Annotated in this window: 58 protein-coding genes (2 of these 58 cut by a window edge); 26 read left to right on the top strand and 32 right to left on the bottom strand. The window is 36.8% G+C overall.

The window, feature by feature from the left end; genetic code table 11:
• A protein-coding gene (locus EIY84_RS03730) for a CvfB family protein (RefSeq protein ID WP_124640572.1) crosses the window boundary here: on the top strand, nt 1-492 show its 3' portion. Its footprint begins 333 nt before the window's first position; the window shows 492 of its 825 coding nt (coding positions 334-825); its start codon lies off the left edge, out of view; it ends in the stop codon at nt 490-492.
• A gap of 18 nt (nt 493-510) precedes the next feature.
• Here EIY84_RS03730 and EIY84_RS03725 read toward each other — a convergent pair whose 3' ends face one another.
• The 4 genes from EIY84_RS03725 to yidD all read right to left on the bottom strand — a co-directional run bounded on the left by EIY84_RS03725 (nt 511) and on the right by yidD (nt 2,650).
• A complete protein-coding gene (locus EIY84_RS03725; RefSeq protein ID WP_124640571.1) occupies nt 511-858 on the bottom strand; it encodes a hypothetical protein in 348 nt (115 codons plus the stop codon).
• 81 nt (nt 859-939) lie between these two features.
• Nucleotides 940-1,377 (bottom strand): large conductance mechanosensitive channel protein MscL, encoded by a 438-nt coding sequence (mscL, locus tag EIY84_RS03720; RefSeq protein WP_124640570.1) that lies wholly within the window; start codon nt 1,375-1,377, stop codon nt 940-942.
• Nucleotides 1,378-1,511: 134 nt separating this feature from the next.
• On the bottom strand, nt 1,512-2,381 hold the full coding sequence (lgt, locus tag EIY84_RS03715; protein WP_124640569.1) for a prolipoprotein diacylglyceryl transferase: 870 nt from the start codon (nt 2,379-2,381) through the stop codon (nt 1,512-1,514).
• Nucleotides 2,382-2,401: 20 nt separating this feature from the next.
• Nucleotides 2,402-2,650: a membrane protein insertion efficiency factor YidD gene (gene yidD, locus EIY84_RS03710; RefSeq protein ID WP_124640568.1), complete on the bottom strand. Its 249-nt coding sequence runs from the start codon at nt 2,648-2,650 to the stop codon at nt 2,402-2,404.
• A 52-nt stretch (nt 2,651-2,702) separates the two neighbouring features.
• Here yidD and EIY84_RS03705 point away from each other — a divergent pair, with 52 nt between their 5' ends.
• The 3 genes from EIY84_RS03705 (at nt 2,703) to EIY84_RS03695 (ending at nt 5,750) form a co-directional block, all read left to right on the top strand.
• Complete coding sequence (locus EIY84_RS03705) at nt 2,703-3,113, top strand: hypothetical protein (RefSeq protein ID WP_124640567.1); 411 nt, start codon at nt 2,703-2,705, stop codon at nt 3,111-3,113.
• A gap of 656 nt (nt 3,114-3,769) precedes the next feature.
• A complete protein-coding gene (locus EIY84_RS03700) occupies nt 3,770-5,050 on the top strand; it encodes a replication-associated recombination protein A (RefSeq protein WP_124640566.1) in 1,281 nt (426 codons plus the stop codon).
• Nucleotides 5,051-5,267: 217 nt separating this feature from the next.
• On the top strand, nt 5,268-5,750 hold the full coding sequence (locus tag EIY84_RS03695) for a hypothetical protein (RefSeq protein ID WP_164472006.1): 483 nt from the start codon (nt 5,268-5,270) through the stop codon (nt 5,748-5,750).
• A 59-nt stretch (nt 5,751-5,809) separates the two neighbouring features.
• On the opposite strand, the gene EIY84_RS03690 is transcribed toward EIY84_RS03695, so the two are convergent.
• Nucleotides 5,810-6,292, bottom strand: a complete 483-nt coding sequence (locus EIY84_RS03690; protein WP_124640564.1) for a hypothetical protein — start codon at nt 6,290-6,292, stop codon at nt 5,810-5,812.
• Between the two features lie 132 nt (nt 6,293-6,424).
• Between EIY84_RS03690 and EIY84_RS03685 the strand changes: the two genes are divergently transcribed.
• From EIY84_RS03685 to EIY84_RS03675, 3 genes are read left to right on the top strand one after another with little or no spacing between them, the layout of a single operon-like run.
• A complete protein-coding gene (locus EIY84_RS03685) occupies nt 6,425-7,315 on the top strand; it encodes a 3-hydroxybutyryl-CoA dehydrogenase (RefSeq protein ID WP_124640563.1) in 891 nt (296 codons plus the stop codon).
• A 60-nt stretch (nt 7,316-7,375) separates the two neighbouring features.
• Nucleotides 7,376-8,707, top strand: coding sequence for a hypothetical protein (locus tag EIY84_RS03680; RefSeq protein WP_124640562.1), 1,332 nt, complete (start codon nt 7,376-7,378; stop codon nt 8,705-8,707).
• A gap of 33 nt (nt 8,708-8,740) precedes the next feature.
• On the top strand, nt 8,741-8,983 hold the full coding sequence (locus tag EIY84_RS03675; protein WP_124640561.1) for a hypothetical protein: 243 nt from the start codon (nt 8,741-8,743) through the stop codon (nt 8,981-8,983).
• A 38-nt stretch (nt 8,984-9,021) separates the two neighbouring features.
• Here the strand turns inward: EIY84_RS03675 and EIY84_RS03670 are convergent, their stop codons facing one another.
• From EIY84_RS03670 to dnaN, 3 genes are all read right to left on the bottom strand, one after another.
• Entirely contained in the window at nt 9,022-9,435 is a 414-nt protein-coding gene (locus tag EIY84_RS03670) for an META domain-containing protein (protein WP_124640560.1), read from the bottom strand.
• An 18-nt stretch (nt 9,436-9,453) separates the two neighbouring features.
• Nucleotides 9,454-11,853, bottom strand: a complete 2,400-nt coding sequence (gene pheT / locus EIY84_RS03665) for a phenylalanine--tRNA ligase subunit beta (protein ID WP_124640559.1) — start codon at nt 11,851-11,853, stop codon at nt 9,454-9,456.
• 195 nt (nt 11,854-12,048) lie between these two features.
• Entirely contained in the window at nt 12,049-13,176 is a 1,128-nt protein-coding gene (gene dnaN, locus EIY84_RS03660; RefSeq protein WP_124640558.1) for a DNA polymerase III subunit beta, read from the bottom strand.
• Nucleotides 13,177-13,338: 162 nt separating this feature from the next.
• Between dnaN and EIY84_RS03655 the strand changes: the two genes are divergently transcribed.
• Complete coding sequence (locus EIY84_RS03655) at nt 13,339-13,710, top strand: diacylglycerol kinase family protein (RefSeq protein WP_124640557.1); 372 nt, start codon at nt 13,339-13,341, stop codon at nt 13,708-13,710.
• 172 nt (nt 13,711-13,882) lie between these two features.
• Here the strand turns inward: EIY84_RS03655 and EIY84_RS03650 are convergent, their stop codons facing one another.
• Nucleotides 13,883-16,099 carry an NADP-dependent isocitrate dehydrogenase gene (locus EIY84_RS03650; protein WP_124640556.1) on the bottom strand — a complete coding sequence of 739 codons (2,217 nt, stop codon included), beginning with the start codon at nt 16,097-16,099 and terminating at the stop codon, nt 13,883-13,885.
• Nucleotides 16,100-16,377: 278 nt separating this feature from the next.
• Here EIY84_RS03650 and tpx point away from each other — a divergent pair, with 278 nt between their 5' ends.
• Nucleotides 16,378-16,875, top strand: a complete 498-nt coding sequence (gene tpx / locus EIY84_RS03645) for a thiol peroxidase (protein ID WP_124640555.1) — start codon at nt 16,378-16,380, stop codon at nt 16,873-16,875.
• 58 nt (nt 16,876-16,933) lie between these two features.
• Here tpx and prmC read toward each other — a convergent pair whose 3' ends face one another.
• The 6 genes from prmC to EIY84_RS03615 all read right to left on the bottom strand — a co-directional run bounded on the left by prmC (nt 16,934) and on the right by EIY84_RS03615 (nt 21,333).
• Nucleotides 16,934-17,776, bottom strand: coding sequence for a peptide chain release factor N(5)-glutamine methyltransferase (prmC, locus tag EIY84_RS03640; protein WP_124640554.1), 843 nt, complete (start codon nt 17,774-17,776; stop codon nt 16,934-16,936).
• Nucleotides 17,776-18,534, bottom strand: a complete 759-nt coding sequence (gene yaaA / locus EIY84_RS03635; RefSeq protein ID WP_124640553.1) for a peroxide stress protein YaaA — start codon at nt 18,532-18,534, stop codon at nt 17,776-17,778. Before yaaA ends, prmC begins: the two co-directional genes overlap by 1 nt.
• 18 nt (nt 18,535-18,552) lie before the next feature.
• The gene (locus EIY84_RS03630; protein WP_124640552.1) at nt 18,553-19,164 is read right to left on the bottom strand and encodes an L-threonylcarbamoyladenylate synthase; all 612 of its coding nucleotides are present in this window, start codon (nt 19,162-19,164) and stop codon (nt 18,553-18,555) included.
• A gap of 77 nt (nt 19,165-19,241) precedes the next feature.
• Nucleotides 19,242-19,886 carry a response regulator transcription factor gene (locus tag EIY84_RS03625; RefSeq protein WP_124640551.1) on the bottom strand — a complete coding sequence of 215 codons (645 nt, stop codon included), beginning with the start codon at nt 19,884-19,886 and terminating at the stop codon, nt 19,242-19,244.
• A complete protein-coding gene (locus tag EIY84_RS03620; protein ID WP_124640550.1) occupies nt 19,883-20,662 on the bottom strand; it encodes a sensor histidine kinase in 780 nt (259 codons plus the stop codon). The genes EIY84_RS03625 and EIY84_RS03620 overlap by 4 nt, the downstream gene beginning before the upstream one ends.
• A 23-nt stretch (nt 20,663-20,685) precedes the next feature.
• Complete coding sequence (locus EIY84_RS03615; protein WP_124640549.1) at nt 20,686-21,333, bottom strand: hypothetical protein; 648 nt, start codon at nt 21,331-21,333, stop codon at nt 20,686-20,688.
• A gap of 107 nt (nt 21,334-21,440) precedes the next feature.
• Here EIY84_RS03615 and EIY84_RS03610 point away from each other — a divergent pair, with 107 nt between their 5' ends.
• The 3 genes from EIY84_RS03610 to EIY84_RS03600 all read left to right on the top strand — a co-directional run bounded on the left by EIY84_RS03610 (nt 21,441) and on the right by EIY84_RS03600 (nt 24,767).
• Nucleotides 21,441-22,097, top strand: coding sequence for a YggS family pyridoxal phosphate-dependent enzyme (locus EIY84_RS03610; protein ID WP_124640548.1), 657 nt, complete (start codon nt 21,441-21,443; stop codon nt 22,095-22,097).
• Nucleotides 22,098-22,141: 44 nt separating this feature from the next.
• Entirely contained in the window at nt 22,142-23,326 is a 1,185-nt protein-coding gene (locus tag EIY84_RS03605; RefSeq protein WP_124640547.1) for a sigma-54-dependent transcriptional regulator, read from the top strand.
• 100 nt (nt 23,327-23,426) lie between these two features.
• The gene (locus EIY84_RS03600; RefSeq protein ID WP_124640546.1) at nt 23,427-24,767 is read left to right on the top strand and encodes an MATE family efflux transporter; all 1,341 of its coding nucleotides are present in this window, start codon (nt 23,427-23,429) and stop codon (nt 24,765-24,767) included.
• 244 nt (nt 24,768-25,011) lie between these two features.
• Here the strand turns inward: EIY84_RS03600 and pruA are convergent, their stop codons facing one another.
• Nucleotides 25,012-26,637, bottom strand: a complete 1,626-nt coding sequence (pruA, locus tag EIY84_RS03595) for an L-glutamate gamma-semialdehyde dehydrogenase (RefSeq protein WP_124640545.1) — start codon at nt 26,635-26,637, stop codon at nt 25,012-25,014.
• Nucleotides 26,638-26,812: 175 nt separating this feature from the next.
• Between pruA and EIY84_RS03590 the strand changes: the two genes are divergently transcribed.
• Nucleotides 26,813-27,166, top strand: coding sequence for an arsenate reductase family protein (locus tag EIY84_RS03590; protein ID WP_124640544.1), 354 nt, complete (start codon nt 26,813-26,815; stop codon nt 27,164-27,166).
• A 63-nt stretch (nt 27,167-27,229) separates the two neighbouring features.
• Here EIY84_RS03590 and gcvT read toward each other — a convergent pair whose 3' ends face one another.
• The 3 genes from gcvT to EIY84_RS03575 form a co-directional block, all read right to left on the bottom strand.
• The gene (gcvT, locus tag EIY84_RS03585; RefSeq protein ID WP_124640543.1) at nt 27,230-28,312 is read right to left on the bottom strand and encodes a glycine cleavage system aminomethyltransferase GcvT; all 1,083 of its coding nucleotides are present in this window, start codon (nt 28,310-28,312) and stop codon (nt 27,230-27,232) included.
• 192 nt (nt 28,313-28,504) lie between these two features.
• Nucleotides 28,505-29,020 (bottom strand): isopentenyl-diphosphate Delta-isomerase, encoded by a 516-nt coding sequence (gene idi, locus EIY84_RS03580; RefSeq protein ID WP_124640542.1) that lies wholly within the window; start codon nt 29,018-29,020, stop codon nt 28,505-28,507.
• Between the two features lie 94 nt (nt 29,021-29,114).
• Entirely contained in the window at nt 29,115-29,312 is a 198-nt protein-coding gene (locus EIY84_RS03575) for a hypothetical protein (RefSeq protein WP_124640541.1), read from the bottom strand.
• 535 nt (nt 29,313-29,847) lie between these two features.
• Between EIY84_RS03575 and EIY84_RS03570 the strand changes: the two genes are divergently transcribed.
• Nucleotides 29,848-30,870 carry a 3-oxoacyl-ACP synthase III family protein gene (locus EIY84_RS03570; RefSeq protein ID WP_124640540.1) on the top strand — a complete coding sequence of 341 codons (1,023 nt, stop codon included), beginning with the start codon at nt 29,848-29,850 and terminating at the stop codon, nt 30,868-30,870.
• A gap of 30 nt (nt 30,871-30,900) precedes the next feature.
• Here EIY84_RS03570 and EIY84_RS03565 read toward each other — a convergent pair whose 3' ends face one another.
• A complete protein-coding gene (locus EIY84_RS03565; RefSeq protein ID WP_241154723.1) occupies nt 30,901-32,085 on the bottom strand; it encodes a sensor histidine kinase in 1,185 nt (394 codons plus the stop codon).
• A gap of 103 nt (nt 32,086-32,188) precedes the next feature.
• The gene (locus EIY84_RS03560) at nt 32,189-33,259 is read right to left on the bottom strand and encodes a 3-oxoacyl-ACP synthase III family protein (protein ID WP_124640539.1); all 1,071 of its coding nucleotides are present in this window, start codon (nt 33,257-33,259) and stop codon (nt 32,189-32,191) included.
• A gap of 94 nt (nt 33,260-33,353) precedes the next feature.
• Between EIY84_RS03560 and EIY84_RS03555 the strand changes: the two genes are divergently transcribed.
• From EIY84_RS03555 to rny, 6 genes are all read left to right on the top strand, one after another.
• The gene (locus tag EIY84_RS03555) at nt 33,354-33,923 is read left to right on the top strand and encodes a hypothetical protein (RefSeq protein ID WP_124640538.1); all 570 of its coding nucleotides are present in this window, start codon (nt 33,354-33,356) and stop codon (nt 33,921-33,923) included.
• Complete coding sequence (ubiE, locus tag EIY84_RS03550; protein WP_124640537.1) at nt 33,920-34,651, top strand: bifunctional demethylmenaquinone methyltransferase/2-methoxy-6-polyprenyl-1,4-benzoquinol methylase UbiE; 732 nt, start codon at nt 33,920-33,922, stop codon at nt 34,649-34,651. Before EIY84_RS03555 ends, ubiE begins: the two co-directional genes overlap by 4 nt.
• Before the next feature lie 3 nt (nt 34,652-34,654).
• Nucleotides 34,655-35,440, top strand: coding sequence for a type IX secretion/gliding motility protein PorT/SprT (gene porT / locus EIY84_RS03545; RefSeq protein WP_124640536.1), 786 nt, complete (start codon nt 34,655-34,657; stop codon nt 35,438-35,440).
• Between the two features lie 143 nt (nt 35,441-35,583).
• On the top strand, nt 35,584-35,886 hold the full coding sequence (locus EIY84_RS03540) for a hypothetical protein (protein WP_124640535.1): 303 nt from the start codon (nt 35,584-35,586) through the stop codon (nt 35,884-35,886).
• Nucleotides 35,886-36,173, top strand: coding sequence for a cell division protein ZapA (locus tag EIY84_RS03535; protein WP_124640534.1), 288 nt, complete (start codon nt 35,886-35,888; stop codon nt 36,171-36,173). Before EIY84_RS03540 ends, EIY84_RS03535 begins: the two co-directional genes overlap by 1 nt.
• A gap of 256 nt (nt 36,174-36,429) precedes the next feature.
• On the top strand, nt 36,430-37,998 hold the full coding sequence (gene rny / locus EIY84_RS03530) for a ribonuclease Y (RefSeq protein WP_124640533.1): 1,569 nt from the start codon (nt 36,430-36,432) through the stop codon (nt 37,996-37,998).
• A gap of 54 nt (nt 37,999-38,052) precedes the next feature.
• Here the strand turns inward: rny and EIY84_RS03525 are convergent, their stop codons facing one another.
• The 11 genes from EIY84_RS03525 to EIY84_RS03475 form a co-directional block, all read right to left on the bottom strand.
• Complete coding sequence (locus EIY84_RS03525; RefSeq protein ID WP_124640532.1) at nt 38,053-38,253, bottom strand: helix-turn-helix transcriptional regulator; 201 nt, start codon at nt 38,251-38,253, stop codon at nt 38,053-38,055.
• Nucleotides 38,237-38,725: a hypothetical protein gene (locus EIY84_RS03520; RefSeq protein ID WP_124640531.1), complete on the bottom strand. Its 489-nt coding sequence runs from the start codon at nt 38,723-38,725 to the stop codon at nt 38,237-38,239. The genes EIY84_RS03525 and EIY84_RS03520 overlap by 17 nt, the downstream gene beginning before the upstream one ends.
• A 186-nt stretch (nt 38,726-38,911) precedes the next feature.
• Nucleotides 38,912-40,690, bottom strand: coding sequence for an acyl-CoA dehydrogenase family protein (locus EIY84_RS03515; protein ID WP_124640530.1), 1,779 nt, complete (start codon nt 40,688-40,690; stop codon nt 38,912-38,914).
• A 59-nt stretch (nt 40,691-40,749) separates the two neighbouring features.
• Nucleotides 40,750-41,109: a four helix bundle protein gene (locus EIY84_RS03510; RefSeq protein WP_124640529.1), complete on the bottom strand. Its 360-nt coding sequence runs from the start codon at nt 41,107-41,109 to the stop codon at nt 40,750-40,752.
• Between the two features lie 65 nt (nt 41,110-41,174).
• A complete protein-coding gene (locus EIY84_RS03505; protein WP_124640528.1) occupies nt 41,175-42,353 on the bottom strand; it encodes an acetyl-CoA C-acyltransferase in 1,179 nt (392 codons plus the stop codon).
• A 103-nt stretch (nt 42,354-42,456) separates the two neighbouring features.
• Nucleotides 42,457-42,921 carry an IS200/IS605 family transposase gene (gene tnpA / locus EIY84_RS03500; RefSeq protein WP_124640527.1) on the bottom strand — a complete coding sequence of 155 codons (465 nt, stop codon included), beginning with the start codon at nt 42,919-42,921 and terminating at the stop codon, nt 42,457-42,459.
• Between the two features lie 140 nt (nt 42,922-43,061).
• Nucleotides 43,062-45,467, bottom strand: coding sequence for a 3-hydroxyacyl-CoA dehydrogenase/enoyl-CoA hydratase family protein (locus EIY84_RS03495; RefSeq protein WP_124640526.1), 2,406 nt, complete (start codon nt 45,465-45,467; stop codon nt 43,062-43,064).
• Between the two features lie 9 nt (nt 45,468-45,476).
• Nucleotides 45,477-45,935, bottom strand: a complete 459-nt coding sequence (locus EIY84_RS03490) for a MarR family winged helix-turn-helix transcriptional regulator (protein ID WP_394336892.1) — start codon at nt 45,933-45,935, stop codon at nt 45,477-45,479.
• A 159-nt stretch (nt 45,936-46,094) separates the two neighbouring features.
• A complete protein-coding gene (locus EIY84_RS03485; RefSeq protein WP_124640524.1) occupies nt 46,095-47,021 on the bottom strand; it encodes an ABC transporter ATP-binding protein in 927 nt (308 codons plus the stop codon).
• Nucleotides 47,022-47,024: 3 nt separating this feature from the next.
• A complete protein-coding gene (locus tag EIY84_RS03480; RefSeq protein WP_124640523.1) occupies nt 47,025-48,005 on the bottom strand; it encodes an iron ABC transporter permease in 981 nt (326 codons plus the stop codon).
• Nucleotides 48,006-48,181: 176 nt separating this feature from the next.
• A complete protein-coding gene (locus EIY84_RS03475) occupies nt 48,182-48,736 on the bottom strand; it encodes a TlpA family protein disulfide reductase (protein WP_124640522.1) in 555 nt (184 codons plus the stop codon).
• Nucleotides 48,737-48,844: 108 nt separating this feature from the next.
• On the opposite strand from EIY84_RS03475, the gene EIY84_RS03470 reads away from it, so the two are divergent.
• From EIY84_RS03470 to gcvP, 6 genes are all read left to right on the top strand, one after another.
• Nucleotides 48,845-49,966 carry a 2Fe-2S iron-sulfur cluster-binding protein gene (locus EIY84_RS03470; protein WP_124640521.1) on the top strand — a complete coding sequence of 374 codons (1,122 nt, stop codon included), beginning with the start codon at nt 48,845-48,847 and terminating at the stop codon, nt 49,964-49,966.
• A gap of 30 nt (nt 49,967-49,996) precedes the next feature.
• Nucleotides 49,997-50,614, top strand: a complete 618-nt coding sequence (locus tag EIY84_RS03465) for a SanA/YdcF family protein (RefSeq protein WP_394336891.1) — start codon at nt 49,997-49,999, stop codon at nt 50,612-50,614.
• A 168-nt stretch (nt 50,615-50,782) separates the two neighbouring features.
• The gene (gene purB / locus EIY84_RS03460; protein ID WP_124640520.1) at nt 50,783-52,210 is read left to right on the top strand and encodes an adenylosuccinate lyase; all 1,428 of its coding nucleotides are present in this window, start codon (nt 50,783-50,785) and stop codon (nt 52,208-52,210) included.
• A gap of 156 nt (nt 52,211-52,366) precedes the next feature.
• Complete coding sequence (locus tag EIY84_RS03455; protein ID WP_124640519.1) at nt 52,367-56,056, top strand: phosphoribosylformylglycinamidine synthase; 3,690 nt, start codon at nt 52,367-52,369, stop codon at nt 56,054-56,056.
• An 87-nt stretch (nt 56,057-56,143) separates the two neighbouring features.
• Complete coding sequence (locus tag EIY84_RS03450; RefSeq protein ID WP_124640518.1) at nt 56,144-56,788, top strand: J domain-containing protein; 645 nt, start codon at nt 56,144-56,146, stop codon at nt 56,786-56,788.
• A gap of 90 nt (nt 56,789-56,878) precedes the next feature.
• Nucleotides 56,879-57,671, top strand: partial view of an aminomethyl-transferring glycine dehydrogenase gene (gene gcvP, locus EIY84_RS03445; protein WP_124640517.1) — the 5' portion only. Its footprint extends 2,066 nt past the window's final position; only the first 793 of its 2,859 coding nucleotides appear in the window; its start codon is at nt 56,879-56,881; its stop codon lies off the right edge, out of view.

The following is a 57,671-nucleotide window of genomic DNA, read 5'->3' as shown; positions in this document are numbered from 1 at the left end:
TTGGTCTATGTATATATCGATGAAAAAACGGGATTAATTACCGGGACCAATAAGTTTAAACGAAACCCACAATACGATAATTTAGCTTTTAAAAAAGGTGATAAAGTAGATTTGATCATTGTAGGAGAAAGTGAGTTGGGTTGGAATGTAGTTATCAATAAAAAATATTTGGGACTGGTATATGCATCTGATGTTTTTAAAAAATTATATCCGTTGTCCGAAGAAGTTGGTTATATAAAAGCAATTAGGGAGGATGGGAAAATAGATGTGACGCTTCAGCCCGAAGGTTTTGAAAATATCGATGAATTTAGAAAATTGGTTTTGGACAAACTGACTGCCGAATACGGATTGTTATACCTCTCCGACAAATCGACTCCAGAAGAGATAAAACAAGAGCTGGGTATGAGTAAAAAGAACTTTAAAAAAGCCATTGGAGGCCTGTACAAAGATAATATGATCGACATATTAGAAGATAAAATACGATTGAGATAACCGAAGAATGAGCAATTTTTATTGCTCATTTTTTACGAGTAACACCCAATCATCATCTAAATATCGATAACCAATATCGTATAAAAACCGATATTCGGCTCCATTTTTATAGGTTTTTATATGGGTGATGAATTCAAAATTAAAACCCAAAGTTCTCAGTTTACCCATGGTGGTTTTGTGTTTACCATCAACAAAATTTATAGAAGATAAAATTCTATAATTATTTCTGAGTTTATTGTGTATGGACCGCATCAGGTTGGTGTGGTCGCTGTTGAGTTTGTTGTTGTACGAGTTTCTACACGAGTCGTTACAGAATTTTTTATCACTTCGGCCAATAATTAATTCACCACATTCTAGGCAATTCATATTTTGTATTTTATTCAAATTTAATGAATTACCGATTACAAAAGACAAAAAAAATACTTTGGTCTCCCAAAGTATTTCTTTTTATTTTTTCAAAGCATCTCGAATCTCCATCAGTAACTGATCTGTAGATGAAGGTTCTGCTACGACTTCTTCCACTGCTTTCTCTTTCTTCATTTTGTTGATGGCTTTTACCATCATAAAAACAACCAATGCAAGTAGGAAAAAATTAATGGCTACTGTAATAAAGTTACCATACGCAAAGATCGCCGCATTGGGAGCCAATTCCTTGGCTTTTGCAAGATTAGCACCTGCTGGGATAAGGTCGGCTCCTTCGCCCATGGCAAAGTAGATACTACTGAAATCAGGTTTCCCAACAATTGCTGCTACTATTGGCAAAATAATATCATCGATCATACTGGTAACAATCTTACCAAAAGCCCCACCAATAATCACCCCAACGGCAAGATCAAAGGCATTTCCTTTTACTGCAAATTCTTTAAATTCTTGTACAATTCCCATAATTTGAATTTTTAATGTTTATTTAAACAAATATATAGATAATTTTATTTTTTTGAAATTTAACACAAAAAAAAACACCTTTAGTTGTCCTAAAAGTGTTTGTATTTAAGAGAAAGAATGCATTACAAAGATTTTTAATCCATTTTAGAATTTTCTTCTTCGGTAATCGTTCTATTTTTTGAAGTCAGCATGATGATGAAACCGGCAATCATAAACGGTATGGACAGGATTTGTCCGGTATTAAGCCCAGCAAAAGTAATGAATTCATCGCCTTGTGGTTCTTTTAAAAATTCGACAAAGAAACGAATTGCCCAAAGGATGATGAAGAACAAACCAAACAACCAACCTTGCTCGTACTTTTTATTGGTTTTACGATACAAGAACCATAAAAGCAAGAACAATGCAAAGTATCCAAAAGCCTCAAACAGCTGTGTCGGATATCTTGGGACAATTTCGCCGTATTCTGTACTTTGTTGTGGGAAAAGTATTGCAAAAGGAGAATTTCCTGCAGGTTTCCCGATGATTTCTGAATTGAAAAAGTTACCAATGCGTACAAAAGCACCACCCAAAGCTACTACAATTCCCAATCGGTCATAAACCCAGAAAGGACTTTTCTTTATAATTTTATAAGAATAGTATAGCGTTGTAAAGATGATGGCAATGGTTGCTCCGTGACTTGCTAAACCAGAAAATCCTGTGAATTTGAATTCGGGTTGGGTTTGTATGGGTAAGAAAACCGACCAAAAGTCTTGTTGGAAAAGCTCGGGTTGGTAAAAGATGACATGTCCCAATCGCGCTCCCAAGATGGTGCCTACCAAGGTCCAGGTAAACAAAGGTTCCAAATATTTTTGGTTAACTTGGTCTATTTTGAAAATTTTGGTCATCAGCATATAGCCCAATCCAAAAGCCAAAACAAACATAAGACTGTAGTAATGCAAGGTAAAGGGGCCTAGCTCTATACCTTTGGACGGATTCCAAGTGATGTATAATAAGTTGAATAGCATATTATTAGATTAATTATTTGTTAATGTTTACATTTTGGTGGGACAGGATCATAACCACTACCACCCCAAGGATGGCATCGCATAATTCTTTTAATTCCCAAGTACAACCCCTTAAAAATCCCATGCGTTTGCAAAGCTTCTACCATGTAATGAGAGCAAGTAGGTTCGTACCTGCAATTTTTAGGAAGTAAAGGTGAAATAAACCATTGGTAAAACCGAATAAGGATCACCAAAGGAAGAGAAATTATTTTATTAATGGTCGTTTTCAAATCTTTGCAAATGTAAAATATTATCTTTAGATTTGAAATCAAATGACAGAAAATGATTAAAGTAGCGTATAAAATCAGACGAATAATTTGGAACTTTATTTATGGTGGACTTCTAGTAATAATTAAAGTCTATGATTTTTTATATGAAGAAAGTATTCGTTGGACAGGCTTTTTTCTATTGGCTGTTGGAATTTTATGTATTGCCAATGCTTTTTACGAGTATTTCACAAAATATTTTGAATACAACGAAAATGAAATTTCAACCCTTGGTTTTTTCAAAAAGAAAATCAAATTTTCTGATTTAATAGAAATAAAATACTTTGGAGGCGAGTACTTTTTCAAAACTTTAGATGCAACGATAGTGATTGAAAAATCCAGAATACCAGAAAGCCAACTCTTGGATTTTAAAAAAGTATATGGCCAAGTTGAAAATCAATTTGTAAATAGACCAAAAACCGTATGAAAACCATTTTTTCATATTCCAAAAAGTATTTTTTATTCAATTCAGTTTTTTTTATAAACATGATTATTTTTTCTGTATTAAATTATATATGGGGAAATAATTTTAATTCACTTTTATTTGGACTGGCATCTCTGTTTTTTATACTTATTATGTACCTGTCTTATTCACAAAAGTATGTAGAATTTACCGATGATTATATCCAAGTAAAACTCTTTAACCAGAAAAAATATTACTTCAAGGATTTAACAAAAATTGAACATAAAAATCAATCGTATCTTTTTTCATTTATGAACAAAACGATTGAAGTTAAAAAACAATACATTAAGAACGAAGAACAAGAAGTATTTTTTCAGCAATTTAGTATGTGCAAGGAAAGGTTTACTAACAATCAATTTAAAACGGGCTCTTAGAGCCTGTTTAAATTTTATATCTAGATTTTTTGTATAGATATTTAGATGGATTTTGGATTTTAAAATTGAAGTTTTAGCGGGCTAAAACAAAAATATAAAATGCAAAATACGCTAAATAGAATACAAAAAAGCAGATAAGAAAGATTAGAAATAGCCGAATTATTATTTCGGTAAAATTTTAAACGGGCTCTTAATATTTATTTTAAAAAATAACTTCATAATTTTGCATTCAGCATAATTGTATCCATGAATATTCCACTTGCAGAAAGACTTAGACCCCAAAATCTCAATGAAGTTTTGGGACAGGAACACCTAACAGGAGACCAAGGTCCTATCCGAAGGATGCTGAATAACGATACCCTAAATTCTTTAATCTTTTGGGGGCCTCCCGGTACCGGCAAAACCACTTTGGCAGAGATCCTTTCGCAAAAATCGGGTAGAAAGTTTTACAAATTATCCGCTGTTTCTTCCGGAGTGAAAGAGGTGAGGGAAGTGATTGACGAGGCCAAAAAGCAAAATCTTTTTTCCGGAAAATCGCCCATTCTGTTTATTGATGAAATCCATCGTTTCAATAAATCTCAGCAAGATTCCTTGCTGCACGCTGTGGAAAAAGGTTGGATTGTTCTCATAGGTGCTACTACCGAAAATCCGAGCTTCGAGGTGGTGTCGGCATTGCTTTCCAGAAGTCAGATCTATGTTTTAAAGTCTTTGAGTTACGAAAAATTAGAAGAACTAATTGCTACGGCTCTGTATCGTTATAATACCGATGAGAACACCGATTTTGAAATTGAAGAACACGAAGCATTCATACAATATTCCGGAGGTGATGCTCGGAAGCTTATTAATTCTGTAGAATTGGTATTGAACCAGTTTAAGAATACCCAAATTCGTGCAATTTCCAACAACCATGTTTTGTCCGTTCTACAAGAGGCCATGTCCGTGTACGATAAAAATGGAGAACAACATTACGATATCATTTCGGCTTTTATTAAATCCATCAGAGGCAGCGATCCCAATGCTGCGGTATATTGGTTGGCGAGGATGATTGATGGCGGCGAAGATGTGAAATTTATTGCCAGAAGACTACTGATTTTGGCAGCAGAAGATATTGGTTTGGCAAATCCCAATGCGCTCATGATGGCCCAATCTTGTTTTCAGGCTGTTAATGTAATTGGCAATCCTGAATCCAGAATTATCCTCAGCGAGACTGCTGTGTATTTGGCTGTTTCGCCCAAATCCAATTCGGCTTATTTGGCCATTGATGATGCTTTGGCTATGGTGAAAAGAACGGGGAACTTACCCGTACCACTACATCTTAGAAATGCACCCACCAAATTGATGAAAGATTTGGATTATGGTAAAAATTATCAATATGCACATGCCCACGAAGGTAATTTTGTAGAACAAGAGTTTTTGCCAGACGAGTTGAAAGGAAGTGTTTTTTATTCTCCTGGAAATAATTCGACAGAAAAAAAAATTAAAGAATCGATAGAAAAAAAATGGAAAAACAAGTACTCTAAAGAATAAAAAGTGCTATTTTATTGATATTTAGTTTGTTTTATGCTATTTATTAGGAATTTGAATCAATAAATAATTATTAATCACAAATGTTAAATTTTTAATAAATATTTTTAATGGTATAAAAATTGAAAGCAAGACAATAAAGTGTTGTTTACTTCGTTTACAAGCTTAAAGTTAACGAATGAAGCGGATCTTTATTATTTTTTAATTTTTAATACAGGATATGAATAAAGTGATTCGAATGATGGTGTTGGGACTTGTAGTTTTTTCAACCCATGAAATGAGTGCTCAGAGACATCACAGGCACGATGACGACAGAGAGTACAGAAGATATGATCGTGATGATGACCACGATGATGATAGACATTATCGTAAAAGTCATTATAAATATAAAAAGCAGAAACATCATCACCATAGAAAGCACAGGTGGGCCAGTTCTCATCAATATCAGTACAACAATCATGTGTACTTCCCAGATTATCAAATGTTTTATGATCCCTACAGAGATGGTTATGTATGTCAGTCGAGAGGGAGATGGGTGTTTTCAAAATCCGTTCCTTCGGCATACCTTCGTGTAGATTTTGGTCGAGCAAGAATGGTAATGGTTGACGATGTGCCGTTGGATAGACATCCGGAAAGGCATTATCGTGTTTATGAACAACGATACCCGAGAAATCCAAAAGTCAACCTGAATATTTCGTTTTAAATAAAAAAAGTCGTGATGTCAATAAAGAAATCACGACTTTTATTTTGTATTATAAGTTCTTAGTTTGCAATAGCGTGCATGGTATGCTTTGTAGTCCAGATGTTCAAAACTTCCTGTCCATCGGTTTTCCCTACTTTCATTTCAACCAAGACATCGCCAATAACATTTAAGGAGGTGTCGGAAATCTTGTTCCCATCAAAATATACAGGATTGTTTTTTGCTAATCCATGTTGTTCGTTTAATGTAGAAAGAGCAATTCTATCGTAGTAATTTTCTTTTGCCTCAGCAATTATCATTGGAAATCTCAATCCAGTAACAGATTTCAAAGATTGTGGAACTTGGTTGGCAGAAAGAATGGGTCGTATAAATTTTGTATTTTTCTTCATTCTTTCCAAAAAATCTTGACTGGCCAAATTTCCATTTACCATGACCAAAGTTGTAGGATTGGTGGTCGTACCAGGAGTAGCTACACTCATTGGTTTTTTTTGAGCCGTTGCAAAAGTAGCAACACCGATCAGTAAGGAGAAGAGTATTTTTTTCATATTAATTTTATTGTCGATTTTATTGTACCAAATATAGATAAAATCCTAAATTTGGGCAAAAATTTTATTTGATGTTTTTATTAAACATCATTTTGATCAATATAAACGATAAATAATTATTAAAAAATCATAATGAAAAACATTACAGTTATAGGCGCAGGAACCATGGGGAATGGGATTGCACATACTTTTGCACAAGCAGGATTTTTAGTGAATTTGGCAGACATCTCGCAAGATGCTTTGGATAGAGGCATCAAAACCATCACTAACAACTTGGACAGAATTATTGCTAAAGGCAACCTTACCGAAGACCAAAAAAATGCAACTTTGGGTAACATCACTACTTTTACCAGCATTTCAGAAGCAGTGAAATCTGCTGATTTAATCGTAGAAGCGGCTACCGAAAACCAAGATTTGAAATTGAAAATCTTCCAACAAATGGACGAATTTTCTCCTGAAAATTGCATCTTGGCGACCAATACTTCATCCATCTCCATTACCAAAATTGCTGCGGCTACCAAAAGACCAGAAAAAGTAATCGGTATGCACTTTATGAATCCGGTGCCGATTATGAAATTGGTAGAAATCATCAAAGGCTATTCTACTTCTAAAGAAACTTTTGATGCCATATTCGAAATGTCGAAAACTTTAGGAAAAGTTCCGGTAGAAGTAAACGATTATCCAGGTTTTGTGGCCAACAGAATCCTAATGCCGATGATTAACGAAGCCATAGAAACCCTTTACAATGGAGTTGCCGGCGTGGAAGAAATAGATACCGTAATGAAATTGGGAATGGCACACCCAATGGGACCATTGCAATTGGCAGACTTCATCGGGTTAGATGTTTGTTTGGCGATCCTGAATGTAATGTACGACGGATTCAAAAATCCTAAATACGCTCCTAATCCATTGTTGGTGAACATGGTAATGGCCGGTAAACTAGGTGTGAAATCTGGCGAAGGTTTCTACGATTATTCCGAATCTAAAAAAGCAGAAAAAGTAGCAAAAATGTTTGCAAAATAATTCTGAAAATATTCAGTATTTTTAGGCCTTCAAGTTTTACAAAAGCTTGAAGGTTTTTTTATGAAATTAAGCAACAGAAAGAAGGAAAAATTTTTGCAAATCGGAATTATAATGATCTCGTTATTGATGATTGTACTTCGATTTCTATTGAACGAAAAAGGCAGAGTAACACCGGATTCCATCCGACTGATGCGTACAGCAAATGTTTTCCCCACCATTGACAATACGACAACTCCTTTGGGTTATCCTTTGAGTTTGAAATTTTTCACATTTTTGGGTTTTGATGAGTTTTGGGCTTCCAAAATGCTGGGTATTTTGGCCTATGTATTTATGGTAGGTTTTGCATGGAAGAAGAAGTTTTATTTTAAAGAAACGGTAGTTCTGGGCGCTTTGTTTTCCTATGTATCTATTTTTTCATTCAGCCTTACCGAACCTTTAATTTTGCCCGTCGTATTGGTGTTTTTATACCTCAGTAGAAACATCATCATTGGGAAATATACTCAAATCTTATCCATCGTTTTGTTGAGTGCGGTATTGATTTTATTGTACAACATCCGTTACAGTGCTTTGTTTTTTATGGGCACTTGTTTCTTATTCGGGTTGATGGGTTGGAAGAAAAGCTACGGAAAATCATTTTTATATTCCTCGCTTATCGGTTTTGCATTTGTTGTTTTGTACAAATTTTTATTTGTCGATTATTTTAACGAAAATTATGTCAATCAGTTTCTGGAAATGGGATTGCACCCCACCTCAAAACTCTTGGTCGAATTGTATCAAGGACTGTCTACCAGTTTCAATCCTTTTGTACACATTGCCAATCCTGCCGGTGGTGTGATCAACTATGGCATTTATGGTGTTGGAACGCTCACCATTGGGGTGATGATGGTATTATTCATAAAAAATCCATTGTCCGAAACCGAAAAATTCATGATTTTTACAGGGATAATTGGTGTTTTATGTTCATTTTTTATTCAGTTTTTTTACTCGGTTGATCCTTTGGATTATCGATTGCTTTCTCCATTTATCTTACCGATTTGGTTGGTATTTTTCAGAAAACTATATGCAGTTTTCGGAAAATGGATGTACGCAGTTGCGGTTCTGAGTTTGGTTACGGGCTTTGCGTTCACTTGGCTTTCCAAGGGGAATTATTTAGAAAATAGAAAAACAATTTCTGAATTTTTAAATCGAGAACATCTGAGCGATAAGAAAATAATTTTCTATGCCAATCCCAAAGAAAATATTCCGGAACAGATACAAGTTGCAGAGTTGATATCAACGGTTAATCCTAGAGTTTACATCAGTCATCAGGCCAAAGATACCTTAAAAAAAGAGGTGCTAACAGCCTATAAAGTTCAGACCAAGATAAAAATCAATAAGAACAAATTTCAATAAATTTACTATCTTTGAAGCATTAAATTTTATAACATGAAACTACCTAAATTTTTATTGGCAGACAATTCAGAATTTCCTGAAGATTTATTCGTTGTTCATACCGAGTATCCAAGATTTATCTTGAATGTAGAGGAAGAAGAAGTAGAATGGTTAGATGATTTGGAAGGTGATGATGAAGAAACCATGGCTGATGAAGCAACTAAAGTTGTAGAAAAAGCATTCCTTTGGTGTGAGGATGAACTGGCTAAGTATGACGAAGAAGAAGACGAAGCATAAGAAAAATGGAACTCAAACAGAGTTCCATTTTTTTTGACTTATTTAGAGCTTTTGTTAAATTTTAACAACAACAAATTGTCTTTGTACAATTCTAAAGTTTCGCCTTTTACGACATAGCGATTGGCTTGACCCAAAAGTTTTAGATAATTGGCTTCCGAATTCATGTTGGGACATGCCATTCGGGTCGATCCAATTCCTTTGGTTTCTAAACTTCCATTTTGTGCATTGATCACAACGCTGCCAAAATAATTGTTGCAGCCCGCATTTCCACTTATTTTCTCAGTTTCAAATACCAAAGTTGGGGTGTTTCCTTTCACTTGTTCCGAAAATATCCAATGGGTGTTCGATAGCGACGGTTGGGCGCTAGAACTACTGCTTTTGGATGCTGTATTTGTTGTGGTACAAGCCACCATGGTGATGGCTAAAGTAAGACCTAAAATTATTTTTTTCATAAGAGTATAAGTTTGGTTTTATCTTAACTCAGCAGCTAGATTTTTTTCAAAAGATTTAATTAACCCATTCATCACTGTTGTGATTTCTTTGTCTTCCAAAGTCTTTTCTTCATTCAACAATTCAAAACTCAATGCATAGGATTTTTTACCTTCAGGCAAGTTTTTACCTTCATAAACATCAAAAAGATTAACATTCTTCAAGAATTTTGAAGGTGATTTTTTTGCAACTTGATACAATTCTGCATAGCTGATGTTTTTATCAACTAACAAGGCCAGATCTCTTCTTATGGTGTTGAATTTAGGAATGTCTACAAACTTGAATGTTTCAGCAGGTCGGACGGATTGTACGGTTTGCAACTCTATTTCTGCATAGAAACAGTCTTGATCTACATCATAATCTTTTAATAATTCTGGAGCAACTTTTCCTAATCGTGCAACGGTTTTTCCTTCATGATTTATTTCCAAACCTTCAGAAAAACGAGCATCTTCCAATGGTTTTTCAGTATATTCAATATTCAATTTATCCAATAATACTTTTACATAGGCTTTCATGTAATAGAAATTGGTAGCGGATTTTGGCTGCATCCAGTTTTCTGCTTTTTCCCTTCCGGTAACCAATAAGGCCAATTGTTTTCTTTCTTCGTACTTCTCGAATTTATGGTAGATTTTACCCAATTCAAAGAATTTTAAATCGGCATTTTTTCTGTTGATGTTGTAGGCCGCATTCTCTAAAAGTCCATCCAAAAGGGATTTTCTCATGAAAGCCAAATCGTTACTCAACGGATTGAGCAATTTTACAGCATGGGTTTCGTCTTTCAGACCTCTCAAAGAGTTGTTCATCACTTCGTTGAATCCGTTGCTTTGTAAAGTTCTTGCCCAAGAGTTTTCCAAAGCATCTTGATCGTTGAAACTCAATTTTACAGGGGTAAATGTCAACTTTTGTGGATTATCAATTTTGTTGTAACCGTAGATTCTCAAGACTTCTTCAATCACATCTATCTCACGGGTTACATCGGCTCTGTATGGAGGGACGGAAATTTCAAAACCATTTTGGATTTCGTTCAACACATTTATTTCTAGAGATTTAAGGATTTCTCTAATTTTTTCTTTATGAATTTTAGTTCCTAAAATTTGTTCAATTTTTGAAAATCTCAAGATGATGTAATGATCCTCAATCTGATGTGGGTAATGTTCTAAAATTTGCCCGGCCAAAGTACCTCCGGCAATTTCTTCGATCATTTTTATGGCATGTGTTAATGCCAAGCGGGTCATGTTGGGATCTACACCTCTTTCGAAACGGAAAGAGGCATCGGTATTCAACCCGTGATGTTTTGCTCCTTTTCTAATGGCTACAGGATTGAAATATGCGGATTCCAAGAAAATGGTTTTGGTGTTTTCGCTAACACCAGAATGCTCACCACCAAAGACTCCTGCGATACACATTGGGGTATTGCTTCCATCTTTAATCATAATTTCGTGGCCGTTCAAGTTTCTTTCAACACCATCTAAAGTTTTAAATTTTGTCCCTTGATTGTTGGTGCCAACAATAACTTTTTTTCCTTCTATTTTATCTGCATCAAAGGCGTGTAAAGGCTGGCCTAGACCGTGCAGAATGTAGTTGGTGATATCAACAATATTATTGATAGGGCCTAGTCCAATGGCTTTCAATCTGTTTTTCAGCCAATCTGGAGAGTCTTTAACTTCTACATTTTCAATGACAGCTCCCAAATATCTTGGGCAAAGATCGCTATCTTCAACCACCAATTCAAATGGATGTTGATTGTTGATTTCTACGGGTAAAGCTTGTATTTTTTCAAATGAAGAAGGGATGTCGTTGGAAACCAAAAAGGCATTCAGGTCTCTGGCAACACCGTAATGGGACATGGCATCCGTTCTGTTTGGGGTTAGTCCAATCTCATAAATTTCATCATTTACAAGATCAAAATATTTTGAAAATTTTTCTCCAACTTGGTATTTGTTTTCATCCAAAACCATGATGCCACCATGGTCTTCGCTCAGACCCAATTCGTCTTCGGCACAAATCATTCCTTGGGACTGTTCGCCACGGATTTTGGCTTCTTTAATTTCAAAAAAAGAACCGTCTTTTGCATAGATTTTTGTTCCAACAGTAGCCACAGGAACCACTTGTCCAGCCGCAACATTGGGAGCACCACAAACGATATTTACCACTTTGTCATTGCCAAGGTTTACCGTTGTTAGGCTTAGTTTATCCGCATTCGGGTGTTTTTCACAAGTTAAAACTTTGCCCACCACAATGCCTTCAAGAGAGCCTTTTATGCTTTCGAATTTGTCTATTCCTTCTACTTCCAGACCAATATCGGTAAGGTAATCCCCAATTTTATCAGATTTTAAATCGATTTGAATATAGTCTTTTAGCCAATTGTTAGATATTTTCATAATATAAACGGAATATGCTTTGTTTCAATAAATTAATCTTCTTGTAAGTCTAAACTTTTAAGAGTGCAAATATCGTGATTTTAGTTAAGAAATCACGGTTTTTATCTGTATAAAATCGGAGTTTTAGGTGTTTTACTCATAAAAAAAGAGACTCGATGTTGGGTCGAATCTCTTTAGAATTATCTTGTGGATGGTTTACATTCCGATTACCGGCATGGACAGCATCAATAGATTTTCATTTTCTTCCAAACCATCAATAGGTTCTAGGATTCCTGGACGATTGGGTTGTGACATTTTCAGCATAACATCATCCGAATTTAAAACCGAAAGCATTTCGGATAAAAATTTAGAGCTAAAGCCAATGTTGATGTCTTCTCCGTTATAGGTACAAGGGATTTGCATATCCGCTTTGTTTGCAAATTCGGTATCTTCGGCATGCAAATGCAATAAATTGCCAGAAAGTCTGAATCGAATTTGATTGGTCGATTTGTTGGACATGATGGAGGCCCTCTTGATGGAGTTAAGCAGCAACGATCTGTTTACCGTTAATACATTTGGATTTTCTTTAGGAATAACTGCGGAGTAGTTCGGGTATTTTCCGTCGATCAATCGACAGATCCAGATGTGGTTTCCAAATACAAATTTGGACATGTTGTCGCTAAATTCTATCGTAACATCCTCAGTTGCGTTCGCAAGGATGTTTTTGAAAATCGAAAGTGGTTTTTTAGGCATGATGAACTCCATAGGTTCTGCAACCAGGTCGGTTCTTTTGTACACCACCAAACGATGCGAGTCGGTTGCTACAAAATTGGTTTCGTTTTCGTTAAATTGGAAAAGAACACCCGTCATTACCGGACGCAAAGAATCATTGGAGGTCGCGAATAGAGTATTGGCCAAAGCTTCTGACAATACAGATGATGGAATGACAACCGACTGTGCCGCGTCAAATTCAGGAAGCTCAGGATAATCTTCAGCACGATCCAAGGCTACAAAGAAATTGTCTTTTTCGTCCAAAATCTCTAAAACTTGACCGTTACCTTCTTCATTGTTTTTAACAGAGAAAGTAAGAGGTTGTTCGCCATAAGTTTTGATGAAATCTTGGAAAATTTTTGCAGGAACAGCAATGGATCCTTTTTCATCGGACTTTACTTCAATAGAGGTAATCAAGGTTGTTTCTCCATCAGAAGCGGTGATTTGTAAATTATTTTCTTCTAAAACGAAAAGATAATTCTCTAAGATCGGACGGCTTTGTGAAACAGAAATAACGCCACTTACGGTTTGCAATGCTTTTTGCAATTCTCCACTCGAAACAATGAATTTCATTTGCTATAATTATTATTTCTACAAATATAAGGAATTGAACTTAATCTTGTTGCAGTTTCATTTGTTTTTTATAGCTGATTTATAATCTTTTTATCCACAATCATCAATTAAAATTTTTGTCAAATTTCGAAATGAAGATATCTTTGTTCAAATTATTTTAGCATGAAATCAAAACCTCCTTTTAATAAAAGTATCCTTTTTGCTTGGAAAGGATTGGTGAATGTGGTAAAAAATGAGAGGAATTTTAGGATAGAACTGTTCGCGCTATTCATCAATATTGTATTGATTTTTTTGTTAAAACTGAACCGAACTGATGCATGTCTGATTTTAATCTGCAGTTTTATGGTTCTTGCTGCTGAAATGCTGAATACTGCGGTTGAAAAACTTTGTGATTTCCTACATCCAACTTTCCATCCCAAAATAGGGTTGATAAAAGATATTTCAGCTGGTGCCGTGTTTTTGTTGGCTATACTTTCTGTGGTGGTCGGTGTATTGGTGTATTTACCGTATGTGGAAATTTTGTTTCTTTTTTAATATCTCGGACTTGCGCCCCGACTTGAGTGGAGCTCTTTTTGTGGAGCTTTGGCGGAACAAAAAAGCGGGAACGGAAGGCGGTTAAAGGCGCCCAAAATAAAAATTCAGTCAAAAAAAATCAGGGCTTCACATTGTGTGAAACCCTGATTGCGTGTTGTATCTTTATTAAGGATTAAATCCCATCCACAATAGCATTCAAAGTAGCTGAAGGACGCATAGCTGCAAAAGTTTTTGCCTCAACAGGTTTGTAATATCCACCAATGTCTTGTGCTTTTCCTTGGGAAGCGATCAATTCTTCGTTGATTTTTGTTTCGTTCGCCTTCATGGCTTCTGCAATTGGAGCGAATTTAGCCGCCAAATCAGCATCTTTGGTTTGGTTGGCCAAAGCTTCTGCCCAATACATTGCCAAATAGAAGTGAGAACCTCTGTTGTCGATGGTTCCTAATTTTCTACCAGGAGATTTGTCGGTATCCAAGAATTTGTCGTTTGCCTCATCCAAAGCATCGGCCAAAACTTGGGCTTTTGCGTTGCCTTGAGTCTGAGAAACATGCTCCAGAGAAGCTTGTAACGCCAAGAATTCTCCTAGAGAATCCCAACGCAAATAGCCTTCCTCAATAAATTGTTCGATGTGTTTCGGTGCAGAACCTCCCGCTCCGGTTTCGAACAATCCACCGCCGTTCATCAATGGAACGATGGATAACATTTTTGCAGAAGTCCCCAATTCCAAAATTGGGAAAAGGTCGGTGTTGTAATCTCTAAGAACATTTCCGGTTACCGAAATGGTATCCAATCCTTGACGGATTCTTTCGATGGAAAATTTACAAGCATCGGTTGGGTTCATAATTCTGATGTCCAAACCTGTCGTGTCAAATTCAGGTAAATAAAGATTTACTTTTTTGATGATTTCTCTGTCGTGGGCACGGTTTTCGTCCAACCAGAAAACAGCAGGAGTTGCAGAAAGTCTGGCTCTTGTTACCGCCAATTTTACCCAATCTTTGATAGGAGCGTCTTTGGTTTGGCACATTCTGAAGATGTCGCCTTCCTCAACGGCTTGTTCCATAAAGATATTTCCTTCGGCATTCACCACACGGATGGTACCTTCAGCAGAAGCTTGGAAAGTTTTGTCGTGAGAACCGTATTCTTCGGCTTTTTGAGCCATCAAACCAACATTCGGTACAGATCCCATGGTGGTTGGGTCGTAAGCTCCATTCTTTTTACAATCTTCGATTACTGCGGTGTAAATTCCGGCATAACATCTGTCCGGGATGATGGCGAAAGTATCTTGTTGTTTACCTTCTTTGTTCCACATTTGTCCGGAAGTACGGATCATGGCAGGCATAGATGCATCTACAATCACATCGGACGGAACATGTAGGTTGGTAATTCCTTTGTCAGAATTTACCATGGCAATAGCCGGACCGTCTGCAATGGCAGCATCGATAGCCGCTTTTACTTCAGCTTCTTGAGTATGTCCAGCGATTTTTGCGTACAATTCTCCCAAACCGTTGTTCGGATTTACAGATAATTCTTTGAATAGATCAGCATATTTTGCGAAAACATCTTCAAAATAAACAGAAACGATTGCTCCGAAAATGATAGGGTCAGAAACCTTCATCATCGTTGCTTTCAGGTGAGCAGAGAACAATACGCCGGCTTCTTTGGCTTCTTGTTTTGTCTTTTTGGTGAATGCTTTCAAAGCAGCCAAATTCATTACAGAAGAGTCGATGATTTCTCCGACTTTTAGTGGAGCCAATCCTTTCAATTCCGTTACAGCACCGTCTTTTGCTACAAATTCAATTTTGAATTGAGAAGCATCAGCAACCGTTACCGATTTTTCTGTTCCGTAGAAGTCACCGCTTTCCATGTGAGCCACTTTGGTTTTAGAATCTGCAGACCAAGCACCCATAGAATGTGGGTGTTTTTTAGCATAATTTTTCACCGCTTTTGGAGCTCTTCTGTCGGAATTTCCTTCTCTCAAAACAGGATTTACGGCAGAACCTAAGACTTTAGCATATTTTGCTTTAATTTCTTTTTCGGCATCATTTTGAGGATCTGCAGGATAGTTGGGTACAGCATAACCTTTGGTTTGTAATTCTGCAATGGTTTCTGCCAATTGCGGAATAGAAGCAGAAATATTCGGTAATTTGATGATGTTTGCTTCTGGAGTGGTTGCCAAAGCACCAAGCTCTGCAAGAGCATCTTCAATTTTTTGATCGTCTTTTAAGAATTCCGGGAAGTTAGCTAAAACTCTTCCCGAAAGGGAGATGTCAGAAAGTTCGATTTCGATATCGGCCGTTTTGGTAAAGGCCTCAACGATAGGTAAGAAAGAGTGGGTTGCCAACATGGGCGCTTCATCGGTAAGCGTGTAATGAATTTTTGATTTTGACATTTCTATTGTTTAATTTTTATTCAAATTTTAAGAAGCACAAATTTAATGAAATTTTCATTTTAAAGTGAAGTTTTAAATTGAGTTTTAACAAAATGTATTTAAACATGTTGAAAAAATCAAAAATCAAGTTGGAGAGCTGTTTTTAATTGGTTGGAGTCTTTTTCCGACTTTTTTGTCTTATTGAATTTCACTATTTTCTTTATTTTAAAATCAAATCAATGGTTGGTAATTTCACACTTATTATTTCGTAATTTAGACCCAATAAAAATAAAAAGAACATGTCAAAAATTACATTACACGGAAACGAGATCAATACAGTAGGTGTATTGCCTTCAGCAGGAAGTTTGTTGAAAGATTTTAAACTGATTAATAGCGAGTTGGGAGAGAAGCAATTGTCGGATTTTGCCGGGAAGAAAAAAGTTTTTAATATTTTCCCAAGCATTGATACAGGAGTTTGTGCTGCATCTACACGAAAGTTTAACGAAGAAGCAGCATCTTTAGAGAATACGGTCGTAATCAATGTTTCAAGAGATTTACCATTTGCTCTTGGTCGCTTTTGTGCAGCTGAAGGCATTAATAATGTAGAAACGCTTTCGGATTTTAGAGGTTCTTTTGGTGAAGATAATGGACTGACCATAGCCGATTCGCCGTTGCAAGGTTTGTTGAGCCGAGCGGTAATTGTAGCCGATGAAAATGGAAAAGTAATCTATACGGAGCAGGTGCCAGAGATTGCGCAAGAACCCAATTATACCGCAGCGATTGATGCGTTGAAGTAATTTTTTTGGTTTTGAAGAAAAGTGAAATGTCCATCGAAAAATTTGATGGACATTTTTTTTATTTCTGGACAAAAATCATTCTGTCGTTACCGGAGATGTCTTTGATGAGTTCTTTGGTGTCGAAGTTTTTAAAAATATCTAAAGTTTCGGGACCTAAAATTTGGTTGATTTCAAGGAAAATCATGCCTTCAGGGTTTAATTTTTCAAGGGCATCTTGTGCAATTTTTTTATAAAAAATTAAAGGGTCAGAGGTGGGAGAGAAGAGTGCCATGTTGGGTTCAAAATTTTTAACCTCATCATCAATCTGATGATACTCGTCTTTTCCTATGTACGGTGGATTAGAAATGATGATGTCCCAACGGTCTTGCAAGTCTGCTTTTAGATAATTTTGATGGATAAAACTGATATCAACTTTATGAAAATTAGAATTTTTTTTAGCCATTTCTAAAGCTTTTTCAGAAAAATCCAATGCGGTAATCTGAGCATTCTGAAAATGTTTTTTAAGAACAATAGGGATAATCCCTGACCCTGTACCGATGTCTAAAATACGAATGTTTTTTTTGTTCCAATTTTTTATTTTAGAAATGGCCAACTCCAAAAGTTCTTCGGTTTCTGGTCTTGGGATCAGGACATGTTCATCCACATAAAATTTTAAACCAAAAAATTCTGTGCAACCCAAAATTTGTTGAAAAGGTTTTCCTGTTTTTAATTCGGCGATGGCCTTTTCGAAAAAAGATGTGTTTTCTGAATTAATTTTAAGATCGGATTGAGATCGTATTTGGAATCTTTCCAAAGACAAACATTCTTGAACGAAAATAACGAAAAGCTCGATACACTCTTCTCTGGTGTACTTGTTTTGCAATTCGGATTCGAATTTTTCTTGAAGCTGTTTTAAGTTCATTATCGTACAAATACCAATTTGTTGTTGGAAGATTTTTCTTCGTCAATTTTGTACCCTTCAAGGTTGAAGGCTTTCACATCGTTCAGCGATTTGGCCTCTGTTTCAGCACAAAAACGAGCGACCAAACCTCGGGCATGTTTGGTGTACACAACTACGGTTTTTGGTTTGCCACTTTTAAGTTCGTAAAAATCAAAATCTACCCACTGGGCGTTTATGTTTTTTTTATCCACAACTTTAGAGTATTCATTGCTGGCGAGATTGAGCAGAAGATCGTTTTTCTTAAATTCAGAATTAAGTTGTGCCGTAACTTTTTCTTTCCAAAACGCGTATAGATTTTTGTATTGGTCAAATTCGAATTTTCTGCCCATCTCCAAACGGTAAAGCATCACTTTGTCTGAAGGTTTTAGAAGTCCGTATAGGCCGGAAAGAATTCTGTGATTTTTTTGTAGATAGTGCAGGGAATTATCGTTCAACGATTTGGCATTCAAGCCTCTATATACTTCTCCGGTAAATGCAAAAATGGCAGGACAAGATTCGTTTTTTTTAGGATTGTTGTTCCAAATTTGGTTTCTGTGCCAGTTTTCGTCGGCCAATTTAGGTGATATTTCCATCAGTTCCGAAAGAAATTGTGGTGTTTTTTCTTTCAGATGGCTTTGGATTTCGGATGCTTCTTCAATAAATCTGGGCACCGAAGGTTTTAACACGGTTGAGGTATAGTCCAACTGCATGAGTTTTGCAGGGGAAGTAATAATTTTCATTAAAAAAATAAAGTGGTTTTATAATATTCCTTTTCCTTCGCGGATGACTTCCGGTGAGCCGGAGCAAAGATCAACAATGGTTGAGGCATGGTTATCTCCATATCCCGAGTCAATGACAATATCTACCAAATGATCGTATTTTTCTGCAATCAATTCGGGGTCAGTAGCATATTCGATTATTTCGTCTTCATCTTTTATGGAGGTGGAAGCTATGGGATGTCCTAATTTTTCTACAATCAGTTGGGGTACGGTATGATCCGGAACACGGATCCCTACGGTTTTGTTTCCTTTGTAGGCCAAAGGCAAAGATTTGTTGGCTTCTAAAATAAATGTGAAGGGACCGGGAAGATGGCTTTTTAAAAATCTAAAAACCGTGGTATCTATGGGTCTTGTAAATTGAGAAAGATGGCTAAGGTCATTACAAATTATAGAAAAATGTGCTTTTTCCAATTTTGTTTTTTTAATTTTTGCCAGCTTCTCCATTGCTCGAATGTCGAAAATGTTACATCCCAATGCATAGACGGTGTCGGATGGATAGATGATGATCCCTCCGTTTTTAAGACAATCAACGACCTCTTTGATCAGGTTTTCCTGAGGATTGTCCGGATATATTTTTAGAAGTTTTGCCATGGGATAAATGTATAAAAAAAATCAAAATTATCCTATATTTTTTGTGGTGGTAATCGAGGAATGATCTGCTTTTAGCATCAACTCAACCTATTTTTTAACGCAAAAAGAACGATTCCTACGCGGCTTTTCACATCCAATTTGGAGAATACGGAGTCTCTGTATCCGTCTATGGTTTTGGGACTCAGGCACATTTTTTCGGCAATTTCTTTATAAGTCATCTCGCTACAAGCCAATTTTATGAATTCTTTTTCTGTATTTTTTAAACTGGAAATAAGTTCGTTAGCGATTTTTTCTTCCGTTTTTATTTTCAAAAGATTTTGGGTAAGGTCATCGGTATAGAAAACGCCTTTTTGGTGTACGGTTTCTAGGGCATCAAAAAGTATTTGTGGATGGATGTCTTTTAGGAGATAGCCTTTGGCACCGGCTTTCAGCATTTTTATGATGCTGTCCTCATTGTCTTCCATGGTAAGGGCGATCACTTTGATGTTTGGATGGTTTTCTGTAAGGTATTGCGTTGTTTCGATGCCGTCTTTGTAAGGCATTCTAACATCCATCAAAACAATTTCCGGATGGACTTTGGCAGCGTTCAGTTTTTCAATAAAATCATCACCGTGGTTACCTATGATGCTGACTTTATACAAAGGATTGGACGATATCATGTTTTCAAGTGCGGTAGAAAAGATCTTGTGATCATCAACTAAAGCGATATTGATGGGGTTCATAGTTTTTGTTTTATATAAGTGATGTGTGTTGCGGTTCCTTTGTTTTTTTCTGAGACCAAATTGAAATATCCGTTAATCATTTTTACTCTACTTTTCATGTTTTTTATTCCACTTCCGTGATAGCTTTTTTCCGATTCCATGCCTTTACCATTGTCCATAATCATGATTTTTAAATGTCCGGTTTGGTCAATCACTCTAACGGTCATATTTTTGGCTTTGGAGTGTTTTAGGATATTGGTAATGCATTCTTGGATGATTCTGAACAGGATCAGAGCGTGTTTGGAATGGATGTCGATGTCATGGTTGTTGCAATCAAAATTTACTTCAATTAGGTTAAGTCTCTTTATTCTTTTTATCTCTCTTTCCAACGAGTCGATAAGGCCAAAATGCTCTACCTGTTCCATAATGTAACTTTTGGATAGGTTACGGATATCTTGTATGGTTTCTGCCAAAATTTGGTTTACATCTTCTATTTTCTCGTTACAATTGTTAGAATCTTCATGCATAATTTGGTTTACCAACATCTTAGCAACCGATAGTTTTTGCCCCAAATTGTCGTGCAACTCTCTCCCGATATAGCTTAGGGTTTGCTCCCTGATTTCTATTTGTGAGAACGCCAATACTTCTTGAAAATCCAAATCCTTTTCTTTTTCTTTTAAAACAAATTGTGATTTTTGCTTTAAAAAATACGAATAAATGAAAAACATCATGGATATTACCAATAAGATAATAATGGTTGAGTAGAGGATTAACAAATCGGACTCGTTGAATTTCATATATCAAATATATTAATTATTTCTTAATTTTTGGTTGAAAAAGTTCCTAAAATAACAATCCCTTTTGCGATAAAATTAATGAAAAACATGATGGTAAAGAATAGAGTCATGTTGATGCCGAACTGGGGTTTGGTGCTAAAAAAGAGTATCGGTAGCAATCCACAATATTCTATAATTAGCCCCAAGCATATCCAAAATGGGAAGTAATTTTTAATATTTAGAATGATTTTGGTGTTGAAGGTTTGATATAAAAATATGGATATGGATGCCAGTAAGATTAATATTTCCAAAAAATAAAAATTAATGGGGAAAATGAAGTAAAAAAACTTATCAAAGATAGAAAACCCAAGATATAAAATGATGAATGCTGTAATAAGATAAAATTGTAACCGTTTCAGTGGTGCTCGTGTGGTTTTTTTGTAAAAATAGATAAGCAATAACAAAAAGGTTAGAAATAAATAACCCATATTGAAAATGATTTGGTTGGACAAAATGACATCGTTGTAAACTAAAATCTTCTCCAATAAAGCAGTGGATAGAGAGAGGGCTACAGATGCGATATAATAATAGATGTATTTTCCCAAATTTTTTCTATAAATGATGAGAAATGTTAAACACAAAAAGCCAAGGAGATCTATGAATATTTTGATCATTTCTTGTTTGAAATCCATAATGATTGTTTTTTTTAATAGTGATCAATTATTTTAATTCACAATAATAGTCTATTTTTGAGCATTAATACATTAAATATTACCCCAGAAAAACAGATTTTTCAGCCATGTTAATCGAAAATTACAATACTATTGTTAGACAATTGCCTGTAGAAGTACAGTTGGTAGCGGTGTCCAAAACACATCCCATCGATAAAATTAAACAAATTTATGATGCCGGACAAAGGGTTTTTGGAGAAAATAAAGTCCAAGAACTTGTAGAGAAACAACCGCTCTTGCCCGGCGATATCCAATGGCACCTCATCGGTCATTTGCAAACCAATAAAGTAAAATACATTGCCCAATTTGTAGATACCATACAAAGTGTAGATTCCGAAAAACTCTTGGATGAAATTAATAAACAAGCCGAAAAGCACAATCGAAAAATAAAAGTACTTCTGCAAGTAAAAATAGCCGAAGAAGACTCCAAATTTGGATTGGAAGTTTCTGAAACCAAAGAATTGTTTTTAAAATACCTTCAAGGACAGTTTCCAAATATCGAAATTACCGGATTGATGGGCATGGCAACCTTTACAGACGATGCCACACAAATAAAAAACGAATTTTTATTTTTAAAAAGATTGTTTGACCAATTGTCAATGCAAAAACCATTAGAAACCCTCTCCATGGGGATGAGCGACGATTTTCCTTTGGCTATTGAGTGCGGTGCCAATTCTGTACGAGTAGGTTCGGCCATTTTTGGAAATAGAAATTACAATATTTAAAGTTCAATATCTTATTATCCCAATAAATCCATAAATTTGCACCTATGCAAAAAATATTAATTGTAGAAGACGACAAACCGATCAGTACGGCATTGTTAAATGTTCTTTCTGAGGAACTTACCGATTACGAATTCGATTTGGCAGAAGACGGCGCTGAAGGGCTGAAAAAAATTCAAACCGAAGATTATGCCTTGGTGATTTCAGACATCAAAATGCCCAAATTATCCGGTGACGAAATGTTGAAGAATGCCATGCAAATAAAGCCTGAATCTACATTTTTAATGATTTCAGGACATGCGGATATCGATTTGGCCGTTTCGTGTTTAAAGGAAGGTGCTTTCGATTATATTTCCAAACCCATAGATCTCAACCGTTTGTTTCAAAGTGTTAAAATTGCTTTGGATAGAGGGGATTTGCAAAAAAACAATCAGCAACTTCAAAAAGAAAATTCGACTTTAAAGAAAAAAGTCAATAAAAAATACCAAATGATTGGCGACAGTTCTGCTTTGAAAAAAATTCAAGACATGATTGATAAAGTTGCCTCTTCCGATGCTCGAGTTCTGATCACAGGTCCCAATGGAGCAGGAAAAGAATTGGTGGCCCACGCCATTCACAACCAATCCGAAAGGTGTAAAGGCCCAATGGTTGAGGTGAATTGTGCTGCAATTCCTTCGGAACTTATTGAGTCCGAATTGTTTGGGCATGTTAAAGGTTCTTTTACAGGAGCCATTAAAGATAAGCAAGGAAAATTTGAGTTGGCCAATAAAGGAACTATTTTCTTGGACGAAATAGGAGACATGAGCCTTGTTGCCCAAGCAAAAGTACTTAGGGCTTTGCAAGAATCCAAGGTTTCTCCGGTTGGAAGTGACAAGGAAGTTAGAGTAGATGTCCGTGTTATTGCGGCAACCAATAAGGACATGAAAAAGGAAATCGCCGAAGGAAAATTCCGTGAAGATCTTTATCACCGTTTGTCGGTGATAGAAATCCATGTGCCTTCTTTGGACGATAGAAAAGAAGATATTCCGCTGTTGGTCGAACATTTTGCAAAAACCATTGCCGAGGAACAAAAATCATCCGTAAAAGAATTTGATCAACATGCAATAGAAACTCTGAAAGGATACTCGTGGACAGGAAACATCAGAGAGCTGAGAAATGTGGTGGAACGACTGATTATTTTAGGGAATAACCCGGTTACTGCAGACGATGTTGAAAGTTTTGTTCGAAAATAACAATAACAGTTAATCATTTATTTAATATACTTTTAACACAAATAATCAATCAATTGCGGTATTTTTGCCGCAATTTTTTTTTCAAATATATCTTTAATTTATGTTTTTAAATGCAAAATATACAAGAGATTGCCTAAAGTTAGCTTTTCCGGTAATGCTAACGCAAGTCGGGCAGGTCTCGGTTAATCTTTTTGATAACATCATTGTTGGGAAACTTTTAGGTGCCGATGCTTTGGCGTCGGTATCCTTAGGAAATGCTATCTTTTTCTCTGTTTTTGTTTTTGCTTTGGGCTTTTCTTTTGCAATTCCGCCCTTGGTATCTGAAGCCAAATCCAAGGGAGATCATGAGAAGATCAACTCGGTTTTTAGACATGGTTTTGTTATCAACTTAGGAATTGGTATTCTCCTTATGGGGATTTTGTTTGCAGCAATGCCGCTTTTGTACCACATGGATCAACCTGCAAAGATTATTCCGGATACCGTGAGCTTTTTATCCATCATGATTGTAAGTATTGTTCCTTTCATGGTTTTCCAGACCTATCGTGAGGTTTCCGAAGGTTTGTCCTTTACCATTGGAGTGACCAAGGCGACCATTTTGGCCAACATCATCAATGTTATTCTAAACTATGTTTTCATTAAAGGAATGTTTGGGTTTAGTCCAATGGGTGTGCAAGGTTCGGCATTAGCTACTTTAATTGCAAGAATTTTTATGATGATTTTCTTGTATTTTGTGATGATGAGGGAAGAGAAAACCAAAAGATACATTAAAGAATTTTCTTTGAAAATAACAATATTCTCCAAGAATATGTTCAACAGAATGTTGAAATTGGGTTTCCCAACGGCAATGCAAATGTTGTTTGAGGTGACCGCTTTTGCAGCTGCAGCATTTATTTGTGGACTTATTTCAGCAACAGATATTGCGGCGCATCAGATTGCATTAAGCATGGCGAGTTTTACTTTCAACCTCTGTATTGGCTTTTCTGTGGCTTCTACCGTGATGATTGGTGGAAAATTGGGGGAGAAAAAATTCTTGGAAATAAAAGAGATCGGCATCAATAACTTGAAGTTGTCCTTTCTGTTTATGCTTTGCAGTGGTGTTTTCTTTATCATAGCCAGAGATGTTTTGCCTACTTTCTTTACTAAAAAGGAAGATGTTGAGGTAATCGCTTTGGCATCTAAACTCCTCATTATTGCAGCTCTTTTCCAATTGTCGGATGGGGTACAAGTTACCGCTTTGGGGACAATGAGAGGCTTGCAAGATGTGAAGATCCCCTCCATTATTACTTTTGTAGCTTATTGGGTAATCACCATTCCTTTGGGATATTATCTTTGTGTACAGAGAGAGATGGGAGCTTGGGGAATGTGGATCGCTCTTGGCATTGGTTTGACCATCTCTGCGGTGCTTTTGGTGAGAAGATTCTTGAATAAAAAATTTGCTTAGAGCCTTTTTAATTCATTGTGATTATGAAATTCATTTCAATTCCTCAATCTTTGAAATAGTGGAAAACGAGTACGAAGTTTACTAGCCCGGATTGTAGCGGCATCCTTTTGTGGAGCTTCAGCGAAACAAAAGATACAGCGAAAAGCCGGAAATAGCTCCTTAACAATAAAATAAACCAGTTGTCAAAATAAAAAGGCTGTATCCCATGACGGGTACAGCCTTCATTATTTTGGTTGAATTTGGATTAACCCAAATACGGATACTTGTAGTTTCTTGGAGAAACGAAAGTTTCTTTAATCGATCTTACAGAAACCCATCTCATCAAGTTCATTTTAGAACCGGCTTTGTCATTGGTTCCTGAAGCTCTGGATCCACCGAAAGGTTGCTGTCCAACAACTGCACCTGTAGGTTTGTCGTTGATGTAGAAGTTACCCGCTGCATTTTCTAATGCATGGTAAGCTTCTTCAATAGCGTAACGATCTTTTGCGAAAATAGAACCTGTTAAAGAGTATGGAGAGGTTTCGTCAACCAATTTCAAAGTTTCTTCCCATTTAGCATCTTCATAGACATAGATGGTCAGGATAGGACCGAAAATTTCCTCGCACATGGAAGAATATTTAGGGTTGCTGGTTAAGATCACCGTTGGATCTACAAACCAGCCTTTGCTATCGTCGCATTTACCTCCAAAAATAACTTCGGCATCCGATGCATTGTTGGCATTCTCGATATAGGATTTACATTTATTGAAAGAAGTTTGGTGGATCACCGCATTCACAAAGTTAGACGGATCTTCTGGAGAACCTACTTTTATTGTAGAAAGTTGGCTTCCCATTTCAGCTTTCACCCCTTCCCAAAGAGATTGTGGGATGTAAGCTCTGGATGCTGCAGAGCATTTTTGACCTTGATATTCAAAAGCACCTCTTACCAAAGCAGTTGCTACTTCGATAGCATTTGCAGAAGGGTGTACCATAACGAAGTCTTTACCTCCCGTTTCACCTACAATTCTTGGGTACGATTTGTAAGTATGGATGTTTTCGCCAATCATTTTCCACATGCTTTGGAAAACGCCTGTTGATCCTGTGAAATGAAGTCCGGCAAATTCAGGATGAGAAAGTACTCTTTTCGTGCTGTCTGCACCTCCGGCAAATACCAAGTTGATAACCCCATCCGGTAAGCCGGCTTCCATGAAGATTTCCATCAGTACATGAGCCGAATAAATCTGAGCGTGAGACGGTTTCCAAACGACAACATTCCCCATAAGAGCCATACAAGTTGGTAAGTTACCAGCAATGGCCGTAAAGTTGAACGGTGTAACTGCAAAACAGAAACCTTCTAACGGTCTGTATTCTGATCTGTTCCAGATGCCCTCGCTGGATACCGGCTGTTCTGCATACATTTCGGTCATGAACTCGACATTAAATCTCAAAAAATCGATCAATTCGCAAGCCGCATCAATCTCTGTTTGATGCACATTCTTACTTTGACCAATCATGGTAGCAGCGTTCAATCGATCTCTGTACGGACCTGCAATTAATTCGGCAGCTCTTAAGAAGATGGCAGCTCTTTGTTCCCAACCTAGGGCATTCCATTTTTTCTTAGCAGCCAAAGCGGCTTCAATCGCCATATCCACATGGCTCATATCTCCATAATGGTAAAATCCTAACTCGTGCTGATGATCTTGAGGAGACTCTAGTTTTTTGTGGGTATCGGTTTTTATGGCTTTACCTCCAATGATCATGGGAACTTCTAATTTTTCGTTCCACATTTTTTTGTAGGTTGCCAATAGGGATTCTACCTCTGCAGATCCAGGTTCATAGCTTCTTACAGGTTCGTTCACAGCGTATGGAACTTGCGAAATTGCTTTTGACATATTTGTTTTGTTTAAGTAAAATTAAATATTTCCATAAAGACTATGGAATTTATTCGCACTGAATAATTCTTACAAATTTAAGGCAAATCAATGAATTTAACAAAAGGCTTTTGATATGATTTTTCTTCATTTTTCAACTGAAAATTAACTTACTTTTGCAGTCAATTTTATAAGTATGAAAAAAGTATTTTACCTAAAATCTTGTGGGACTAACAAGAAAATTATGGCGGCTTTGGACCTTACGGATTGGGAGCTGAGGGAGATAAAATCTAAGCCGATGACGAAACCTGAACTGGAATCTCTGTATCAACTTGCAAAATCCTATGAAGCGCTTTTCTCTAAAAAATCGACCCAAATAAAAGTGAGAGGTATTGATGTGAAGTCTTTGTCGGAGGAGGATTTCAAGGCCTTAATCTTAGATCACTACAGCTTTCTGAAGAGACCGGTTTTTGTCAGCGATCAAGAAATATTTATAGGAAATGAAAAAGATAATTTGGAAAATCTTAATCGTTATTTCCAAACCCTCTAAAATAGAAAAAAGCGGACAAAATTTTGTCCGCTTCTGTTTTGTATTCAATCCTTAGAATATTTTTTATACAAATGGCAATTTCACCACTTTCGCAGGGATGTTTTTATTGCGAATTTGGATGTAGATTTCAGATCCCAATTTGTTGTGCGGATTATCGGCATACGCCAATCCAACTCCAACCTTTCTCATCGGGCTCATTGTACCGGAAGTTACCTTTCCAATGACATTACCTTCAGCGTCAACTACTGGATAGTCGTGTCTTGGGATGGCTTTTTCTAACATTTCGAAACCGATCAGTTTTCTGCTAACTCCTTCGGCTTTTTGTTTTTCAATGATTTCTTTTGCTACAAAATCTTTGTCCAATTTTGTAATCCAACCCAAACCTCCTTCTAGTGGAGAGGTGGTATCGTCGATGTCGTTTCCGTACAAGCAGAATCCTTTTTCTAATCTCAAAGTATCTCTAGCAGCCAAACCACAAGGGATTAGTCCGAACTCTTCACCTGCTGCAGTCAGTTCATTCCACAGTTTTTCTGCATCTTCATTTTTAAAATAAATTTCGAAACCACCGCTACCTGTATATCCGGTATTGGAGATGATCACCTCTTTTACACCAGCAATTTCTCCGGTAGTGAAGTGGTAATAAGGGATTTCCGAAAGATTGGTGTCGGTAAGTTTTTGTAAAGTTTCAGTAGCTTTTGGACCTTGTATAGCGATTAGGGACATTTCGTCTGATGCATTGGTCATTTTAGCTCCAAATTTTTCGTTGTATTTAGAAATGTGCGCCCAATCTTTATCGATATTAGAAGCATTTACCACAACAAAATATTTTTCGTCTGCCATTTTGTAAACGATAAGATCATCTACAATGCCTCCATTTTCGTTAGGGAGACAAGAGTATTGCGCTTTTCCATCTACAAGGGTATCTACATTATTACTTACAACAAATTGCAAAAGATTTTTTGCGGCAGGACCTTCTACAAAAAATTGTCCCATATGCGAAACATCAAAAATACCTACTTTTTCTCTTACAGCGAAATGCTCTTCCGTAACTCCGGAGTATTGTACCGGCATATCAAAACCCGCAAAAGGTACCATTTTAGCACCTAGTGCAACATGTTTGTCATAAAGTGCAGTCTTTTTTACCATAATTTATTATAATTTATTTTGTCTTTAATTTTCTTTTATTTGGAGCTTCATACGAGAGATGCTTTCAACCATCGATCCCGCTTTTCATTCCAATCTTTGTTTTTGCCCTGGCTTTTGCCCAATCAAAAACAAAGGATTTCCATTGCAATCGGGGCTAGGACATCGGGTAGAGATGCTTTGCAAAGCCTTGTTTTAGTTCTGAATTTCGTTTAGATATTCTTTTAAAATTATTTTGAACCAAGCGGTAAATTCCTCGGGTTTGTTCTCAATTTCTTTTAGAAGATTTTCCACACTTATGTAGCGCACCTCTTCAACTTCTTCGGGGTTCAGTTGGAAATCCGATTGGTACTTGCCAAAAAAAACATAATCCAACTCGTGTTCCCAAAGTCCTTGTCCAACATCAGCTTTGTAGATAAAATGGAATTTTTCTTCCAATTCGGTGTCTATGCCCAATTCTTCTTTCAGTCTTCTGTTGGCAGCTTCCAAATAAGTTTCTCCTTCTCTTGGGTGAGAGCAAACGGCATTGGTCCAACAACTTGGTGAGTGGTACTTTTTTGCTGCCCTTTTTTGTAGGAGCATTTCTCCTTGGTTGTTGAATAAAAAAACTGAAAAAGCTCTGTGCAAAACTCCCTTTTCATGGGCTTCCTGCTTGTTCATCAATCCCAAAACGGCATCGTTTTCCGTAACCAATACTACCTGTTCTTCCATATTGTTTTAAAAGTTACCAAAGGTAGCAATATTTGATTGTACAAAGCAACTGAAAAAAAGCATAAAAAAACCACTCGCAAGGAGTGGTAGTGTATTAGGCTGCTTTTTCTTTTTTATCTTTAGAAGAGCAGCACGATTTTTTCTCTTTGGAGTCGCAAGATTTTTTGTCTTTGTCTTTACAATTCTTCTTGTCTTTGCACTCTTTTTTGTCTTTGTCACAAGTTACTGAAGTGTTGGCAGCATAACCGAAAGTGAACATGGAAATGGCTGCGATTGCTAATAATTTTTTCATTGATTTAGGTATTTATTTGTTTTTTGTTAATTCAGCCAAATGTATAAATTATTTTTAAATATCAAATAAAAAAAATGAATTTATTTGATACCATATTCAGTTTTATAACTTTTTCAAAATTTACAACTCGATTTTTATTTGGATTTTAATAGCAAAATGTAGTTTTCGGCACCCTCTTAATGGGGTCTTGTCCTTCGTATGGAATGCTTATCGGGATTTATTGTATACATGACAAAAAATCAGAATAACTCAATTAAAACCACAACTTGTCCCAATTTTTCGGGATAGACACAGAGGGAACATTGTGTGTAACCATGCAGTCTTATAGCTATTTATACTTTGCTTCTTTGTGGTTTTGTAACGAGATAAGTTGTGGTTTGAGCGGCTGATTATTTATGTGTTAGGATTTGTATCAATACTTTGTATTTTCATAAATTTTCAGAAAGAAAGGTGTTCTTTTTTTATAAATCTGTTGTCATTCAATGCATAACAAAAATGTGTTTTTTGTATATTTGCTTTTAAAAACTTTAAATAGATGTTTAAAAGTATCATAAAAGGAACGGGACATTATGTCCCTGAAAATAGGGTGACCAACGACGATCTTTCTAATTTAATGAACACCAACGACGATTGGATCACCGAAAGAACAGGCATTAAGGAAAGGAGACACCGAAAAGAAAGAGTCCATTCAGAAGAAACCACCACAACTTATGCGCTGAAAGCATCACAAATGGCTTTGCGTTCGGCAGGACTTTCTGCTAAAGATTTAGATTTCATCGTATTTGCAACGCTTTCGCCGGATTATTTTTTTCCAGGTTGTGGCGTTTTGTTGCAAGAGCAATTGGGTTGCAATACCATTGGTGCTTTGGATGTGCGCAACCAATGTTCGGGTTTTGTATATGCCATGTCGGTTGCCAATGCGTTTATAAAATCCGGTGTCTATAAGAACATCTTGGTGGTTGGTGCTGAAATTCATTCTTTTGGTTTGGATTTTTCAGACGAAGGTAGAGGGGTTTCTGTTATTTTCGGAGATGGTGCAGGTGCTATGATTTTATCGGCTTCGGAGAGCGAAAATGATGGAGATGTGTTGGCGGTCAATATGCATTCTGAAGGGAAGTATGCTGAGGAATTGGCGGTTAAATTTCCAGGTACCAAATTGGGTTGGTCGGATGTGTTATGGTCTGAAAATCATGCAATAACGAAACAGGATGTTTATCCCTTTATGAACGGGAATTTTGTTTTCAAACATGCCGTTACCCGGTTTCCGGAAACCATGATGGAAGCCTTGGATAAAGCTGGGAAAACCATTTCCGATTTGGATTTGTTTATTCCGCATCAAGCGAATTTGAGAATAGCACAGTTTATACAGCAGAAATTTGGTTTGCCGGATGATAAGGTTTTCAATAACATTCAGAAATACGGAAATACCACGGCGGCTTCTATCCCAATTGCTTTCAGTGAAGCCGTAGAGCAAGGACGAGCCAAACGAGGCGATTTGATATTGCTTTCTGCTTTTGGTAGTGGATTTACCTGGGGTTCTGTATTGTTTCAATATTAATTGAAGTCATTTTCCTAAAAAAAAAGAGGTTTAAACCTCTTTTTTTTGTTTTGTTTTTAGAATAATTCTAAATGTGCTTCCTTTGCCAATTTCGGATTGTGCAACTTTGATGTCGCCATTGTGATAGTCATTAATCACTCTTTTGGCAAGACTAAGTCCCAAGCCCCAACCTCTTTTTTTTGTGGAATAACCCGGGTTAAAAACATTTCTTATTTGATTTTGAGCCATTCCACAACCGGTATCTTTGAAGTCGATAAAGATGGAATTGCTTTTTTCATAAAGTGAAATTTCCAAATCGCCACTTCCTTTCATGGCATCAACGGCGTTTTTTACTAGATTTTCGATCACCCAACTCATCAAGATTTTGTTGTGATTGACCCATAAAATTTCTTTCTTCATGTTCAATCTGAAGTTGACTTTAGAAGAGATTCTTCTTTTCAGATATTCAAAATTTTGTGTTAATGTATCGCTCAGGTTGGTATCGTTCAGTTCAGGGACAGATCCAATTTTCGAAAATCTTTCGGAGATGGTTTTCAGCCGATTGATGTCTTTTTCAATTTCATTGATCCCTTCGGATTGTGGGTTGTCGAGTTTCATAACTTCAATCCAACCAATCATGGAGGATAGAGGTGTGCCAATTTGGTGAGCGGTTTCCTTTGCCAAGCCTGCCCACAGGAAGCCTTCATCGGTTTTTTTTAGGGTTCTCATAAACCAAAAAGAAAATAAAAAATATCCTAAAATAATGAAACCCAAAATGTAGGGGGTGTATCTAAGGTTGTTCAGCAATGCAGAGTTGTCGTAGTACACAAACTGGTTGTTGCCGTCAGGAAATTCAATTTCAAAAGGCTTGTTGTTGCTTTCCATTTTGTGCATCAATTCTTTGAGTTTCACCGGATTGTTCCAGATATTTTCGGGAATGTTTCTGTGGTAACCTTCGTCGGGAATTGGGTTTTTATTTTTGTCCGCCACAATCACAGGGATGTTACTGTTGATGTTGAGGATTTCCGGCAACAGATCGAGGATGGCAGGATCCGGAGAGGTGAGCTCTTTCTGTATTTTAATGGATTTGGAAAGAAGGTTGATGCGCTTTATTTCTTCTTTTCTAAGGTAGTTTACCAAAAGAGTTGTGGCCAGGACAATACCGGCAACCACCAAGGTCATAAGTAAAAAAACAAACCAACGATTGATTTTTGTAAAGATTTTGGAATATTTCAAAATACTATAAATTTTTATTCAAAAATACCATATTTTCAAAAAATATTCTAACCTTTAGTTAGAAATCAATCGTTGGCTGATCTGTTGATGATAATCGTAAGAACTAGTTAGGGAATTTGTAGATGATGCAGTTGATGTTCATCCCGGCACCTACAGAAGTCATAACAATAACACCATTTTTGTCGAATTTATGATCGCCCAATTGGTTTTCACTAATCAAATGATACATCGTAGGGATGGTTGCTACAGATGAGTTACCAAATTCTTGAATGGTCATTGGAGAAATGCTGTGGTCGTACTCTCTAATTCCGTAAAGTCTGTGTAGCCTATCAATCATGGCATAATCCATTTTAGCATTGGCTTGGTGTATAAGTACTTTGTTGATGTCTGTGATGCTCAGTCCGGCTTCATCGATAGTATCTTTAATGGCTTGAGGTACATTTTTCAATGCGTATTCGTAGATTTTTCTACCTTGCATACGGATGAAAAGTGCATCTTTTGTGTTGTCTTTGTTCAGTGAGCATCCGTTGGTAAGATAGTTCAACTCGGCATCGTTATCGCAAATGGTACTGTGATTGATGATGCCTACATTTTCCTGATCCGTTTGGGAAACCACAACAGCACCTGCACCATCCGAGAAAATCATTTTGTTTCTATCGTAAGGATCGGTAACGCGGCTTAGTGTATCACCGCCCACCACTAAAATATTTTTTGCCTTACCTGCTTTTATTAAAGTATCGGCTAGGATCATGGCTTCTACCCATCCCGGGCATCCGAAAACCATGTCGTAAGTGATGCATTTTCTGTTTTTAATGCCGAGTTTGTTTTTTACTCTGGCCGCCATATTGGGCATAAAGTCTGCGTGACCTGCATGGGTTACTTCCCCAAAATTGGTACCGTACAAGATGTAATCAATCTCTTCAGGATTGATACCTGCATTTTCAATCGCCATTTTAGAGGCTTCGTACCCGATGTCCGAATTAAAAAGATGATCTTCTACATATCTTCTGTTTTCAATTTCAGTAATTTCTACAAATTTACCGATGATCTCTTCATTGGGTTTGTCAATTTTTTCACCGTCTTCTGTATAGAATTCTGTATCCATGAAATGAGATCTTCCGATAACTCTTGTCGGTATATAGCATCCCGAACCAATTATGATTGTACTAGGCATATAAAATATTGAATTGAGCTGACAAAGTTAATAATTAATAAATTAAGAAGTATTTAAAAATATTATTAAATTTGCAAAAATTCAGTATTTACCTATGAAAAACAATCCGGCACTAAAAGGCTTTATCATTGCATTATTGGCAGGGATACTGTCTTTTGGACTGTACTTTATGTTTTTGGCAAAAGAAAATTACTTTGTAGTCGATAATCCCACACCTTCCACCTACTATTTTAAAATAAATAATGGTGAAGAAAAAATAATAACTGCTGGACAAACCGTACCTGTAGATCTGGGTAAAGGTAAAAATGATATCCAAGTTTTTGATGCCCATAAAAAAATAATTTTCGACTCGACTTTTCAGGTTAAAAAAGAAAGAGGCTTGATCAATATCGCCCATCAGGATTATTATATCAATACCCAATACTATGGATATAACTTGAATAAGGATTCCCTGATAATGGCATTGGGGAATACCAAGATTGATGGTGAAGATTTTGTAGGCGCTCCAAAGAAATTTAATAAATTGTACACCGATGATTTTTATTATAATGTCGATGAAGATTATGATAAAGTCATTAAAAATATACAGAAAGTAGAAAGTCGATCCAAGATTTTCAGAAAACAAGATTTTTTGAATTATTATAAAGAATATTACAAGTTTTGACACCAGATATCAATAAAGTAACCCCGTATAATTCTGAAGCCAGCAAGAAAAGCCAGGTGGAGGATATGTTTGATAATATTGCACCAAAATACGATTTGCTCAATCATGTTTTATCGATGAAAATCGATGTGATGTGGAGGAGTACCTTGGTGAATTGGCTTAAAAAAGACCAGCCCAAAGAGGTATTAGATGTCGCTACAGGCACAGGAGATCTAGCAATTGCTGTACAAAAAGGGACCCGATCCAAAGTGGTCGGATTGGATTTGTCGCAACAAATGTTAAATGTTGGTGTTATTAAAATAAAAAAACTTAATTTAGACGGCGAAATTTCTATGCAAAAAGGCGATGCGGAGAATTTACCATTTTCTGACAATCGTTTTGATGCAGTCACCGTAGCCTTCGGTGTGCGAAATTTTGAAAACCTGCCCATAGGACTTGCAGAACTGAGAAGAGTAGTAAAGGAAGGGAAGAGTGTTTTTATTTTAGAATTTTCAAAAGTAGAAGGTTTTTTAGGGCCGTTTTACATGTTCTATTTCAAAAATATTTTACCCGCAATCGGAAAGCTTATTTCAAAAGACAATAGAGCATATACCTACCTTCCCGATTCTGTAAATGCATTTCCTTATGGCGAAAAAATGAAAGCAATCCTCTTAGAAACAGGATTTAAAAAAGTAGAATACAAAAAACTAAGTTTTGGCATAGCCACCATCTATAAAGCAACAAAATAAACTATGAATAAAATTTTATCCAAAGCATTAATTCTTGCCGCATTCGGGACTACCTTTTTGGCCCAAGCGCAATTGTTCTCCACCAATAATAGAATGGACAAGTTAGAAGGTTTTGATCTGCAGAAATTTTCATGGGGATTCTACCTCAATGGAAACATGTACGATTATAAAATCGTTCTTCACCCAAGATACGGAATGGATGTTAATCATAATCTGGTATCTTCTAAACCTAGTTACAGTTTTGGTGCCGGATTAATTGGGAAAATGAGAATTTCCGATGATGTGGATTTGAGACTAGAACCGGGCTTGCAATTTGCTGAAAGAGAATTGACTTTCCAAACGCAATCCAACGACCAATACCAATTTGGTACTTTAACCAATCCCGCATTTACACCAATCGGATTGAAAGAAGAAGATAAAAAAAGAATTGTAAAATCGACTTTGTTGGACATACCCGTATTGGTAGAATATCACGGATTAAGATGGTACAACTCCAGACCGTATGCTGCTGCAGGGGTTAACTATATTGTGAATTTGCAATCCAACTCCGGTAGTCCAGAAGACAATATGCAAGGCGTATATAGAAGCACGACACACAACTTTGCATGGTCTGCAGAAATGGGTATCCAATTCTATTTCAACCGCTTCAAGTTGACACCAGGGATTAGAGGTACTTTCTTCTTAAATAATGAAAAAGTTGCAGACAATCCGGGAACACCACCGTATTGGGCATCAGCCATTTCAACCATTCAGTCCAGAGCGATCATGTTCGTCTTGAAATTTGAATAAAATAACCCAAAACGATATTTGAGAAGTCCAGAAGGGCTTCTCTTTTTATTTGTTAAAAATTTAATAAAAAAACTCAATGACTTTTTTGTTTTCTTAGGTCATTTTTTCTATTTTTGTTTATTGTTAGAAAAAAAACACCTGAGATGCTCAAAGAATTGGATAATCACTTTTTAGCGCTCGAAAAAAAAATTTCGAACCTGCAAAAAGAATATCTAAAGTTGAAAGAATCTTTGGCAGAACTCCACCAAGAACACGAAGAGTTGAAGCTAAAGTATGATGATGAAAGATCGAGAAATCAGGTATTGGCAGAAGAACAGAAAAAAATAAAACTTCATGCAGCCATCTCCGGAAATCCGGAACACAACCGATTGATGAAAAACCACATCAACCGATTGATAAAAGAAGTAGATACCTGCATTGCCCAATTACAAAATAGCGGACTATAATGGATAATAGAAGAATAACCATCAATATTGCTGGACGAATATATCCGCTAAATGTTCCTTCGTCCGAAGAAGAAACTCTTAGGAAAGTAGGAAAACAAATTGAGAATATGATTAAAGAGTTTGAAGCCAATTTCGATATTCGAGACAAACAAGATGCACTCGCCATGTGTTGCCTAAAGTTTGGAACCAATGCCGAATTGATGTCACAAACCAATGAGAAAAATATAAAAGCTTCCATAGAACGACTGATGCAAATGGATCAGCAATTGGAAGATTTGGAGAAATAGCATCTCCGAAGAATTGCCTGCAATAATTCTAACACATTAAGGTAAACTCAACGCTATACTATTACCGGATGAATGTTTACACAATGGCGTGCCGATCTACTCGGATTACAGCGTGTGAAAATCAGTCCAAATCGTGTTGATTAGGAGTTTACTCTAAATCTCTGAATTGTTGCAGGTTTTTTTTGTAAACAATAATCGGGCGCATAAATGCCCAAAAGTATAGAAGAAATAGTTATAACAAAACAATAATTAATATATGATAACCGTAGTAATCGTCGGTATTGCTTGTCTCATTTTAGGAGCCGTTGTTGGAATGCTTTTTTCCAAAAGTTCCCTGAATACCAAAGCAAAATTTATTTTGGATGATGCCAAGAAAAATGCCGAAAATCTCATAGAGAAAGCAACTGTACAAGCAGAAGCCCTTAGAAAAGAAAAACACCTTCAAGCCAAAGAAAAATTTTTGGAACTGAAATCTCAACACGATTCAGACATTCAGGCCAGAGAGAGAAAAATGCAAGAAGTTGAAAAAAGAACCAAAGACAAAGAAAATAAGCTGAACGACGAGCTTAGTAAAACTTCTAAATTGGAAAAAGATCTGGATAGACAAATAGCCGATTATTCCAGAAAAAATGAAATCATCGATAAAAAACAACATGAATTGGACATTGCCAATGCTCAAAAAGTAGAAATGTTGGAGAAAATCGCTGGATACACCGCAGAGGAAGCTAAAAATGATTTGGTAGAAACCATGAAATCTGAAGCCAAAACAAGAGCTCAAGCTCATGTACAAAGCATCATGGAAGAAGCACAAATGAATGCGAAAAACGAAGCCAGAAAAATCATCATCCAAACCATACAAAGAATTGGAACAGAGCAAGCTGTAGAAAATTCAGTTTCTGTTTTCAACATCGAATCCGATGAGGTTAAAGGTAGAATTATCGGTAGAGAAGGTAGAAACATCCGTGCGCTAGAAGCTGCAACAGGTGTAGAAATTATCGTTGATGATACTCCTGAAGCCATTTTGCTATCTTGCTTTGATCCGGTGAGAAGAGAAATCGCAAGACTTTCACTTCACCGATTGGTAACAGACGGTCGAATTCATCCGGCGAGAATTGAAGAGGTTGTAGAAAAAACCAGAAAACAAATTGAAGAAGAAATAATTGAGGTTGGAAAAAGAACCATCATTGATCTCGGTATCCACGGTTTGCACCCAGAATTGGTGAAAATTGTTGGCCGAATGAAGTACCGTTCTTCTTACGGACAAAATTTGTTACAACACTCCAGAGAAGTAGCAAATATCGCAGCAACCATGGCGGCAGAACTTGGTTTGAATGTTAAGTTAGCTAAAAGAGCAGGTCTATTGCACGATATCGGTAAAGTTCCGGAGCAAGAATCCGAATTGCCACACGCACTTTTGGGAATGCAATGGGCAGAAAAATACGGAGAAAACCCAGAAGTAATCAATGCGATTGGTGCACACCATGACGAAATTGAAATGACCTCTTTACTTTCACCAATTATTCAAGTTGCCGATGGTATTTCAGGAGCTAGACCGGGTGCCAGAAGACAGGTCTTAGAATCGTACATCCAAAGGTTGAAAGATCTAGAAGCAACGGCCTTAGGATTTGATGGTGTTTCTAGTGCCTATGCCATCCAAGCAGGTAGAGAGCTGAGAGTAATGGTGGAAAGTGCTAAGGTGAATGACGAACAATCGGCACAATTGTCCTACGATATTTCAGAAAAAATTCAGAATGAATTGACTTATCCTGGACAAGTGAAAATTACCGTGATCCGTGAGACTCGTTCGGTAAACATCGCGAGATAAGATTTAAGAAAACTAAATAATAAAAGGCTATCCAATTTTGGGTAGCCTTTTTCATTAATCGACTTCTTCAAGAATGAATATTTCTTCCACCGGTTTACCAAAATATTTTGCAATTTTTAGAGCTAAAAGAGTAGAAGGAACATATTTGTTTTTCTCCATAGCATTGATGGTTTGCCTACTTACTGAAATTATTTTTGCCAATTCTTCTTGCGTAATATTTTTTGTAGCTCTCTGTATTTTAATCGTATTCTTCATTTTGAAAATTTCTTTGATTCATAAAAAGCAAATAATGAAATCGAGCGATGTATAAGATCATAACTGTAAACATATTGTAGATCAGTACATTCAGGAAATCAATTCCATAAATAAAAAGAAAGAGAAACAAAAGAACAGCATAATTCATAAAAAAAGCCCATTGGAAAGATGTCAATCGAAGATTGGTTATGAATTCATCTTCTACTTTTTCTTTTGAAAATACAACAAGAAATCCACCAACGATGAACATTGCTCCAAGTAGAGTATTGGTAATGTCTGTTTTAATGAAAATAAAATATTTTGTATCGCTTCCAAATAGAAAGCCTTCGCTTCCAACTATTGAAAACACCGTCGTATTCATGTGATATTCTTCGTTGAAAACGACATAAATACTCCACAGTAAAGTGCTAAGTGCTAAAAGTAACCAACCAAATATTTTGAATTTTTGAGGTAATAACAATTGTTTTTTCATAATATTTTGAATTTTTATTTTATCAAATGTAAAAAATATATTCCAAAATGTAAAATATATTTTACATTTATTTTATATTTTGTTTATTTCTTTGTATTGTTAAAATTCAATTTTTTAAATGAATGGTTTTCCATCAAAAAAGCCTGCAATTTTGCAGGCTTAGAATTTATTGATGCATCGTATTTTTTAATACTGACCTTTCTCCACAAAATGTGCAGCCACTTTTTCAGTAAGCGCCACAACATTCGGGTGGTTGGTGTATTTGGTAAATCTTCTCAAAGCAGAAAGCATCATTCTTTGTTCGTCGCCCTCAGCAAATGAAATGATCCCTTCTTTGGCCGAAACTATAATTTTTTCCACTGCTTTGTACAGGTTCAACTGAGCCATTGATGCTTCTACAGAGTCTGCAGCAAAATGCTTTTCAGCTCTCAATATTGCCGATTCTGCCATGTAGATTTGGTTCAGAATTTCGGAAGCGTTTAGCAATAGATGTTGTTGCTTCTCGATGTCCATCATGTATTTTTGAAGCGCAGCTCCGGAAACCATCAAGAACACTTTTTTCAAATTGGCGATGATGGCTTTTTCCTCACTCATATAAGCCGAATAATCCGGTACTTCGAATGAAGGGATGCCCATCAATTCTTTAGAAATGGCCATTGCCGGAGTCAATAGATCCAACTGACCTTTCATGGCTCTTTTAATCAACATTCCAACAGCTAACAAACGGTTGATTTCGTTGGTTCCTTCGTAGATTCTACCAATTCTGGCATCTCTCCAAGCAGATTCAATAGGCGTATCTTCTGAAAAGCCCATTCCACCAAAAATTTGAATGCCTTCATCGGCTGTGTTTTGGGTAAGATCGGATACGAAAACTTTTAGGATAGAACATTCTACAGCAAATTCTTCCACACCTTTCAGTTCGGCTTCTTGATGGTTCATTCCACCAGCAACCAATTCGTCTATTTTATTCTGAATGTCTTTTGCAGCTCTGTAAGTTCCGGCTTCTGAAACAAAAACTCCGGTCGCCATTTCTGCAATTTTCTTGCGGATCGCACCAAATGTTGAGATGGCAACACCAAATTGTTTTCTTTCGTTGGCGTATTTTATAGAATGTCCCAGGATTCTTCTTTGTCCGTCCAGGTTGGCAGCTGCCAATTTTATTCTACCCACATTCAGGGCGTTCAAGGCGATTTTGAAACCATTGTTTCTTTCGCCCAACATATTTTCCACTGGAACTTTCATGTTGTTGAAGAAAACCTGTCTTGTAGAGGAAGAGCGGATTCCCAATTTGTGTTCTTCTTCACCCAAAGTCAAAGAGTTTGGATCTTCAAGTTCGCTTCTGTTGATGACAAAACCGGTAATGTTTTTATCGTCGTCAATTTTAGCAAATAAGGTAAAAGTATCTGCAAAACCAGCATTTGAAATCCACATTTTTTGTCCGTTGATGATGTAGTGTTTGCCATCGTCAGAAAGTACGGCCTTGGTTTTTCCGGAGTTGGCATCAGAACCGGCATCGGGTTCTGTTAAACAGTAAGAACCAAATTTTAATCCAGCTGCTAAATCGGGAAGGTATTTTTTCTTGAGTTCTTCAGTACCGTAGAAAAGGGTAGGCAATGTACCAATCCCGGTGTGAGCTCCGAAAGCCGTTGCCAAAGAGCCGTTGCCACCAGAAAGTACATCACACGCAAGGGTGGTGGACACGAAATCCATTCCCATTCCGCCGTATTCTTCCGGTACGGTAATGCCGAGCATTCCCATTTCGCCCAGTTTTTTCATACACTCTTCTGTGAGTGCATAATCTTTTTTCTCGAATCTGTCGTGTTGCGGAATGACTTCTCTGTCGATAAATTCTTTTGCCGAATCTCTGAGCATTTTTTGCTCCTCTGTAAGTTCTTCTAAGCTGAAAATTGCTGTTGCAGGAATTTCTTTAATTAAAAATTCGCCACCGATTAAAGTATTGTTCATTGTTGTTTAATTTTAGATTTTGGATTTTGGATTTTGGATTTTGGATTTTGGATTTTGAATTATTTGTTATTAGGTTTTTGCTGAAGAGTTTTAACAATAGATGTTAATATGTTTACAATACTATTAATTTCAGATGTATAAATTTCTTCATTAAAAGTTACAATTTTAGATTTTGATAATAGTTCCAACCAGTACTGTGTTTCTCTGGCTTCTTTACTAGCAATAGACATTTTATATAAAAAATCTTTTTCTGAAAAACCAGCTGTTGCCTCTTGTACATTTGCACCGATTGAGGTTCCACTTCTTAATAACTGTTTGGATATTACATATTCATTTTGGGTTTTGCAAATCTTATATAATTCAATAATTAATAATGCAAAATCAAATGTTTTATCCTTTATTAAATTATTTTTTTGCATGATTCAATAAGAATTTTTTATTGTCTTTTTTAATAATTCAAAATTTAGAATTCAAAATTCAAAATTTATAAAAGTTCATAAATAGCTGCTGCACCTTGTCCGGTACCTACGCACATGGTAACCATGCCGTATTTGTTGTTTCTAAGTCGCATTTCGTCGAATAATTGTACCGCTAATTTAGTCCCGGTACAACCCAGTGGATGTCCAAGAGCGATGGCTCCACCGTTGACATTGGTGATTTCTGGGTTGATGCCCAACTCGTTCATTACCGCCACCGATTGGGAAGCAAAAGCTTCGTTAAGTTCAATCAGTTCAATATCTTGTAATTTCATTCCTGCTTGTTTCAAAGCTTTTGGAACGGCGGCTACGGGACCCATTCCCATAATTCTTGGTTCTACACCGGCTGCGGCATAAGTGACCAATCTGGCTTCTGGCTTTAGACCGAGTTCGTTGACCATTTCTTCGCTCATCACGATGACAAAAGCAGCACCATCACTCATCTGTGAAGAGTTTCCGGCAGTTACACTTCCGCCGTTGGCGAAAACAGGTCTTAGCTTTGCCAAACCTTCCAAAGAGGTGTCTTTTCTAGGTCCTTCGTCCACCATGAAATCAAATTTTTTGGACTGCATTTTTTGGTTTTCGTCCAAGAAATTATATTCTACAGGAAGAGCGGCAATTTGGTTGACAAACTTACCATCTGTTAATGCTTTCAACGCTTTTTGGTGAGAATGAAAAGCGAATTCGTCCTGAACTTCCCTTGAGATTTTGAATTGGTTGGCTACGGCTTCTGCAGTATAGCCCATTCCCCAATAATAATCGGGATTGGTTTTTGCCAAAGCAGCATCCGGTACGGGTTTGTAGCCTCCCATCGGGATATAGCTCATAGATTCTGTTCCTCCAGCAATGATGCAATCGGCCATTCCGGATTGTATTTTAGCAGTGGCAATGGCAATGGCTTCAGATCCTGAGGCACAATAACGGTTTACGGTAACTCCCGGAACTTTGTCGGTGTCGAGTCCCATAAGTGAGATTAATCTTGCAACATTGAGTCCTTGCTCTGCTTCGGGCATGGCGTTTCCAACGATGACATCGTCTATTCGGTCTTTGTCGAGTTGTGGGAAATCTCCCATAAGTTTTTTGATGACGGTTGCTGCCATTTCATCAGGTCTTGTAAACCTTAACGAACCTTTCGGCGCTTTGCCTACTGCGGTTCTGTATCCTTTTATGATGTATGCTGTTTTCATTGTTTGTTGGTTTAAACTTTTTTGAAATTTTTAAGCCTCGTAGAGGTTTACTGTTCGTAGATTATTGTTTTGTGATTGAGTAGAGCTCCGTAGGAGCGATCTGTTAATTTTCAATCCATTCAAATAGGTATTTAGATTCATATTCAATTTCAAATTTTTCCATAAAATCTAAATATTCTTCTCTGAATGTTTTCTTTTTATGATGTTCTTCTTGATTTAAAATATATTTTACAACAGAATCAAGACTGCTTTTAGAATAAGAAAACGCTCCATATCCTTCCTGCCAATTGAATTTACCATTAATCCATTTTTTATCATTAATAAATTTTGAAGATCCTGCTTTAATATCTCTTACCAAATCTGAAATTGAAATAGATGGACTCATACTTATCAAAAGATGAACATGATCAGGCATTGCAAATATGGCATACAATTTTTGATTTCTGTTGGAAATAATACCTGAAATAAATTTATGTAATTCTTCTCTGTTTTCTTTTGAAATCAAATTTTGTCTTCCTTTAACTGCGAAGACAATTTGAATATAAATTTTTGTATATGTATTTGCCATAAACTTTATTGGTCTTTATTAACAGGTCGCTCCTACGGAGCTTTCTTCTTGTAATTGCATATTTCTATTAACAGGTCGCTCCTACGGAGCTTCTATTTCTAAAATCTAACCTCTAACCTCTAACTTCTAATGTCTAACTTCTAGTTACGAAGCGGTTTCCCTTTTTGTAACATGAATTGTATTCTTTCCAAGGTTTTTCTTTCGGAACAGAGTTGTAAGAAGGTTTCCCTTTCAAGGTTTAATAAATATCTTTCGGAGACCAAAGTAGGTTCAGAAAGTTCGCCACCTACCATAACTCTTGCTAATTTGTCGGCAATTTTTTTATCATATTCGGAGATGAAATTACCGGCTAACATTTGGTCGGTTCCTACCAAGAACATACCGAGTGCATCTTTACCCAGAACCAGTACCTTTTCTTCGATCGGTTGGGTATAGTCTTGTTCTGCCATAAGCAATGCTACTTTTTTGGCTTCAGCAATTTGGTTGTTTTTGTTTACAACAACGAAATCTTTTCCGTGTTCAAAAATTCCCATATCGAAAGCTTCATAAGCAGAAGTAGCTACTTTTGCCATGGCGATATTCATAAAAGCATCTCTCAGACGGTTGGTTTTGACATCGTCTTTTACAAAATCTTTGGAAGTTCTGCGGATAAATTCTTTGGTACCACCACCGCCAGGGATTACGCCAACGCCAAGCTCTACCAAGCCGATATAAGTTTCGGCGGCAGCAACCACTCGGTCAGCGTGTAGCGCCATTTCGCAACCACCACCCAAAGTCATTCCGTGTGGAGCGACAACGGTTGGGATGGAAGAGTAACGAACCCTCATCATGGTATTTTGGAAATAGGCAATCGCCATGTTCAGATCGTCCCAATCTTGATCCACCGCCATCATCATGATCATGGCAAGGTTGGCACCTACGGAGAAATTAGCTCCTTGATTAGCGATCACCAAACCGTCGTATTCTTTTTCGGCAAGGTCGATCGCACGGTTGAGTCCGTCCAAAACTTCGCCACCCAAAGAATTCATTTTAGAACGGATTTCGAAATTGATGATTCCGTCGCCCAAATCCTGAATTGCAGCTCCGGAATTGGACCACAAAGTTTTATTTTTTCTGATGTTATCAAGGATGATAAAGGACTCTTTTCCTGGGATTGTAGTATAGTCTCCGGAGTTTTTGTCAAAATAAATGGATTGACCTTCGTCATTAATTTTATAGAAAGATTCTCCTTTTTCTACCAAAGCTTTTGCCCAATCGGAAATGTCGTAACCCGCTTCTTTAGCCAGTTCTGCACCTTTTGCAACGCCAACAGCATCCCAAATTTCGAATGGACCATTTTCCCAACCGAAACCGGCTTTCATGGCATCGTCAATTTTATAGATATCGTCAGATATTTCGGGTACTTTGTGCGAAACATAAGCAAACATAGCACCTAGAGAAAGTCTATAAAATTCTCCGGCTTTGTCTTTTCCACCAATCAACACTTTGAAACGATCAATAGGTTTATCGATGTTTTTTGTTAATTCTAAAGTTGGGAAATTCGCTTTTCCTTGAGTTTCGTATTCTAAAGTAGAAAGGTTGAGTTGAAGGATTTCGGATTTGCCATCATCGCCTTTAACTTTTTTGAAGAAACCTTGATTGGTTTTTGACCCCAAGAAATTATTCTTCATTAAGAAATCAATGTAAGCAGGCATTTCGAACTGATTTTTGAACAACTCTTGCTCTACACCGCTTTCTCTCACGCCGTTGGCAACATGCACCAAGGTATCTAGACCCACCACATCGGCAGTACGGAAAGTTGCAGATTTAGGACGACCGATTACAGGTCCGGTTAATTTATCCACCTCGGAAATAGAAAGTCCTAATTTTCCAATGGTATTAAAGATGTTCATGATCCCGAAAACTCCAATTCTGTTGGCAATAAATGCCGGAGTATCTTTGGCTAAAACCGTAGTTTTTCCTAAGAATTTTGCACCATATTGCATGTAGAAATCTACAATTTCCGGAAGTGTGTGCGGTGTTGGAATAATTTCTAACAGGGGTAAATATCGTACCGGATTGAAGAAGTGAGTTCCTGCAAAATAATCTTTGAAATCATCGCTTCTGCCTTCAGTAAGGAAATGGATAGGGATCCCAGAGGTGTTGGACGAAACCAAAGTACCGGGTTTTCTGTGTTGTTCAATTTTTTCATACACCGATTTTTTGATGTCCAATCTTTCGACTACGACTTCTATAATCCAATCGGTGTTTTTGATTTTAGGCATGTCGTCATCAAAATTTCCAACTTTGATGCGGTCGGCAAATTTTGGAGAATAGAGCAGGGCCGGACTGGCTTTTTTAAGTTTAGCCAAGTTTTCGGTAGCAATTCTGTTTCTTACCGCTTTATCCTCTTTGGTAATACCTTTTTTTTGTTCGGCTTCAGAGAGTTCAAACGGAACGATATCGAGCAGTAAAACTTCCACTCCGATATTGGCAAAATGGGCTGCGATACCGCTTCCCATAATTCCGGAACCCAGAACCGTAACATGTTTTATTCTTCTTTTCATTATATTATTTTATTTTTTTGAATTGAGTTCGGTTGATATTTTCATAATTTCAGTCATCACTTCTTTGAAGGTTTCAAGCTTTTCAGGAGCAATTTTTTCAACTACTTTTTTATTGAAATTCACAACGACTTCTTTGGATAAATTTCTAGATTGTAATCCTTTGTCAGTCAGTTTTATGATGACTTCTCTTTTGTCGCTGGATGTTTTTTCTTTGTAGATGTAGCCGTTGTCTTCTAAAAGTTTGATAATTCGGGTTAGAGATGTAGGTTCAATCGCCATTTTAGGGCCCAGATTGGTGCTTCTGGTGCCGTCTTTTGGGTCAATTTTTAGAAGAGTGAGGGCTTGTACCGCTGTAGCGTCGTAATCTTGAGCCAATTCGGAATACATCTTGGAAACCGAAAGCCAAGTTTGTTTCAGGATAAGGTCGATATTTTCAACTTTATCTTTATTTTTAAGATCCATAATCATTTGAGATTTGTTGTATTCCAAATATAATAATATTATGCATGCATAATACTTATAAAATGAACATTATTTTTAAACAGATGATTATCAGTTAATTAAAATATATGAAAAGCATAATACTATGCATGCATAGTATTTTGAGAAAGAAGTGTAAATGTAGTATTAATGAGTGTTTTGGATAATATCAATGATATCTTTAAAGTTTCTTGCTTTTAGTTGTGAATTTTCAATGAAAATCACCCAAACATCGTTGTTGAACTCGAATTTGATTTTTGAAAGGTCAAAATTGAAGTTTTTTTGGAGTACAGAATAGAGCATTTCTTTTTGAAGTTCGGGAGCCACAATTTGGGGTGCGGCAAAGCCCGTATCCATATTGAAAAGTGTGGGTTGGGTCAATTCTTTATGCTGAATCAGGATGTCTTCTGTAACTCCAGAATAGAAATTCCCATTTTTGATGTACCAAATTTTATCGGCAAATTCCTTTGCCAATCGCCAATCGTGTGAAGAAAATAAGATGATTTTATTTTGCTTTTTGGCAATATTTCTGAGAAGTTTTAGGATGGCCACTTTATTATTTTCATCCAAATGCGTGGTAGGTTCATCCAAAATAATGATGGGTGTATTCTGTGCTAAAGCTCGACCAATAAATGCTTTTTGTAAATTACCGTCCGAAAGTTGTCTCAATTGTAGTTTTTCATAAACATTCAAGCCTAGATTTTTTATAATATCCTCAATTTCAGTTTGATCGTCTTTATTCAATTCAAAATAATACGGATAATGAATGTATTTGCCCAAAGAAACCAAATCTTTAACGGTGTAATTCATTGGGATTTCTGATTTTGAAAAAACGATAGATATCAAATGTGCAATTTCTTTTACGGAAAGGGTTTTTATCTCTTGGCGATCCATAAGAATTTTACCGTGATTAAGAAGGGGCAATTGATTGAGGATGGACTTGATCAAAGTGGTTTTCCCAACGCCGTTATTCCCGATCAACAAACATACATCGCCCAATGCAAGCTGGGTACTGATGCCTTCGACTAAAGATTTGTTGTATCCAATTGTGGTATTTTCTATTTCCAAAAACATAATTTATCCGGCTTTGAACGATTTGGATTTTACGAGCATCATCAAAATAACAGGAATTCCAAATAGCGAGGTGATGACATTGAGAGGCAGTTTGGATACTTCGGACAAAATGGAAAATATCTGCATGATGCAGATCCCCAGAAGCATGTTCAGTATCCATTGTTGCCACAGTTTGGAAGGATTATAGATCATTCTGCAAAAATGAGGAACAATAATTCCGATGAATAAAATAGGACCCAAAAATGCCGTTATGGTGGCTGATAGTAAAGATGAAGCTAGGATGATCAGCAATTTTAAATGCTTGAGATTGACCCCCAAACTTTGCGCATATTGTGTGCCCAGGCTGTTTCCAATCAACGGTTTGATGGTTTTGAAACTTAGACCCAATCCCAAAATGATAAACAGTCCTAATATGTAAATTTGATTGGTGGAAAGGATATTGTTAGCCCCAAAACTCCACAAGATATAATTTTTCAAACTTTGGTTATCGGCATAGAGTTGTAGTATAGAAACAACAGCTCCAGATAGTGCTGAAACCAAGAAACCAAGGATGATGAGAAAGGATTTGTCAGGAAATTTTTTGGACATTCCCAACAAAACGAACATCATCATAAGAGAACCTATAATGGCAAAAAAACTGAGAAAAGAATTTTGCAAAAATTCCGGAATGACCCAATCTTGAGACAAAAAAATGTAAACAGCTACCGATAGGCTAGCCACCGATGTAATCCCCAAAACCGATGGACCGGCCAAGGGATTTTGAAAATATTCTTGCAATAGAAATCCAGAAGTTGGGATGGCAACTCCTGCAAACAGCATGGCAATCACTCTATTACTTCTTAGTTGCGCAATGGTGGATTGCTCGGAATTGCCAAAAAAATCTTCGAATTTTAAAGAAACAAAACCGGTATTCAGGTTGATGATGATGCATACAATGATGATGAACAATAAAAGTCCCGTCGTTATTTTAAAGTTTTTGGTCATTGTAGAGAAATTGTATGATATAAAAAATCAATCTTTCTAGGAGCCTGTTTAAAATTTTGTATCTAAACATCTATACAAAAAGTCAGATAAGTAAATATTAAAAATAGTCGAATTATTATTTCGATAAAATTTTAAACAGGCTCTATATTAAGAAAGATTGAAAGGTTGGTCTTGATTTATTTTAGCAAAGCTGAAATTTTAGCATCCAATTGATCTTTGGTCATGGATCCCACGGTTTCGTTGCTGGCATTCTTTTTTTTCATGAAAGTAAAAGGAATGCTTTCTCCTTGCCAAGTCTTGAAGTTTTTTGTGAAAAACTCAGGATTTAAAGAAGTTCCGTCCAACAATACAATGTTTTTGGAAAGTTGATGCTCGGCTCCAAAATCTTTCACCGAATCCCAATCGGTCTTGTCATCCAAGCTGATGAAGGTGAATTTTACAGGTTTATCTTTTAATTCAGCCATTTTATCCTTGAAATGTGGGATTTCCTTCATGCAAGGACCGCACCAAGTTGCAAAGAAATTGGTCACATAAAGGGTGTCGTTTTCCTTGGTTGCAAAGAGTTCATTTGCTTTTTCCAAACTAATTTCTACTAAAGCAGGTGCGTTATCTGGACTTGTTGTTTCGGTCGTTTCGCTTACCTGAGCGCTGTTACTTTCAGTAGAAGCACTTTCTTTTTTACATGCTACTAAAGTGATCGCAAATAAGGAGCTTAATATAATTTTCTTCATAAGAGTTGGATTTTCAATAGTTTAATATGATTTTTATTTCCAGTTTGTATAGTTATTCTCTATTTTATTTTTCTTTTTAAAAGAAAATATTTATTTTTGAGTGAAATTATGAAACCTACAACTAAGACAAAAAAATCTGTTTTCCACGGTCTAAAATTAGTTCAAAAAAAGGAACTGACCAAAAATGCATTTGCTCTGGAATTTGAAATTCCTACGAACTTAGAACAGTCGTATCGGTTTCAATCCGGGCAGTATGTGAGTGTTAAATTTCCTTTTCATGGGCAAGATTACCAAGCGGATTATTCCATTACATCGGCTCCACACGAAGGAAAATTTTCGTTGGGCATCAAAATTAATTCTCCAGAAAGTCCATCGGCTTATTTGTACAAAAATTACAAAATTGGAGATGTCCTGGAAATTTCAGAACCTGCTGGTCGTTTTACAGTGGAAACCAAACCTCACGAATTCCGAACCATTATTGGCTTTTGCATGGGGATAGGCATAACGCCCATCATCAGTCATTTCAAAAGCATTCTGTTCAATGAACCGAGAACGCGGTTGTTCTTGTTTTATGGTAATAAATCCAAATCCGAAACTGTTTTTAAGGAAGAATTGGACGACTTGGTTAAAATGCACAAGGACCGATTGGAGGTTCATTACTTTTACTCTCAAGAAAAAGTAAATTATTCACTCTATCAGGGCAGATTGGATGCTAAAAAACTTGTTTTAATCATCAACCAAATTTTGCATTTGGACGATACGGATGAAGAATCGACCATTTGGGATGCCGTGGATGAAGTGTTGATTTGTGGTAAAGGTGAGATGATAAAATCTTTGGCAAACGCCTGTTTTCATCACGGAATTCAAAAAAGAAATATTCATTTTGAATTGTTTGATTCGTTCGATTCGGATATTTATCCTCAAGAAAAAGAATTCCCTTTGATTGAAAATATAGAAGTTGATTTTACTTTAATGAACAAAAAGTATACTACAACCGTCCCGGATAATAAAAATAAATTGCTCAATTACCTGTTGTCACAGGATTTTCCTGTTCCGTATTCGTGCAAGTCCGGCATCTGTGGAAGCTGCGAATGTAAGTTAATAGAAGGGGAGGTCGAATTGTTGGAAAATGAATACCTAACCGATAAAGAAATTGAACAAGGAAAAATTTTAGCATGCATGTGCATACCGCTTACCCCAAAAATTATTCTTAATTTTGATTTAAGTTAATTTGTTTTTGATAAAAAAATCGTAGAAAGTTTGAATTCCATTCTGAAAATATTTAAATCCATCATCAATTTGGCAGAAATTACTTTTTTGCTCATGATTTTGGCCAATATCTGGGTGTATTCAGAAACCAACGGAAGGACTTACGACAGAATATCCAAAATACCACCTAGAGAAGTCGCTTTGGTACTAGGAACTTCTCCCAAAATGAGATCCGGAATCTCCAATCCCTATTTTGTTGCAAGAATGGATGCTGCAGCATTGCTGTACCATCATGGGAAAATAAAAAGCATACTGGTAAGTGGCGAGAAAAGCAAAGGCTACGACGAAACCGAAGCCATGAAAAATTACCTCATTTATCAAGAAGGGGTACCAGAGAACATCATCATCAAAGATACCAAAGGTTTTAATACGCGTTTATCCATCAACAATTGCAAGACAAAATTTCAAAAGAACAACATCATCATCGTATCACAAGGCTTTCATAATCTTAGAGCACTTTTCTATGCCAGAAGTCTAAATATGAATGCTCTTGCGTTTTCAGCACGAGATGTTTATAAAAATGAAAGCTTTTATCGCAACCAATTTCGGGAATTTTTAGCAAGGGTTTCGGCCGTATTTTATTACATCACAGGAATTGAAGTGAAATAGTTTTTCAAAGGTTGTAGTATAGTTACTCGCTATTTTTTTAAGAAATTGAAGCTTTTATTTCTTGTTTTTGTTTTTATTTGATTTTAATGTTTTAAAAATGCAGTGATTTTAGTTTTTCAACTAAAAAGCGTAATTTTGTGAAATCTAAAATTAAAGTAAAAGTATAAAATGAATTCCTACAAAAATCCACTTGAAGAACGCTATTCTAGTGCAGAAATGTTGTACAACTTTTCACCAGACAACAAATTTAGAAACTGGAGAAAACTTTGGATCGCTCTTGCAGAAATTGAAAAAGATCTGGGATTGGAAATTTCCGATGAACAAATTGCTCAGCTAAAAGAACAAGCCGAGAATATCGATTTCGACAAAGCTGCAGAGTACGAAAAGAAATTCCGTCACGATGTGATGGCGCATGTACACGCTTACGGAGATGTGGCACCACTAGCCAAGCCAATCATCCATTTGGGAGCTACTTCGGCATTTGTAGGAGACAATACCGACCTGATCCAGATGAGAGACGGACTGCTAATTGTGAGAAAGCAATTGGTGAATGTCATCAAAAAAATGTCCGATTTCGCCCTGAAATACAAAGATTTGCCTACTCTTGGGTTTACCCATTTCCAACCGGCACAGTTGACTACCGTTGGTAAAAGAGCAACGCTTTGGCTGCAATCTTTATTGTTGGATTTCGAAGAGTTGGAGTTTTTCTTAGAAACTTTAAGATTTAGAGGGGTAAAAGGAACTACAGGTACCGCTGCTAGCTTTTTGGAGCTTTTCAACGGTGATTATTCCAAAGTTCAACATCTGGATAAAGAACTTTCAAAAAGATTTGGCTTCGAAAAAGTTTTCGGAGTTTCTGGACAAACTTACGATAGAAAAATTGATGCAAAAGTTCAGGCTTTATTGTCGAATATTGCTCAGTCTGCCCATAAATTCACCAACGATCTTAGATTATTGGCGAACCTAAAAGAAATAGAAGAACCGTTTGAGAAAAACCAAATCGGATCTTCAGCCATGGCGTATAAAAGAAACCCAATGCGTTCCGAAAGAATTTCGGCATTGTCCAAGTTCGTTATTTCTTTGCAAAATTCATCAGCAATGGTGGCAGCCACTCAGTGGTTCGAAAGAACTTTGGACGATTCTGCCAACAAGAGATTGGCCATTCCACAAGCTTTCTTGGCTGTAGATGCCATTTTGTTGATCTGGAACAACATCCTGAGCGGAATTGTGGTTTACGAAAACAGAATCCACAAGCACATCATGGAAGAACTTCCTTTTATGGCAACAGAATACATCATTATGGAAGAGGTGAAAGCCGGTGGCGACCGACAAGAAATACACGAAACCATCCGTGTACACTCCATGGAAGCGTCCAAACAAGTAAAAATGGAAGGAAAGGACAACGATTTGATCGAAAGAATCATGAACGACAATTCCTTGAAATTTGATAAGTCAAAATTGATGGAAGTTTTGGATCCTAAAAATTTCATTGGATTTTCGCCTATTCAGACCCAGCAGTTTGTGGAAAACGAAATCCAACCCATTTTACAGAAATATGCAGATTTAATCGGACTAGAAACAGACCTGAAAGTATAAAATAGTATGCAGTCTTTTGGGCTGCATATTTTTTTAATTAAAGTATACCAATAAAGCCACGAAGTGGCGAAATCATTAGCATAGGGCGTAGTCCTATGGTAGAAATCATTAGTATAGGGCGTAGTCCTGTGTTAAAAAAAACAATAATTAGTAAAAATGAACAAAAGAATTTTTGTAGAAAAAAGAGGTCTTTTCGATGTAGAAAGTCCAAAAGTTTTGAACGAAATTAAAAGCATTTTACCGAATGTAGAATCGGTAAAAGTTTACAATATTTATGATGTCTTCGGTATGGACGATCAGGATTTTGCAAAGGTCATCAATTCTACATTTGTAGATCCTGTGGTTGATATTTTGCACGACAATAATCCTGCAACTTCTTTGCATTTTGCAACCGAATTTCTACCGGGACAGTACGATCAAAGAGCTGATTCGGCACAACAATGTATTGCGTTACTAACTGGTAATGACAAAGTTACTGTTAGAAGTGGTAAGCTGATTGAGATGACAGGGCTTACAGAAAATGAGTTGGTAGAGGTAAAAAATCTACTCATCAATAAAGTTGAATCTCAGGAGAAAAACCTTGATCGCTTGGAAATTCCAGCGGAAGAAACTCCAGATCCAATTGTGGTTTTTGACCAATTTATCTCATGGAATACCGAAGAATTAGAAAATTTCTACAATTCTTATGGTTTTGCCTTCGGTTTTGATGATTTGCAAATGATTCAGGATTATTTTAAATCCGAAAACAGAAACCCTACCGAAACCGAACTGAAAGTTTTGGATACCTATTGGAGTGATCATTGCCGACACACAACTTTCGAAACCGAACTTACAGATATTTCTTTCGAAGGTCAGTTTCAATCGACTTTACAAAATATTTTCAACGATTATTTAGAAAAAAGAAAATTCTTAGGAAGAGAAGCGAAACCAATTTCTTTGATGGATTTGGCAACCGTTTCTGCAAGATATTTCAAGAAGACAGGAAATCTTGAAAACATGGTGGTTTCAGATGAAATCAACGCATGTACCGTAGAGATAGAAGTAGAATACGATGGTAAAAAAGAACCGTGGTATTTATTATTCAAAAACGAAACCCACAATCACCCAACGGAAATTGAACCTTTCGGTGGAGCTTCCACTTGTCTAGGCGGTGCGATTAGAGATCCTTTGTCCGGGCGATCTTTCGTTTTCCAAGCGATGAGATTAACCGGTGCTGCCGATGTGTTGGAGCCTATTTCTAAAGCTTTACCAGGGAAACTTCCACAAAGAACCATTACCAAACAAGCTGCCAACGGATATTCTTCTTACGGTAACCAAATTGGTTTGGCAACAACCCATGTTTCCGAAATCTATGACGAGGGCTACAAAGCCAAAAGAATGGAGGTAGGTTTTGTTGCCGGTGCTGTACCTAAAGATTGGGTGCGAAGAGAGCAGCCCGAAGCTGGAGATGTGGTTATTGTTTTGGGAGGTGCAACCGGTAGAGACGGTGTTGGTGGAGCAACCGGAAGTTCTAAGGAACAAGATGAAACCTCTATCCATACACTTTCTACTGAAGTTCAGAAAGGAAATGCGGTAGAAGAAAGAAAAATTCAACGACTTTTCAGAAAACCAGAAGTTACGAAACTGATCAAAAAATCCAACGATTTTGGTGCAGGTGGTGTTTCGGTAGCTATTGGCGAAATTGCCGATTCTTTGGAAATTAATTTGGATGTTCTTCCTTTAAAATATGAAGGTTTGAACGGGACGGAATTGGCAATTTCTGAATCTCAAGAAAGAATGGCTGTGGTGATCGAGGCTAAAGACAAAGACCAATTCATCCAATATTGTAAAGAAGAAAATATTGTAGCGGTAGAAATTGCAAAAGTAACCGACAGTGGCAGAATGCAAATGTTCTGGAACGGTCAGAAAATTGTTGATCTAAGCAGAGAATTTTTGGATACCAGCGGTTGTAGCAAAACGCAATCTGCAAAAATAAATCATCTAGAAAAGGTAGAGCAGAAAGCTATAGAATTTAACCAAGAAAATTTCTTGGCTGCTCTTAAAGATAAAAATGTTGCTTCACAAAAAGGTTTGGTAGAAATGTTTGATTCTACCGTGGGCGGAACTACGGTTGCACTTCCTTTTGGAGGAAAATATCAGCTAACTGAGACCGAAGGTAGCGTACAAGCCATCCCGGTACTTAGAGCTAAAAATGTAGAAACGGTATCTTTTGCAAGTTGGGGATTTGATGCGGAAGTTTCTAAGCAAAACTCCATGATAGGAGCCTCTATGGCGGTTGTTGAATCGGTGGCGAAAATTGTAGCCATGGGTGGCGAGTTCAGAAATATCCGTTTGAGCTTCCAAGAATATTTTGAAAAATTAGGAAGCCAACCGGAAAAATGGGGCAAGCCTTTGGCTTCGCTTTTGGGTGCTTATGATGCTCAGATGAATTTTGGTTTGGCAGCCATCGGAGGTAAAGACTCCATGAGCGGAACTTACCAAGACATCCATGTGCCACCAACTTTAATTTCTTTTGCTTGTGCTCATGGTGAAAAGAAAACCGTGATCTCTCCAGAGTTTAAAAAAGCCGGAAATTACATCTATCATTTCCAGCATAAAACTCAGGAAAATGGGTTGCCAAATTATCAAGATTTAATTGCAATCTACGATTTTATCCATGCTCAAATTAAAGCCGGAAAAGTGGTTTCTGTAAAGACCATTAAAGAAGGCGGTGTAGCTGTTGCATTGGCTAAGATGTCTTTTGGTAACCAATTGGGTGCTTCGGTTGGTATCGATGATAAATTAGCATTAACCAAAAATATAGGAGGTTTAATAATTGAAACTACAGAAAAACTAGAAAATAATTTACTTCAACTGATTGGTGAAGTCGAAAATTCGGGAAGTCTGAAAATCAATAATTTAACTGTTGAAATCAAAAAATTGGTTGAAGTTAATTTTGGTACTTTTGAAAAATTATTTCCAACGAAAGAACCGAGAAAAATTGACATCGAATTGGATGAAAACTTGAATGGAATCGAGAAAAAATCCATCAACATCATTTCGCATAAATTAGGAAGTCCTAGAGTTTTTGCTCCGGTATTCCCGGGAACAAATTGTGAATTCGAAACCAAAAATGCGTTCAGAAAAGAAGGTGCCTTGGTAGAAAGTTTGCCTTTGGTCAACATCAATCACAATACTTTGGAAGAGTCCATCGACCGTTGGGTTTCTAAAATTAAAGAATCTCAAATCTTGGTATTTTCCGGTGGTTTCTCTGCCGGTGACGAGCCGGATGGTTCTGCAAAATTCATTGTGAATGTGTTGAAAAATGCCAAAATGAAAGATGCAGTTCATGAGTTTTTGGGTAGAGACGGAATGATTTTAGGGATCTGTAACGGTTTCCAAGCCTTGGTAAAATCCGGATTGTTGCCGTACGGCGAGATTAGAGATTTGGACGAAAACTCGCCAACTCTTGCCCACAATGCCATCGGAAGACACATCTCGCAAATGGTGAATGTGAAAGTGGTGAGCGACAATTCTCCTTGGTTGAAGGGGATGAAAGACGAAGTGTACACCATTCCGATTTCTCATGGCGAAGGTCGTTTTATGGCTTCTGAAGAGGTGCTGACCGAGCTTTACAAAAAAGGACAAATCGCTACTCAATACATTGACTTTGAAGGAAATGTTGCGCACGGAATGCCTTTCAACCCGAACAATTCACTTTTCGGAATAGAAGGAGTTACCAGCGAAAGTGGTAAAATATACGGTAGAATGGGACATCCTGAACGATTCTCTGACGGATTGTTCAAAAATATTCCATCGGCCAATTACCACAACATCTTCAAAAACGGAGTGGAGTATTTTAAATAACAATTTAACCCTGTCGGTCAGCCTATGGTCGACAGGGATTTTTTAACAAAGTTGGACCGGATCATAATCCTTTATAAATCATAAATTTTGAAAGATTATTACTATTTTCTAGGGATAAAACATACAGCAACTGAGGAGGATATACGGAAAGCATATCGGAAATTATCTTTAAAATATCATCCTGATAAAAACGATAACGATCCTTTTTTCGAAGCTCGTTTTATGGAAATTCAAGAAGCTTATGATGTGTTGAGCGATCCCGAAAAAAGAAGATTTTACGATCAAGATTTTGGACATCAACAACGAAGTAAAAGATCCAGCCAGCCTCCCTATATTCGTTCTTTTTCTTCCAGTAAAGTTCGTGCTAAGAAAGGAGATACCATTCACCTAAAATGGCAAACACACAATGCCGATGTGGTTAAAATTCTGCCTTTTGGATTGGAAAAATCCTATGGAGAACGGAGTTTTAAAATAACAGAATTCAAAGACGGACAGTTTCATGTGGTGCTTCAGGCAACCAACTCTTTACTGAATAAATCGGTGGTAAAAGGGATTAGTATTCTAGAAATGCTTCCTGGAGAAACTGAAATTGTCGAAGAAAAACAAGACTTCGAGGCCACAGATACCATGAAAAATCCTGTCAGAAAAAAAACAATGGATTTTGTGGTTTTGGTAAAAGCTTTACTTGTGATACTCATTCTGCTAATTGTGGTTAAAAACTGTTTTAGCTAAAATTTTAACTCAACAAACTGCGTTGTACAATTATGCAAAAAATTGTACTTTTACGCTTTCAATTTTTCGTATAAAATCTAATAAAAAAATATGAACACACAACAATTTGTGAACCGTCACATTTCCCTTTCACAAGCCGATACAGAGGCTATGTTGAAACGAATTGGAGTAAATTCAATCGATGAGTTAGTTAGCCAAACCATTCCTGGATCCATCCGTTTGGAAAAGGATTTGGAGATCTCGGCACCTCTATCCGAATATGAAATGCTTGCTCATTCCAAAGATTTGGCTTCACAAAATAAATTGTACGATAATTATATCGGATTTGGATATTTCGGAACTATTTTACCGGCAGCCATTCAAAGAAATATTTTTGAAAACCCAAGCTGGTACACGGCTTATACACCTTACCAAGCAGAAATAGCACAAGGTAGATTGGAGGCTCTATTGAATTTCCAAACGGTGGTTTCTAACCTTACAGGATTGCCTTTGGCTAATGCCTCTTTGCTGGACGAAAGTACGGCAGCTGCAGAAGCAATGCACATGTTCTTCAGCAACAGATCCAAAGATCAAAAAAAATCCAACGCCAATAAGTTTTTTGTTTCGGATTTGGTGTTGCCACAGACCATAGCGGTTCTTATGACAAAAGCGGATGGTTTGGACATCGACATCGTAGTAGGAGACTTCAATTCAATGGAATTGGATGCTACATTCTTCGGTGTTTTATTGCAATACCCTGGTAAAAATGGTGTTGTAGTCGATTATACTGAAATTATTAAAAAATACAAAGAATTGTCTTTGCAAGTAGCACTTGCTTGTGATCCTTTGGCTTTGGTTAAATTAAAATCTCCTGCAGATCTAGGTGCAGATTGTGCTGTTGGTA

This window comes from Amniculibacterium aquaticum (genome assembly GCF_003852705.1).
In the GTDB taxonomy this organism is placed as follows: Bacteria; Bacteroidota; Bacteroidia; order Flavobacteriales; family Weeksellaceae; genus Amniculibacterium; species Amniculibacterium aquaticum.
Note: the sequence above shows the minus strand (reverse complement) of the source record. Positions and strands in the feature narration are given on the sequence as shown.

What these genes read in the sequence shown, in the direction of transcription:
- EIY84_RS03725 (WP_124640571.1), bottom strand. Translation starts at nt 858, where the DNA reads ATGAATTGCCTAGAATGTGGTGAATTAATTATTGGCCGAAGTGATAAA.
- mscL (WP_124640570.1), bottom strand. Translation starts at nt 1,377, where the DNA reads ATGGGAATTGTACAAGAATTTAAAGAATTTGCAGTAAAAGGAAATGCC.
- lgt (WP_124640569.1), bottom strand. Translation starts at nt 2,381, where the DNA reads ATGCTATTCAACTTATTATACATCACTTGGAATCCGTCCAAAGGTATA.
- EIY84_RS03705 (WP_124640567.1), top strand. Translation starts at nt 2,703, where the DNA reads ATGATTAAAGTAGCGTATAAAATCAGACGAATAATTTGGAACTTTATT.
- EIY84_RS03700 (WP_124640566.1), top strand. Translation starts at nt 3,770, where the DNA reads ATGAATATTCCACTTGCAGAAAGACTTAGACCCCAAAATCTCAATGAA.
- EIY84_RS03695 (WP_164472006.1), top strand. Translation starts at nt 5,268, where the DNA reads ATGAATAAAGTGATTCGAATGATGGTGTTGGGACTTGTAGTTTTTTCA.
- EIY84_RS03690 (WP_124640564.1), bottom strand. Translation starts at nt 6,292, where the DNA reads ATGAAAAAAATACTCTTCTCCTTACTGATCGGTGTTGCTACTTTTGCA.
- EIY84_RS03685 (WP_124640563.1), top strand. Translation starts at nt 6,425, where the DNA reads ATGAAAAACATTACAGTTATAGGCGCAGGAACCATGGGGAATGGGATT.
- EIY84_RS03680 (WP_124640562.1), top strand. Translation starts at nt 7,376, where the DNA reads ATGAAATTAAGCAACAGAAAGAAGGAAAAATTTTTGCAAATCGGAATT.
- EIY84_RS03675 (WP_124640561.1), top strand. Translation starts at nt 8,741, where the DNA reads ATGAAACTACCTAAATTTTTATTGGCAGACAATTCAGAATTTCCTGAA.
- EIY84_RS03670 (WP_124640560.1), bottom strand. Translation starts at nt 9,435, where the DNA reads ATGAAAAAAATAATTTTAGGTCTTACTTTAGCCATCACCATGGTGGCT.
- pheT (WP_124640559.1), bottom strand. Translation starts at nt 11,853, where the DNA reads ATGAAAATATCTAACAATTGGCTAAAAGACTATATTCAAATCGATTTA.
- dnaN (WP_124640558.1), bottom strand. Translation starts at nt 13,176, where the DNA reads ATGAAATTCATTGTTTCGAGTGGAGAATTGCAAAAAGCATTGCAAACC.
- EIY84_RS03655 (WP_124640557.1), top strand. Translation starts at nt 13,339, where the DNA reads ATGAAATCAAAACCTCCTTTTAATAAAAGTATCCTTTTTGCTTGGAAA.
- EIY84_RS03650 (WP_124640556.1), bottom strand. Translation starts at nt 16,099, where the DNA reads ATGTCAAAATCAAAAATTCATTACACGCTTACCGATGAAGCGCCCATG.
- tpx (WP_124640555.1), top strand. Translation starts at nt 16,378, where the DNA reads ATGTCAAAAATTACATTACACGGAAACGAGATCAATACAGTAGGTGTA.
- prmC (WP_124640554.1), bottom strand. Translation starts at nt 17,776, where the DNA reads ATGAACTTAAAACAGCTTCAAGAAAAATTCGAATCCGAATTGCAAAAC.
- yaaA (WP_124640553.1), bottom strand. Translation starts at nt 18,534, where the DNA reads ATGAAAATTATTACTTCCCCTGCAAAACTCATGCAGTTGGACTATACC.
- EIY84_RS03630 (WP_124640552.1), bottom strand. Translation starts at nt 19,164, where the DNA reads ATGGCAAAACTTCTAAAAATATATCCGGACAATCCTCAGGAAAACCTG.
- EIY84_RS03625 (WP_124640551.1), bottom strand. Translation starts at nt 19,886, where the DNA reads ATGAACCCCATCAATATCGCTTTAGTTGATGATCACAAGATCTTTTCT.
- EIY84_RS03620 (WP_124640550.1), bottom strand. Translation starts at nt 20,662, where the DNA reads ATGAAATTCAACGAGTCCGATTTGTTAATCCTCTACTCAACCATTATT.
- EIY84_RS03615 (WP_124640549.1), bottom strand. Translation starts at nt 21,333, where the DNA reads ATGGATTTCAAACAAGAAATGATCAAAATATTCATAGATCTCCTTGGC.
- EIY84_RS03610 (WP_124640548.1), top strand. Translation starts at nt 21,441, where the DNA reads ATGTTAATCGAAAATTACAATACTATTGTTAGACAATTGCCTGTAGAA.
- EIY84_RS03605 (WP_124640547.1), top strand. Translation starts at nt 22,142, where the DNA reads ATGCAAAAAATATTAATTGTAGAAGACGACAAACCGATCAGTACGGCA.
- EIY84_RS03600 (WP_124640546.1), top strand. Translation starts at nt 23,427, where the DNA reads ATGTTTTTAAATGCAAAATATACAAGAGATTGCCTAAAGTTAGCTTTT.
- pruA (WP_124640545.1), bottom strand. Translation starts at nt 26,637, where the DNA reads ATGTCAAAAGCAATTTCGCAAGTTCCATACGCTGTGAACGAACCTGTA.
- EIY84_RS03590 (WP_124640544.1), top strand. Translation starts at nt 26,813, where the DNA reads ATGAAAAAAGTATTTTACCTAAAATCTTGTGGGACTAACAAGAAAATT.
- gcvT (WP_124640543.1), bottom strand. Translation starts at nt 28,312, where the DNA reads ATGGTAAAAAAGACTGCACTTTATGACAAACATGTTGCACTAGGTGCT.
- idi (WP_124640542.1), bottom strand. Translation starts at nt 29,020, where the DNA reads ATGGAAGAACAGGTAGTATTGGTTACGGAAAACGATGCCGTTTTGGGA.
- EIY84_RS03575 (WP_124640541.1), bottom strand. Translation starts at nt 29,312, where the DNA reads ATGAAAAAATTATTAGCAATCGCAGCCATTTCCATGTTCACTTTCGGT.
- EIY84_RS03570 (WP_124640540.1), top strand. Translation starts at nt 29,848, where the DNA reads ATGTTTAAAAGTATCATAAAAGGAACGGGACATTATGTCCCTGAAAAT.
- EIY84_RS03560 (WP_124640539.1), bottom strand. Translation starts at nt 33,259, where the DNA reads ATGCCTAGTACAATCATAATTGGTTCGGGATGCTATATACCGACAAGA.
- EIY84_RS03555 (WP_124640538.1), top strand. Translation starts at nt 33,354, where the DNA reads ATGAAAAACAATCCGGCACTAAAAGGCTTTATCATTGCATTATTGGCA.
- porT (WP_124640536.1), top strand. Translation starts at nt 34,655, where the DNA reads ATGAATAAAATTTTATCCAAAGCATTAATTCTTGCCGCATTCGGGACT.
- EIY84_RS03540 (WP_124640535.1), top strand. Translation starts at nt 35,584, where the DNA reads ATGCTCAAAGAATTGGATAATCACTTTTTAGCGCTCGAAAAAAAAATT.
- EIY84_RS03535 (WP_124640534.1), top strand. Translation starts at nt 35,886, where the DNA reads ATGGATAATAGAAGAATAACCATCAATATTGCTGGACGAATATATCCG.
- rny (WP_124640533.1), top strand. Translation starts at nt 36,430, where the DNA reads ATGATAACCGTAGTAATCGTCGGTATTGCTTGTCTCATTTTAGGAGCC.
- EIY84_RS03525 (WP_124640532.1), bottom strand. Translation starts at nt 38,253, where the DNA reads ATGAAGAATACGATTAAAATACAGAGAGCTACAAAAAATATTACGCAA.
- EIY84_RS03520 (WP_124640531.1), bottom strand. Translation starts at nt 38,725, where the DNA reads ATGAAAAAACAATTGTTATTACCTCAAAAATTCAAAATATTTGGTTGG.
- EIY84_RS03515 (WP_124640530.1), bottom strand. Translation starts at nt 40,690, where the DNA reads ATGAACAATACTTTAATCGGTGGCGAATTTTTAATTAAAGAAATTCCT.
- EIY84_RS03510 (WP_124640529.1), bottom strand. Translation starts at nt 41,109, where the DNA reads ATGCAAAAAAATAATTTAATAAAGGATAAAACATTTGATTTTGCATTA.
- EIY84_RS03505 (WP_124640528.1), bottom strand. Translation starts at nt 42,353, where the DNA reads ATGAAAACAGCATACATCATAAAAGGATACAGAACCGCAGTAGGCAAA.
- tnpA (WP_124640527.1), bottom strand. Translation starts at nt 42,921, where the DNA reads ATGGCAAATACATATACAAAAATTTATATTCAAATTGTCTTCGCAGTT.
- EIY84_RS03495 (WP_124640526.1), bottom strand. Translation starts at nt 45,467, where the DNA reads ATGAAAAGAAGAATAAAACATGTTACGGTTCTGGGTTCCGGAATTATG.
- EIY84_RS03490 (WP_394336892.1), bottom strand. Translation starts at nt 45,935, where the DNA reads ATGATTATGGATCTTAAAAATAAAGATAAAGTTGAAAATATCGACCTT.
- EIY84_RS03485 (WP_124640524.1), bottom strand. Translation starts at nt 47,021, where the DNA reads ATGTTTTTGGAAATAGAAAATACCACAATTGGATACAACAAATCTTTA.
- EIY84_RS03480 (WP_124640523.1), bottom strand. Translation starts at nt 48,005, where the DNA reads ATGACCAAAAACTTTAAAATAACGACGGGACTTTTATTGTTCATCATC.
- EIY84_RS03475 (WP_124640522.1), bottom strand. Translation starts at nt 48,736, where the DNA reads ATGAAGAAAATTATATTAAGCTCCTTATTTGCGATCACTTTAGTAGCA.
- EIY84_RS03470 (WP_124640521.1), top strand. Translation starts at nt 48,845, where the DNA reads ATGAAACCTACAACTAAGACAAAAAAATCTGTTTTCCACGGTCTAAAA.
- purB (WP_124640520.1), top strand. Translation starts at nt 50,783, where the DNA reads ATGAATTCCTACAAAAATCCACTTGAAGAACGCTATTCTAGTGCAGAA.
- EIY84_RS03455 (WP_124640519.1), top strand. Translation starts at nt 52,367, where the DNA reads ATGAACAAAAGAATTTTTGTAGAAAAAAGAGGTCTTTTCGATGTAGAA.